This is a genomic window from Mesorhizobium sp. NZP2298 (assembly GCF_013170825.1).
GTDB lineage: Bacteria > Pseudomonadota > Alphaproteobacteria > Rhizobiales > Rhizobiaceae > Mesorhizobium.
Genome location: NZ_CP033365.1, coordinates 6583838 through 6640233, shown reverse-complemented (window position 1 = coordinate 6640233; position 56396 = coordinate 6583838). Strand labels below are relative to the sequence as shown.

Sequence of the window (56396 nt, the reverse complement as noted above, 5' to 3'; positions counted from 1 at the left end):
AGCGCTGCCCGCGCCGAACAGGATGCGGCCATTGCCGTGACGCTGATTGCCGCCGGCTACCGAGAGATCGGGCTCGACCATTTCGCCTTGCCGGACGACGATCTCGCGCTGGCACAGAAAACCGGTCGCCTGCGGCGCAACTCGCTGGGCTACTCGGCCGACACCTGCAAAACCCTGATCGGTTTCGGCGCGTCGGCTATCGGGCGTGTTGGCGTGGGCTACGTCCAGAACGAGGTTACACGGGATTCCTACTGCCGGCACATCGCAGCTGGCCGTCTGGCGACGTCAAAGGGCTACCGTCTCACCGACGAAGACCGCGCGCGAGCCGCAATCATCGAGCGACTAATGTGCGATCTCGAGGCCGATGTGCCGGCAATCTGTGCCGCCCACGGATCTGATCCAATCCATTTTCTCGATTCAGCTGAACGCTTGGCGATGCTTGCCAAGGACGGGATTGTGGACATCGAAAAGGGTTTTGTCCGCGTACGGCGGCAGCATCGTTTTGCGATGCGCGTTGTCGCTGCCGCATTCGACGCTTTTCTCGACCGGGTTGCCCGCTGAGTCAGCCAAACGGTGTGAGGAGGCCTAGGCGACGCCGAAGCGAAATTTGACGCCCATGCGGTTTCCTTTCTTCGAGGTCAGGATTTCACAGCCGTCGCCGGCGTAGCAGGCCTCAAGCGGCCTCGAAGAAAGCCACGGTGTCGCCATCGATCGTGATCCGCTCGAATTGGTGCGATAGCCGATCTCGTAGTAGGCGCGTACTCATCTGCGCTCTGGTCGCCGCTCTCCGCCTTATAAGCCATGACTGGATCGAGCGTTCCATGGTCAGGAAGGGATAGACCAACTGCCAATCCCGGACCCAAATTCGACAGGGCGCGCTGCTTGATCTGGTCGTCCTCAAATGTAGATCGGCTGGACCGCGGGATCGTGGCTATATGCGTGATCTTTCTCAGCTGCTTGATCGTGGATCTTGCCGCTCCCGCCGACGGCCACGATGTGGAAGGGCTTGCCCTCCACGGCGATCTCGCCGTTCCTGCTGAACGATCCCGCCGACACGATATAGGGCTTGAGGGTCGGTCACGACGATGTTGTCCCCTGCCGCGGCGATGCACGGCCGTGCCCGTCCATCGAATAGAGGTCGTGAGCTTGAGCGAGTTGGCGATCTTGCCAGCCACGAAGCTTGGCGTTCTGGTGACGCTCAACAAGGCGACCGCAGCAATGGAACGTGCTGCCAGAGAAGCCGAATCCGTTGAGGCGGGCGGCAAGCTGCGGCCGCGCGTGCAAATCTGTATGGTCAGGGAACTATTGAAGGGCAGAAAGCCCACGCTTCCACCTGTCTATGACATTGTCTCTGCCGCTGCCGCCCGGCAGGTGGCCGCCGCGGTTGCCAACGCGACAGGAAATACGGGACCCGCCGTCCTTCAAATATTCCATCGCCGGCAGCGGACAGAAAGCCACGAACAATCAGTCGCCGACACCTGTGAACAAGCCGTGTGCGACATTGCAATCATCCATTTATTGGCTCAACTGCCCACATGGCCGTGAATGAACTGGATTTGTTGGTTTTCCAGATGGCAGTGGAAAGCGTCCGCTCACTCTGCTTGAGCTTCAATGACAAAGCGGCGGAGATAGCCGCGAGGAGCCGCGGAAACCTGCTTTTCGATGTGCGGATCGATGATGACGCCGAGGTCCAACGGCTCGCAGCCATCCGATATCGAGGCGGGCAGATTGGTGTGCTGGCGTTGGACAGACAAGGCCTTATTAGCCGCTACTGCGTCATCGACGATACCTTCTCCCGCTTCATTGCACCGTTGGAGAATTGGACCAGCATGCCGGTGTCAATGCAGGCCAAATTCGATGTCACTCACCATGCCGGCCTCTTCCTAGACGCGTTGCGAAATGCCGGTCATATGCTTGGCAACTAGGGCTGGCGGAACGCATCTGTGGATCTTTGCATCCGCCTGGGCGTTTGAGCCGGCGGCTCATCGAGGTTCTGCAGCGCGCGGATGTGCCACGGCCGGGGTGATAGCCGCCTCTGCCCAACAGATCGCCGGCGAGGGCTTGTCGGACAATGAATGTCGTCAATCCACCGTCCGAGAAATGGTGTCTGGCTCACAAGAAGCACAGCGAATTGAGACTGAAACGCAGTCCAGCTGGGAAACCCAGCGCGAAGGCCGGAAGGTAACTTATCTGCGATAGAGGCAACGGGAAGGCGCCTTCCACTTATAAGGCAGCGCCCAATATGTCGGTACTCGCCTGAGGAATTCCCATGGCGGGCAGGGCTACCTCGCGATCCGATCTCGATAGGCTTGTTGTACCTCAGACCGGACTCGATGTTCAGAATTTCCTCAGCGGCTTGCCCGCACGCCACCGCCAGCTCGCCGACCACGTGCTCACGATAGGCACGACCGATATGAGTCCCCTCCGACTTAGCAGTGCGCGAATATTGATACACCTCGAAGGAGAGCAACGGCGCGCCAAACAGCCTCTCATCGCACCAAGTCGTACATAGGGCGCATTCCTGTTCCGGCCGTCCCGGGCGATGCTCGATCCATCTCTCCAGAACAGCGGAGCAAGCCAGTGACGCCCACGAAGCTTCTGATTGGGCAGATCGCCATTGTGTTCGCCATCGTTCTCCTCGGCGTGTGGGCTGCCACGCAATGGTGCGCTCATATGCTAGCCTTTCAGGAACAACTCGGCGCGCCATGGTTTGTCGCGGCTGGCTGGCCGATCTACGAGCCGTGGAAACTGTTGGAATGGTGGTTCCAATTCGATGCCTATGCGCCCGAGGTATTCGACAAGGCGGGCATGCTTGCGGGCACCAGTGGATTCATGGGCTGTGCCGCTGCGATCGCTGGTTCCCTCTGGCGCGCGCGCCAGCGCGGCTTGGTCACCACCTATGGCTCCTCTCGATGGGCGGCGACGCGGGAGATCGAGAAAGCAGGGCTGTTTCAGCCGGCAGGCGTCTTCCTCGGCAAACTGAAGGACCGGTATCTGCGTCATGACGGGCCTGAGCACGTCATGGCCTTTGCGCCGACACGTTCCGGCAAGGGCGTCGGACTGGTTGTCCCAACCCTTCTCTCCTGGTCCGGCTCGGCCGTCATTCACGACATCAAAGGCGAGAACTGGCAGCTGAGCTCCGGCTGGCGGTCGAGGTTCTCGCATTGCCTTTTGTTCAATCCGACGGATCCGCGATCGGCCCGCTACAACCCGCTGCTGGAGGTACGCAAAGGTTCGGACGAGATTCGCGATGTCCAAAACATCGCCGACATTCTAGTCGATCCGGAAGGCGCGCTGGAGCGGCGGAATCATTGGGAGAAGACCAGTCATTCACTCCTCGTCGGCGCTATCTTGCACGTGCTCTACGCCGAAGAGGAAAAGACTCTTGCCCGCGTCGCCACCTTTCTGTCGGACCCGCAACGCTCGTTTGCCGCGACTTTGCGGCGAATGATGACGACCAACCATCTCGGCTCGGCCAATAAGCCTCAGGTCCATCCCGTCGTGGCCTCGGCGGCACGAGAGGTGTTGAACAAATCGGAGAACGAACGTTCAGGCGTCCTCTCGACCGCCATGTCTTTTCTCGGCCTCTACCGTGATCCGACCGTGGCGGCGGTAACATCGGACTGCGACTGGCGCATTGCCGATCTGATGGATGCGGAGTGGCCGATGTCGCTCTATCTGGTCGTGCCGCCATCGGACATCTCGCGCACCAAGCCCTTGGTGCGACTGATCCTGAACCAGATCGGCAGGCGGCTGACGGAGCGCCTCGAGGGTGACCCAAAGAAGAGCCGCAAGCATCAACTGCTAATGATGCTGGATGAGTTTCCGGCGCTCGGTCGCCTCGACTTCTTTGAGACCGCGCTCGCGTTTATGGCCGGTTACGGAATTCGTGCCTACTTGATCGCGCAATCGTTGAACCAGATCTCCAAAGCGTATGGCGACAACAACGCCATTCTGGACAACTGCCATTTGCGAATTGCCTTTTCCTCCAATGATGAGCGCACGGCCAAGCGAATCTCGGACGCGCTTGGCACGGCCACGGAACTCAGATCCATGCGCAACTATGCGGGCCACCGGCTGGCACCTTGGCTCTCGCATGTCATGGTGAGCCGCCAGGAAACCGCCCGCCCGCTGCTGACACCGGGCGAGGTGATGCAATTGCCGCCCGCGGACGAACTGGTGCTGGTTTCGGGATTGCCCCCCATCCGGGCCAAAAAGCTGCGATACTATGAGGATCACAATTTCACCGAGCGGGTGCTGCCTTCGCCGGTGTTGCGCGACGGACCCTACGCGGACTGCCCGATGTCGCGGCCGGACGATTGGACTGGGCAAGTACGCGGCGTCGACCGTCGTCTTGCGTCCGACGATGAAAGCGCTGGCGCCGCGCTTGCGGACGAGGGAGGTGTTCAGCAGCAGCGCCATCCTGGCCTACCCGAAGAACATACCGCCGTCACCCAGGAACCGGACCAGGACGATCTGTCCAGACCCGCAGACGATGATAGCGAGGCGATGGCGGACAAGCGCGTCATGGACCGGATCTCCACCGTCGCAGGTGCCTATGGCATCAACGAGGGAAGGGGCGATGATAAGGATATCGTCCCCGGCTTCTGAACGCTTTCCGCAGCTCGGGCGTATCTCAGCGTAGATAACGGCCGTAAGCAATTTTGGGCATCTCGATAATGCTTGTTCCGCCGCCGGCCCGCCAGCGCCGGCCAGTTGGAACAAGCGCATGAAGCCCCACCGCATTCGTCACCAGTTTCTGCTCGAACCGGAATTGAGCGAGAAGCTGGACAACCTCAGCCGCGATCCCTCGACCACAAAATCCGCGGTCGTCGCGAAGGCCGTAGAAGCTTTCATCGAGCGGCGTGGCGAGTATGAACTCGATCGGCGCTATGGCATGAGGCTGGACCGTCTTTCCCGCGAGCTCAGTCACGTCAGGCGCGATGTCGACATGACATTGGAAAGCTTGGCGCTCTTCATCCGCTTTTCGATCACGCTTCATGCCCACACGCCTGTTCCGGACAAGGCGACGCAGGCGATTGCCCAGGAGCGTTTCGACAAATTCGTCGAGCAGGTCGGTCGCCAGATCGCATCGGGGAAACGCTCGCTTGGCAAAGACAAAGGCGGAGGAGGGGAAGGATGAGCGCTCATCCAGAGGCCGACCACCGACGCCGCGCGATGCTGCGCACCGCCATGGGTCCGACGATCACTGAGGCGCTGGCCGATCCATTGGTCATCGAGGTGATGGTCAATCCCGATGGTGCGCTGCGGCTCGACCGGCTGGGAGAAGGCCGAATCGATACGGCCGTGCATATGCATCCTTCCGAGGCGGAACGCATCATCCGCCTGGTCGCTTCCCACGTGCGTGCCGAGGCGCATGCGGACAATCCGATTGTCAGCGCCGAATTGCCATCGGGCGAACGCTTCGAGGGACTGCTGCCGCCTGTCGTGCTGGCGCCTTGCTTTGCCATCCGCAAACCAGCCGCAAAGCTCTACACGCTAGCCAACTATGTTGCCGATCGCATCATGTTGCCGCTGCAGGCCGATGCGTTGATAAAGGCAGTCCGAGAACGGCGCAACATCCTTGTCGCCGGAGGCACGTCGTCGGGTAAGACGACGCTTGCCAATGCGCTGCTGGCCGAAGTCGCCGAATGCGACGAGCGAGTGATCCTCATCGAGGACACCCGCGAACTGCAATGCGCAGCAAAGGACTGCGTTGCCCTGAGAACCAGGCGGGGCTCGGTCACACTCGCCGATCTCGTGCGCTCGACGCTCCGGCTCCGCCCCGACCGCATCATCGTCGGTGAAGTCAGGGGCGCGGAAGCGCTGGACATGCTCAAGGCATGGAACACCGGGCACCCCGGCGGCATCGCCACGGTTCATGCCAATTCGGCGCGCTCTGCCCTCTATCGCATCGAGCAGCTTGCACAGGAAGCTGTCGTCACCGTGCCGCGCCGCCTCATCGCCGATGCCATCGATCTCATCGTCTTCATCGCGGGGCGCGGCTCGTCGCGCCGCATCGATGCAATCGCTGAGGTCACAGGTCTCGACGGCAGCGGCGACTACGCCGTCACCCCACTCACGCCTCCGCAACTCCAGCAACTCTGAAAGGCCCCCTTATGCGCAAGAAGCTCCGCTTTCTTTCGTTTGCCGCGCTCGCGTTTCTTCTCACAGTTCCGGCGCACGCTGCCGGCTCCGGCATGCCTTGGGAACAGCCGCTGCAGCAGATCCTGGAATCGGTGCAGGGACCGGTCGCCAAAATCGTCGCGGTGATCATCATCATCACCACCGGCCTGACCCTTGCCTTCGGCGATACTGCAGGCGGTTTCCGCCGGCTGATTCAGATCGTCTTCGGCCTGTCGATCGCCTTCGCCGCATCGAGCTTCTTCCTCTCGTTCTTCTCCTTCGGCGGCGGGGCGCTCGTCTGATGGCCGCCGGAGTGCAACATATCGAGGGCTTCGAGGTTCCCGTTCACCGGGCCTTGACTGAACCGATCCTGCTGGGCGGCGCGCCGCGGGCGGTGGCGATCCTCAACGGCACGGTGGCTGCGGCCATCGGACTAGGCTTGCAGCAATGGATTGCCGGGCTAGTGCTCTGGCTTGGCGGCCACACGCTCGCGGTCTTTGCCGCAAGGCGCGATCCCGACTTTGCCAGCGTGCTTGTCCGTCACCTTCGCCTGAGGGGATGGCTCGCATGCTGAACCTTTCGGAATATCGCGGCAAGGCCGACCGGCTTGCCGACCATCTGCCCTGGGCAGCACTGGTGGCGCCCGGCATCGTGCTCAACAAGGACGGCAGCGTTCAGCGGACTATTCGGTTTCGCGGGCCCGATCTGGAAAGCTCGACCGAAGCCGAACTCATCGGCATCTGCGCCCGGGCCAACAATGCGCTTAGACGCCTTGGCTCCGGCTGGACATTGTTTTTCGAGGCCGAGCGCATCGAAGCGCTGGGCTATCCGTCCTCGCGTTTCCCGGACGCGGCGTCATGGCTGGTTGATGAAGAACGGCGTGCTGCCTTCGAAGGCAAGGTCGCGCATTTCGAGAGCCGCTATCACCTGACCTTGCTGTCCATGCCGCCACCGGACGCCCAGGCGCGGGCGGAAAGCGCGCTCGTCGACTCGCATCATTCAGAAGGCGAAAGAGACTGGCGCCAGGAGATGGCGCGGTTCCGTGACGAGACCGACCGTGTGCTGGATCTTCTGTCGGGCTTCATGCCCGAAGTGCGTCTGCTCGATGACGCCGAGACGCTGACATACCTGCACGACACGATCTCGACCCGCCGCCATCCGGTCGCCGTGCCGGAAACGCCGATGTATCTGGACGGCATCCTGGTCGATGTGCCGCTTACCGGCGGCTTGGAGCCGATGCTGGGTGAGCAACATCTTCGCACACTTACCATCCTCGGCTTTCCGAACCTCACCCGGCCCGGAATCCTCGATGCCCTCAATCATCAGGATTTCGCCTATCGCTGGATGACGCGCTTCATTCCGCTCGGCAAGACCGAGGCCACCAAGACGCTGACCCGCTTGCGTCGGCAGTGGTTTGCCAAGCGCAAATCGATCGTCGCAATCCTGCGCGAGGTTGTAAGCAACGAACCCGTTCCGCTCGTCGACAGCGACGCCGACAATAAGGCGCTCGACGCCGATGAAGCACTTCAGGCGTTGGGCGGCGATCATGTCGGCTTCGGGTATCTCACTGCAACGGTGACGGTATGGGACGAGGATCGCCAAGCCGCCGCTGAGAAACTTCGCGCGGTCGAGCGCATCATCAATGGGCTCGGGTTCACCACCATCCGCGAAAGCGTCAATGCGGTCGAAGCCTGGCTCGGCTCGCTGCCGGGTCATGTCTATGCCAACGTTCGTCAGCCGCTCGTTCACACGCTGAACCTTGCCCATCTCATGCCGCTTTCCTCGGTGTGGGCCGGTCCTGCGGCGAACGAGCATCTGGCTGAAGTCACTGGACGAGAGGCCCCGCCGCTCCTCATCGCCGAAACCAGCGGGTCGACTCCGTTCCGGCTTTCTTCTCATGTCGAAGATGTCGGCCACATGCTGATCGTTGGACCGACCGGCGCCGGAAAATCGGTGCTGCTTGCCCTGATCGCCCTGCAGTTTCGTCGCTATGCCGGCGCGCAGGTCTATGTCTTCGACAAAGGCAATTCGGCGCGCGCGGCAACGCTCGCCATGGGTGGAGAGCATCATGTCTTGGGTTCGGACGGTGCGCTTGCCTTCCAGCCACTGCGCAATATCGGTGATCAGGGTAGGCGCAGCTGGGCAGCTGAATGGATCGCCGGCCTGATTGCCCATGAGAACGTCACCCTCACGCCGGAGGTGAAGGAGGCGATCTGGTCGGCGCTCAACAGCCTCGCCACCGCGCCGGCGCAGGAGCGCACGCTGACCGGTCTGTCGGTCCTGCTTCAGTCCAATGCACTGAAGTCCGCCTTAATGCCCTACACGCTCGACGGTCCCTTCGGCCGATTGCTCGATGCCGATGACGATCGGCTGGCCTTGTCGGATGTGCAGTGCTTCGAGACCGAGGAGCTGATGCATCGCCAAAGCGCTGTGCTGCCTGTGCTCACCTATCTCTTCCATCGCCTTGAGGAGCGGTTCGACGGGCGACCGACGCTGCTCATGCTCGATGAGGCCTGGGTCTATCTCGACAATCCGCTTTTTGCTGCCCGCATCCGCGAATGGCTGAAGGTGCTGCGAAAGAAGAACGTATCGGTGATCTTCGCCACGCAGTCGCTTGCCGACATCGCCGGCTCTGCAATAGCGCCGGCGATCATCGAGAGCTGCCCACAGCGCATTTTTCTCCCCAATGATCGTGCCGTGGAACCGCAGGCACGGACTGCCTATGAGCGCTTCGGTCTCAACAACCGGCAGATTGAACTGATCGCCCGGGCCACGCCGAAGCGGCACTACTATTTGCAGTCGCGCTGCGGCAACCGTCTCTTCGAGCTCGGGCTCGGCCCCATCGCGCTTGCACTTTGCGGCGCCTCGGGTCCAGCCGCGCAAAGCCTGATCGACAGGGTCCTGTCCGAGCACGGGCAGGACAGCTTTGTCTTTCGCTTCCTCGGCGCCCGCGGCCTCGATTGGGCGGCCGAGCTTCTCCAGCAATTCCCTCAACCAACCAAGGAGCAATCGTCATGATGCGGCGCCGCTTTCTCTCGGGCCTGATCACCCTTTCGTTGATCGCCAAGCCGATGGCCGACTACGTGCAGCCGGCCTACGCGCTCATCGTGTTCGATCCGTCGAACTACGCACAGAACGTGCTCACGGCGGCGCGCTCGCTGGAGCAGATCAACAACCAGATCCAGTCGCTCCAGAACCAGGCGACCGTGCTGCAGAACATGGCACGCAATCTTCAGAGTCTGGATTTTTCTTCCGTGGGTCAGCTTACCGGCTCGCTCCAACGGATCGACGGTCTGATGGACCAGGCAAGTGGCCTGAGCTTTGATCTCAACAAGCTTCAGGACCAGTGGCGTAATCAATATCCGGAAAGCTACGACGCCACGATCAAGGTCAGCGATGTAGCGAGCGCCGCACGTGACCGCTGGCAAAGCGCAATGCAGGCATTCCGTCAGACCATGGGTGTTCAGTCGCAGATCGTCGAGAATGTTCGCGGTGATGGCGACCTGCTTGCCGATCTCGTCAACCGCAGCCAAGGCGCGGCCGGTGCGCTTCAGGCAAGTCAGGCCACTAACCAGCTCCTTGCGCTTTCGACCAAGCAGCAGATGCAGATCCAGACGCTGCTCGCAACGCAGTTCCGCGCTGAGGCCGAGGATGCGGCGCGCAAGGCGCAGTTCGAGGAGGCCGCGCGCGAGACGACAAAGCGCTTCCTCGGCACAGGCACGGCCTATCCCGGCAACTGATCACCAATCTCTTGACGACGAGGAAGGCGGCATGAACGACCTTGGGGTCATTGATCGCTTCATGGAGACCTTCATCCGCTACATCGATAGCGGGTTCGGTCTGCTCTCGGGCGATGTCGCCTTCCTTACCACGACCCTGATCGGCATCGACGTCACACTTGCCGGCCTCGCCTGGGCATTCGGCGGCGAACCCAACATATTCGGCCGGCTCATCCGCAAAGTGCTCTATGTCGGCGTCTTTGCCTTCATCTTGAATAACTTCAAGAACCTCGCCGACATCATCTATCGGTCCTTCGCTGGCCTCGGCATCAATGCGTCCTCAGGCAATCTCTCCGCCGACAATCTCCTGCATCCGGGCCGCATTGCCGCAACCGGTTTCGAGGGCGCCTGGCCGCTTCTCGATCAGGCAAGCCAGCTTCTCGGCTTCCCAGAAATCTTCGGCAACGCGCTCACCATCTTCGTGCTGCTCGTGGCCTGGTTCCTGGTCATCATCGCCTTCTTCATCCTCTCCATCCAACTCTTCATCACCATCCTCGAATTCAAACTCACCACTCTGGCCGGATTCATTCTTGTGCCCTTCGCGCTTTGGAACCGGTCAGCGTTTCTCGCCGAGCGCGTGCTCGGCAATGTCATCTCGTCGGGCATCAAGGTGATGGTGTTGGCCGTCATCATCGGCATCGGCTCCACGCTCTTTGGCGAGTTCGCTTCCGCGCTGCAAGGCAAGGAGCCGGATCTGGCCGCCGCCATGTCACAGGTCCTGGGCGCCTTGGCGCTCCTTGGTCTCGGCATTTTCGGACCTGGGATAGCCTCCGGTCTTGTCTCGGGCGCGCCGCAGCTTGGCGCGGGCGCCGCACTTGGAACCACGGCAGCCGCAGCCGGTGCATCGCTCGTTGCCGCAGGCGCAGCATTTGCCGGCGCGCGCACGGCAACCGGCAGCGGTCTCACCGCACTCCGTGCCGGCACGACCCTGGGGTCAGCGGCTTCTACGGCCTGGCAGATCGGGCGCGCAACATCGCCCGAGTCCGGCCTGTCCGGTGTAGCTGCTGGAATGCATGGTGTGACCAGCGCCGCCGGCGGCGCCGCAATGCGGGCGGCACGATCTGCCGCAGGAGGCTTCGGGCGCAGCGTTGATGCCGGGCGCGAAGCTGCCTGGACCGCGACCGGTGGTGCGCCGACCGCATCCATGACCGGAAGCCCTACTGGTCCGGTCGCTGATGCCGCGCCCGGCTGGGCCAGGCGCCTGCGTTCCGAACAGACAGCCCGTGCCCACCGTCACACCGCCATGCAGGCCGTCCGTGAAGGCGACAGGCCGGGAGGCAGCGCCAATCCCTCTCTCAACGACAAGGACGACTAAATGCTATTCAAGCGACCCATTCAACGTTACGGCAAGACGCCCGAGCCGGTCACGCCGTATCAGAAGGCCGCGCAGCTCTGGGACGAGCGCATAGGCTCATCTCGAGTGCAGGCCCGCAACTGGCGGTTCATGGCTCTTGGCTGTCTGACCTTGGCGGCCGGACTTTCCGGCGGACTCGTGTGGCAGTCGATGCAGAGCCGCGTCGTGCCTTACGTCGTCGAGGTCGACGGCTTCGGCGAGGCACGCGCCGTTGCGCCGGCAATCCGGGACTACGAGCCCTCCGATGCCCAGATCGCGTGGCATCTCGGCCGCTTCATTCAGAATGTCCGTTCCGTTTCCACCGATCCGGTGCTGGTGCGGCAGAACTGGCTTTCGGCCTATGACTTCGCCACCGACCGCGCGGCGCTCTTTCTCAACGAGTACGCCAAGGCGAACGATCCTTTCGGCCAGATCGGCACACGCAGCGTGTCGGTGCAAGTGACCAGCGTGGTCAGGGCTTCCGACAGCTCGTTCCAGGTCAAATGGGCCGAGCAGGTTTTTGAGCGCGGCAGCCTTGCCAGCACGACGCGCTGGACCGCGATCCTCACCATCGTGATCCGCCCGCCAAGTAATACTGACCAACTGCGCAACAACCCGCTCGGCGTCTTCATCAATGCGATCGACTGGTCGCGCGAGCTCGACAGTGCTGCGCCGACGTCCGTTTCCCCAAAAGGAGTCCACCAATGAAGAATAGAATGTCGTCGGTCCGTGCCGTGCTGATCCTGTCGGCCTCTACAGCAGTCCTCTCCGCCTGCGCGTCGAAGCCGGTACCGCCGCCTGAGATTTACTATGATGCTGCCGATTTCAAACCAGCCGCAATCGAGAAGCCGCCGGAGAAGCCGGTCAAGATAGTCGAAGTGCCAAAGCCGCTGCCGTTGCCAGGTCAGCTACAGCCCGATCCGGACAGGGTGGCCGATGACAAGCGCTCTCCTGAAGAACGGGTCTCCGATGCCAATAAAGCAGCGACGCAGCAACCCACCAGGTATGGGTACGTGAATGCGGTTCAGGTCTATCCATTCGCCGATGGCGCACTCTATCAGCTCTATGCCGCGCCGGAGCGCGTTACCGATATCGCACTCCAGCCGGGCGAGAAGCTAACAGCCGTGTCGGCCGGCGACACGGTGCGTTGGGTGATCGGCGATACCGTCAGCGGCACCGGTGACAATCAGCGCACCCATGTGCTGGTAAAACCCTTCGCGCCGGGACTTAACACAAATCTGGTGATCACCACGGAACGACGCACCTACCATTTGCAGCTTCAAAGCACCGAGAAGACCTCAATGGCGGCGATCTCCTGGACCTATAGCGAGGACCAGATCATCGCGCTACGCCAGCGCAACGCCCAAGCCGAGGCTGCCACGCCGGTGGCGTCGAATGTGGCGCTCGAGAATATCCGCTTTCGGTATTCAATCACCGGCGACACACCACCCTGGAGGCCGACGCGCGCTTTCGACGATGGCAGCAAGGTCTATATCGAATTCCCCCGTCGCATTGATCAGGGTGAAGCGCCTCCTCTCTTCATCGTCGGTGCCGATGGGGACAGCCAGCTCGTCAATTATCGCATGCGCGGCAACTACTACATCGTCGATCGCCTCTTTGGCGCTGCAGAACTGCGTCTAGGCAGCAAGCAGCAGCAGGTGGTGCGCATCACCAGGACTGACGGCCGGCAACCGCCGCGGCGGATTCCGCTCTTTGCGCGGCCCAGCAGGTGAGGGGAGCGCTCATGACCGATACTTCCCGATCCGATGCGCCGCCGAAACTCGATCCCGAGCAGCTGCAATTGCGAGCCTCGCCCCGCCGCGCTGTCCGATTCAGGCGCGGTGTGATCGTCGCCATCGCTGCAGTCGGATCCGGTGCCATTCTGGGCGTCACGATGATGGCGCTTCAAGGACCGGCATGGCGTATCAAGCACCAGGCAGAGGACCGCTATAACACCGAGCGCAAGCCACCCGCCGAGGGACTAGAAGCGCTTCCCAAGGACTATTCCGGGATCATGCCGAAGGCCCCTGTGCTCGGACCGCCACTGCCCGGCGACCTCGGTCGCCCCATCCTTGAACGCCAACGTCAGCTCGGCATCGCGCCAGGGCAGGATATCTCCGCCGAGGAGCAGCGCCTTGCCCAGCAAGCAATTGAGGCGCGCGAGTCGCAAGTCTTGTTCCGGATCGACAATCGACCCAGACAGACAGATGTCGCCGGCGGCGGGCCGAGTGCGCAGCAGCCGTCTGAGGCGCTTCCGCAATCCGGAGCGACGCGCGTGTCAGCTTCCGTTGCCCCAGCCGAGGGTGACCAGAACAACCAACAGCGCAAGCTCGATTTTATCAGTCAGCGAAACACAAGCGGGATCTACAATCAGCACGCGCTGCAGACGCCGGCCTCGCCCTACCAACTGATGGCCGGCAGCGTGATCGCGGCCAGTCTCGTCACCGGCATAAATTCCGACTTGCCTGGCCTTGTCGTCGCGCAGGTCACCGAGAATGTGCACGACACAGTCACCGGCAGCATTGTGCTCATTCCGCAAGGCTCACGCCTCATCGGCACTTATGACAGCGTCGTGGCTTTTGGGCAGAGGCGCGCATTGCTGGTCTGGCAGCGAATAATCCTGCCCGACGGTTCCTCGATCGGAATCGACAATCTGCCAGCGACGGATACTGCCGGCTATGCTGGGCTTGAAGACAAGGTCGATTTTCACACCTGGCAGCTGATCAAGGGAGTTGCTCTAGCGACGCTACTGGGCGTTGGTACCGAGTTGAGCTTTGGGGAAAACGAAAGCGACCTAGTTAAGGCGATCCGGGAATCCACTCAGCAAAACATCAGTCAAGCCGGCCAGCGCATCACCGAAAAGAACCTGAATATTCAACCCACCATTATCGTCCGCCCCGGTTGGCCCCTACGCGTGATTGTACACAAGGATCTTGTGCTGCGCCCATACCCGACTTGAACAGGAGTAATCATGGCAGATCTGAAACTTGGAAAGCTTCCAGACCGGACACCTTCGAAGATGACCATCACCGTTAGCGCGGACCTGAACCAAGCACTCAAGGACTATGCGGCGCTTTACCGCCAGACCTATGGCGAGTCTGAAACGGTAGCGGAACTCATACCTTTCATGCTGGCAGGGTTTCTGGAAGGTGACAGAGCGTTTGCCAAGGCCAGAAAGGAAAGCTTGCCCGCCGGCATGTCAGAGAAATCGCGACGCGTGTCAGGTTCAGATTCCGAGTAATCGAAGCATAAAGTTGGTCAATTGGCGCAGCCGCCCGGGTGCCTAATTTCCCGGCGGTCGCGGCCTACCGATCCGTCATGTAAGGCCTATGCGCGAACTTCGAGCAGCTGGAGGTCAAGTAAGTGCCTGGGCGGCCCGGAAACCGCGAACAGGCGCAGGGCGTGCTAGCCGCACTGATGCATGGTTTCAGACACGTGGGAACGCCGTGCGGTTGTTACTCAGAATGAGCTCATCTCAAAGGGGCATTCAAGAGCCGCAGCGCTGAGTAGCGGAAGCCGCAATGGGGTGCGTCGCTGACATTCAGTGAAGACTGGGCCGAACAATCCAACCTGCTTGGGCGGATACGAAGTGGAGCCCTGCCTGCAGGGTTCCGGCGGGTCCCAGCCCTCTGCCATGCGACCCCCTTTGGGAAATACCCGCGTCGTCACAGCATCGTAAAGTGGCGTCATATGCACTATCGAATTGTTAGCTGCTGGTTTCGGCGATTTAGAGGAGGTTCGCGATCGACTGAAGACGGTGACGTTCGTCTGTGGCACTCAGACTGCCACTGAGTGCCTGGCCGTTCCACTTTCGAAATATTTGTCGAACTTCGCTGCAATGCTCCTTACAAAGGGACGACTTTCCGCCGATACGACGTAACTGTCACCTTGGAGTTCAAGCGGTCGAGCAGGGTCGCCAATGGCGATGGAGCTTGCTTGGAAAAGAAGCTTTTGTCCGGCTTCCCCGAAGCGTTCCACCAGATCGGCTGCTGAAAAGCCGAAATCGCACATCAAGCGCTCGATGATCCAGCCGCGAACACGGTCATCTTCGGAAAACGCGATGCCGCGGACCGTGGCCAGATGTCCCCCCTCGACCATGCGTCCATATTCGGCTGTCGACGGCATGTTCTGCGAATAGCCCTGTCGAAACCGGCTGATCGATGACGGCCCGAGCCCGATCAGTGTTTCGCAGCGATCCTCGGTGTAGCCCTGGAAATTGCGGCGGATTGTTCCCGCGCGAGCCGAGACTGCAAGCGCATCATCCGGCTTGGCGAAATGGTCTATTCCAATCGCCTCGTATCCGGCGCCCATGATCAGACGGGCGGCAATTTGCCACTGAGCGAACCGTTCGGCCGGACCCGGCAACCATGCCTCGTCGATCATAGTCTGATGCTTCTTGAACCAGGGCACATGCGCGTAGCCGAACAGCGCCATCCGGTCCGGCTCCAGAGTCAGCGCCTGCGCCACGGTGGAACAGACGCTCTCCCTGGTCTGATGCGGCAGGCCGTAAAGCAAATCGAGGTTCACGGACCCTACGCCGCGAGAGCGAATGCCGTCGACAACCGCCTTGGTCTGCAAAAAGCTCTGCTCGCGGTTGATCGCCTTCTGCACCTTCGGATCGAAATCCTGAACGCCGAGGCTCGCCCGCGCCATGCCGATCTCGGCAAGTGTATCAAGGCGGGCTTCGTCCATGTCGTTGGGTTCGATTTCGACGCTGATCTTCGCATCGGCAAGAAAATCGAAGCTATCCCGCAGGACAGTTCCCAAGGCTATCATATCCTCGGGCTTCAGCATGGTCGGCGAGCCGCCGCCGAAATGCACGGCGCGGACATGGGCCTTGCCGCCGACAAGACCGGCGACAGTCGCGATCTCCGCGTGAAGCGAGCGGAGATACGAAGCCACCGGCTCGTAGCGGCGGGTCTGCTTTGTATGGCACGCACAGAACCAGCACAGCCGGTCGCAATAAGGGATGTGCAGGTAGAGCGAGACCTCGTCACCGCTTTCGAGCGCCTTCAACCAGCTTCGATAGACATCAGCGTCGACGCCAGGATGGAAATGCGGCGCGGTCGGGTAACTGGTATAACGCGGGACGTTCTCGCCAAGCCTGGCAGCTAATTCCGGTCTCATTTGGTGGTCCGCCGTTTTTGCCTCGCCGGAAGTCTGGACGCGTCGAAGAGCCAATGCCCTGATTTCGGTCAGCCTCCAGCACGGACAAACTGCCGCAAGGATTTCTCTGCCATCGCTTGCTATCCTGTCGAAACTTGGGATCGGTAGCGCGAGCGTAATGACAGTACGGCAAGACATTCACAGTTCCGGCATTCCCGTTCTTTGCCTGTCTTGCGCAGCACGACATCGCGGCGTCTGCGCTGCGCTCGATCCAAACCATTTGGTTGGGCTCGCCAAAACTTCGTCGCGGCACAAGCTCGAGCCGGGGGTCGAACTGATCGCCGACGCCGAGGCCGTCGACAGTTATTCAAACTTGCTTTCAGGCGTTGTGAAGCTGACGAAGTGCCTTTCGGACGGCCGCCAGCAGATTGTCGGTCTTCGGTTCGCACCGGATTTTCTGGGACGGCCCTTCAAGGTGAAAAGCACGATCAATGTGGAAGCGGCAACCTCCGTCTCGCTGTGCTCGTTTCCGAAGGCGGCCGTTGAACGGATAATGAAGGAATCACCGGGACTCGAGCATCGCCTGCTCAAGCAGACGCTGGACGAACTCGACGAGGCACTTGAATGGATGGTGACTCTCGGGCGCAAGACCGCACCGGAGAAGGTGGCGAGCTTTCTCCTCATGATCGCCCGGAATATGGATTCCAGTATCGACCCGGCGGCTGGGTCGGCATGCTTCGATCTGCCGCTGACACGTGCCGACATCTCTGATTTCCTTGGACTGACGAACGAGACCGTGAGCCGCCAGCTTACGCGATTGCGGGCTGACGGCGCGATCCGGATCGAGAACAAACGCCATGTAACGGTCGACAGCATGAGCCGGCTGGAGCAGCGCTGCGGCGGCCGAGGCGCGCGGCAACCGGCCTTTGTGAATGAGACCTAAGCGTCGGGGCCTTCGTCGCTTATTACGATCCGCGGCAGGACATGCTCGCGTTCGAAAGCGATGTGTCGCCGCAAGCCTTCGAAGAAGCCGCGTAGCATGAATCCGACAGCTTCCGCGCTCTCTATCGGATCACCATGACCGATCGCTAGGAGCGTTTCGGCCACCTCGCCAGCGAAGCATTGATCCTCAAGGTGCTCGATGCGCAACCGGCTGGTAGAGGCAAGTTTGGCCTCGGCCGGAGTCAAGTGCGCCTCATACGCAGGGAAAATTACCCTCTCCTCAAACCCATGAATGTCACGGAGCAGCGGAACGATCTTCTTGGCCGTTCCAAGACATTTGAGGCGGTCGACGTTCGGCAGTGCATCGGCAATGCTTTCCAGCGAGAAGCAGAGCTCCAGCTTTTCCCGATGGGCAAGCCTCATGACCTCGCCCGGAATCGCCTCTGTGCCGGCCTGGCGCGAGAAAGCCGCACTTGTCCATGAGCGGGTTGGCCCGTGCTGCGTTTCCTTGTTCAAATCGCCACCTTCTGATTGCACCGAACTCGATGCTGCCCGAAGCAAAATCGTGCGGCTCTGACATGGATCAGGGCGAGCAGGCGGCAACTACGGAATTAATGCACCGCGGATTTGGCGTCCGCGCATTGGAATCCTGGTCGGGGAGATGTCATGAAATTCGGCACGGAGATCGTCGTTCTAAGCCTGTTTGCTTTTGCGGCCCTGGTGGCTGCCGGCTTCGGCGTAGAAGGACCTTTTCGCCAGCATATGGGGGTTTTGTTCTTCGCCGTGGCTGGCTTTACCGCGATCCTGCTGCGCAACACAGATTTCAAGCCGGCGGCTCCGATCGACACCTCCGCCTACATGGATGGCCCGATCCGCTACGGAGCCATTGCAACGGTATTCTGGGGCGTCGTCGGCATGCTCGTCGGTGTGATCATTGCCCTGCAGCTGGCATACCCTCACCTCAACATCCAACCCTGGTTCAATTTCGGCCGGCTGCGGCCGCTGCACACATCCGGCGTCGTCTTCGCCTTCGGCGGCAACGCTTTGCTTTGCACGTCTCTCTATGTCGTGCAGCGCACGTGCCGCGCCCGGCTGTTTGGCGGTGATCTCGCTTGGTTCGTGTTCTGGGGTTACCAGCTGTTCATCGTCATGGCCGCGACCGGCTACCTGCTCGGCATCACCGAAGCCCGCGAATACGCCGAACCCGAATGGTATGTGGATCTCTGGCTGACCATCGTCTGGGTCGCCTATCTCATCCTGTTCCTCGGCACGATCCTGAAGCGCAAGGAACCGCATATCTACGTCGCCAACTGGTTCTACCTGTCCTTCATCGTGACAATCGCGATGCTGCATGTGGTCAACAATCTGTCGATGCCGGCCTCCTTCCTCGGCTCCAAGAGCTATTCCGCCTTCTCCGGCGTCCAGGACGCCTTGACGCAATGGTGGTATGGCCACAACGCCGTCGGCTTCTTCCTCACCGCCGGGTTCCTCGGCATGATGTATTATTTCGTGCCCAAGCAGGCGAACCGGCCGGTCTATTCCTACCGCCTGTCAATCGTCCACTTCTGGGCGATCATCTTTCTCTACATCTGGGCTGGCCCGCACCACCTGCATTACACCGCCTTACCCGACTGGGCGCAGACGCTCGGCATGGCGTTCTCGATCATGCTGTGGATGCCCTCATGGGGCGGTATGATCAATGGCCTGATGACGCTGTCTGGCGCCTGGGACAAGCTGCGCACCGATCCGATCATCCGCATGATGGTGATGGCAGTCGCCTTCTACGGCATGTCGACCTTCGAAGGTCCGATTATGTCGATCAAGACGGTCAATTCGCTGTCGCACTACACGGACTGGACCATCGGCCATGTCCATTCCGGCGCGCTCGGCTGGGTTGGCATGATCTCGTTCGGCGCAATCTACTACATGGTGCCGAAACTGTGGAACCGCGACCGGCTCTATTCGATGCGCCTCGTCACCTGGCATTTCTGGCTGGCGACGCTGGGAATCGTCGTCTACGCCGCGGTGATGTGGGTGTCCGGCATCATGCAGGGCCTGATGTGGCGCGAATACGATGAGCAGGGTTTCCTCGTCTACTCCTTCGCCGAAACCGTCGCCGCCATGCATCCCTTCTACGTCATGCGCGCCATCGGCGGTGCGATGTACCTCACCGGCGCCCTGCTCATGGCCTGGAACGTGACCATGACCATTCTTGGCCACCAGCGCGAAGAGCAACCAATGCCAGGTTCCGAGCCCGCCCTCCGGCCTGCCGAATAGGGAGCCAGACAATGGGCTTGATGGACAAACACGCGATCATCGAGAAGAACGCCACGCTTCTTCTCGTTGGGTCTCTTCTTGTCGTGACCGTCGGCGGTATCGTCGAGATTGCGCCGCTTTTCTATCTCGACAACACGATCGAGAAAGTCGAAGGCATGCGGCCCTACTCGCCACTGGAACTCGCCGGACGCAACATCTATGTGCGCGAGGGCTGCTACCTCTGCCACAGCCAGATGATCAGGCCTTTCCGGGACGAGGTCGAGCGCTACGGCCACTACAGCCTGGCCGCCGAGTCCATGTACGACCACCCCTTCCAGTGGGGCTCGAAGCGCACCGGCCCTGACCTTGCACGAGTCGGCAACCGCTATTCCAACGAATGGCACGTTCAGCACCTTATGGATCCACGTTCGGTGGTGCCGGAATCTATCATGCCTCGCTATGCCTTCCTGAAGGACGCTCCGATCGAGGTGAAGGACTTCTCGACGCATCTGGTTGCGAACGCGCGTGTTGGCGTCCCGTACTCCGATGACATGATCGCGCACGCCAATGCCGATCTGATGGCCCAGGCCGACCCGAATGCCGATACCTCGGGCCTCGAGAAACGCTATCCGAAAGCCAAAGTCGGTGATCTGGACGGCAATCCGCAGCAGGTGACCGAGATGGATGCCCTCGTCGCCTATCTGCAAATGCTGGGAACACTGGTCGATTTCAAGACCTATGACGATGCAGCCGGCTACCGCTGAGGGGGACGCAATGAGCTATAATTTGATGCGGGAATTCGCGGACAGCTGGGGTCTGCTTGCCATGGCGCTCTTCTTCGTCGGCTGCATTGCCTTTGCCTTGCGTCCCGGCGGCAAAATACAGGCCGATCAAGCCGCCCAGATTCCACTCAAGGACGACTGATCATGAGCAGCGAGCATATCGATGAAGTCTCGGGCATCTCAACGACTGGTCATGAATGGGACGGGATAAGGGAGCTCAACAACCCATTGCCCCGATGGTGGGTGATAACCTTCTACATCACCGTCGCTTGGGCGGTGGCTTATACAATTGCGTATCCGGCTTGGCCGATGCTGTCTTCCGCGACCAAGGGTGTGCTTGGCTATTCCAGCCGCAACGCTGTCAAGATTGAGCTGGCGGCTGCCGAAGCCGCCAAGGGCAAATATGTCGCGGCCATCCAGCAGAAGACCGTATCCGAGATTGCAGCCGACGACGCGCTGCGTGAATTCGCGGTAGCGGCCGGTGGAGCTACCTTCAAGGTCAATTGCGTGCAATGCCACGGCTCGGGCGCCCAAGGGTCGAAGGGCTTTCCAAACCTGAACGACGATGACTGGCTATGGGGCGGCACGACCGAGCAGATCCAGCAAACGATCGCGCACGGCATCCGTTTCGCATCCGACCCGGATACTCGGCAGTCGGAAATGCCCCCCTTCGGTGACATCATCACGCCCGAACAGATCGCACAGGTCGGCGCCTATGTCGCCAGCCTCTCGGGCAAGGTCCAGGATGCAAGTCTTATCGAGCCCGGCGCCAAGGTATTCGCGGAAAACTGCGTCGCCTGTCATGGCGATAATGCGAAAGGCAACAAAGAGCTCGGCGCGCCCAATCTGACCGATGCGATCTGGCTCTACGCACCCGGCGAGACAGCCATCGCCGTCCAAGTCCGCGCGCCGAAGCACGGTGTCATGCCGGCCTGGATCGGGCGTCTCGGCGAGACCAAGGTTAAGGAACTTGCGGTTTATGTCCATTCGCTTGGCGGCGGAGAATAGGAACGGAAGCCTATTCTCGGCCCTCCCCGCCAAGCGACGGGGCCCGGCACGAGTCGGGCCCCGACACCATTCCGGCATGCGGCGATTGACCTGCAGCAAGGCGGCGCGGCCCACACGGCGAAGCGGGCTCACTGCAGACCGGACGTCTGTCGAAGCAGACAAGTCCGTCGCACAACGATGTCATAGGCCGCGCGCGAGTGGAGATGCACGTGCTGGATAAAACGCAGATGGAGCGGCTCGAGGCAAAAGCGGTCAACTCCGCCAAGACACGACAGCCGCTCTATGCTCCGCGCAAGAAAATCTTCCCTAAACGCGCCTCGGGCAGCTTTCGCCGCTTCAAATGGCTGGTGATGGCGATCACGCTGGGCATCTATTATCTGATGCCCTGGTTGCGCTGGGATCGAGGTCCGTTTGCTCCTGATCAGGCCGTGCTGATCGATCTTGCCAACCGCCGTTTCTACGTCTTCTTCATCGAGATATGGCCGCAGGAATTCTACTATGTCGCCGGCCTTCTGATGATGGCCGGCATCGGCCTCTTCCTGATCACGTCCACCGTCGGCCGCGCCTGGTGCGGCTATACCTGCCCGCAGACGGTATGGGTCGATCTTTTCCTAGTTGTCGAGCGGGCGATCGAAGGCGATCGCAACGCTCGCATGAAGCTCGACGCCGGCCGCTGGACCGCGCGCAAACTGGTGCTGCGTGTGTCGAAACACGCCATCTGGCTGGTCATAGCGGCAGCTACCGGCGGCGCCTGGATCCTCTATTTCGCCGATGCGCCGACGCTGATCGGCGACGTATTCAACGGCACCGCCGCTTCGGTCGCCTACGTCACCATCGCGGTGCTGACGGCGACCACCTACACGTTCGGCGGGCTGATGCGCGAGCAAGTCTGCACCTACATGTGCCCGTGGCCGCGCATCCAGGCTGCCATGCTCGACGAGAATTCGCTCACTGTGACCTACAATGACTGGCGTGGCGAACCTCGTTCGCGGCACGCCAAGAAGGTCCAGGCTGCGGGGCAGCCGGTCGGTGACTGCGTCGACTGCAATGCCTGTGTCGCAGTCTGCCCGATGGGGATCGACATTCGCGACGGCCAGCAACTCGAATGCATCACTTGCGCGCTGTGCCTTGATGCCTGCGACGGCGTCATGAACAAGCTCGGCAAGGAGCGCGGGCTGATCTCCTATGCGACGCTGTCCGACTACAACGCCAACATGGCGGTGGCGACCGCAGGCGGCTCCGGTCCCGTGAACCCTTCACTCGTCAGAACGGCCGACAGCACATTCTCCGCCAGGTTGGCGCATTTCCATATTCGCAAGATCTTCCGGCCGAGGACCTTCTTCTACATGGGCGCGTGGACGGCGGTCGGGCTTGCCTTGATCTATTCGCTGCTGACGCGCGACCGACTCGAGATCAACGTCCTGCACGACCGCAATCCGCAATTCGTGACCCTGTCCGACGGCTCGATCCGCAACGGTTACACCGTCAAGCTGCTTAACATGATCCCCGAGCCAAGGACGATCGTCGTCACGATGCAGGGCTTGCAGGGAGCCGAAATGAGCGTCGTCGGCAGTGATCTGCCGGCAGCTCGCTTCTTCGCCATCGCGGTCGAAGCCGACCGGCTGAACATGCTGAAGGTCTTCGTGCGCCAGCCAGCGGGTGAGGTTCGGCACGCTGCACAAACCTTCAAGTTCCGCGTCGAGGACAGAGCGAGCTTCGAATCGGACGAATACACCGCCACCTTCAACGCCCCGGAGATCGCCAGATGAGCACCAATACGCAAAAGACGCGTGAGTTCACCGGCAGGCACATGCTGCTCACCATTCTCGGCTTTTTCGGCGTGATCATCGCGGTCAATCTCACGATGGCGACACTCGCCAGCACGAGCTGGACCGGCCTTGTCGTCGAGAACACCTATGTGGCCAGCCAGCAATTCAACAAAAAGGCCGAGGAAGGGCGCGCGCAGGCGGCACTCGGCTGGACCGGCAAACTGACGATCGCTCGGGGTGAGGTCCGCTACAGCTTGAGCGATACCACCGGCAAGCCGGTCCCCTTGCATGGCGTCAAGGTGCTGTTTCGCCATCCCGCATACGAGAAAGAGGACAAGTCCGTTACGCTCGCCCTCGCCTCCGGCGAGGAATTCGCGGCGCGGCACATGCCGAAGGACGGCGTCTGGATCGTCGAAGTCGACGCCGATGCCGGCCTGGCGCTACCCTATCGCGACGTCCGCAGGATCATGATTTCGCAAGGAGCGCTGCAATGAGCTGCTGTGCACCCGGCGCGGAACAGGCAATGGATCTGACCGGTACCACATCGGTCCTGCCATCTGGCCAGGAGATCAGGTTGGCGAGCCGCTTGGTTGGCGATGGTCTTCGCCAGACCGACCTTTCAGTACCGACGGTTCATTGCGCAGCCTGCATCCAGGCGATCGAGACGGCGCTGGCAAAGCTCGACAATGTCGAAGACGCGCGTGTCAACTTGTCGACCAAGCGCGTCGCGATCCGGTGGCGAGGCGACGAGGTGCCGCCCTTCGTCGCTGCGCTGAGACGACTGGGCTACGAGGCGCATCTGTTCGCCGCCGAGATCGATGAAAAAGACAAGACGCTTGCCGAGCTGATCCGCGCGGTCGCGGTCGCCGGGTTCGCCGCCGGCAACATCATGCTGCTTTCGGTCTCGGTCTGGTCCGGCGCCGAAGGTGCTACCCGCGACCTGTTTCACTGGGTCTCTGCATTGATCGCCATCCCGGCGCTCACCTTTGCCGGCGGCATCTTCTTCCGCTCGGCCTGGAATGCACTGCGCCACGGCCGCATGAACATGGACGTGCCGATCGCGGTTGGGGTGTCGCTCGCTTATGCCATGAGCCTCTATGAGACGATCAATCATGGCGATCACGCCTATTTCGACGCGTCCGTATCCCTGCTGTTTTTCCTGTTGATCGGCCGCACCCTGGATCACGTCATGCGCGAACGGGCACGGACCGCCGTGAAAGGCCTGTCCCAGTTGGCCGCACGTGGCGCCATGGTGCTGCGCGGCGATGGCGCGCGCGACTACCTGCCGGTTGGCGAGATCGAACCGGGCATGCACCTTCTGGTCGCCGCAGGCGAAAGGGTCCCTGTCGACGGCCGGATCATTCGGGGCGCGTCGGATCTCGACTGCTCGCTGGTTTCTGGCGAGAGCACACCAAAAACCGTGACGTCCGGGCAACAGGTTCAGGCCGGCACGCTCAACCTTACCGGCCCGCTGACCATCGAAGCGACCGCTGCGGCAAAGGACTCCTTCCTGGCGGAAATGGTCCGGCTGATGGAAGCCGCCGAAGGTGGTCGTGCGCACTATCGGCGGATCGCCGACCGTGTCTCGGCGCTCTACGCGCCGGTGGTCCATCTCACCGCCTTCGTGACGTTCCTTGGCTGGATGGCGGTAACCGGCGACTGGCACCGGGCAGTGACAATCGCGATCGCCGTTCTCATCATCACATGCCCATGCGCGCTCGGTCTGGCCGTGCCTATCGTGCAAGTGGTCGCGGCGCGCCGCTTGTTCGAAGCCGGCGTGATGGTCAAGGACGGATCGGCCATTGAGCGCTTGGCCGCGATAGACGTGGCGGTATTCGACAAGACCGGCACGCTGACGCTCGGTCAGCCCAGGCTGGTCAACGCGTCGACCATCGATCCGGCGATGCTGGCGATCGCAGCCGACATGGCGGCGCACTCCCGTCACCCGTTCTCGAAGGCCATCGCCGCATTCGCGGGTTTTGCCGGCCAGTCGAAGCTGGAAGCCGTCAGCGAGCACCCGGGTCTCGGCATCGAAGCCACGACCGCGGACAGCACCTGGCGTCTTGGCCGGCGCGGCTGGGCCGGATGGAAAGCCCGGACCGGTGGCAAAGGCAAGTATGGCGGCTATGGCGGGACGGTGCTTTCGAAGAATGGGAGGATCGTCGCCTCCTTCACGTTCGAGGACGCTACGCGCGCCGACGCCAAGGCGGCGGTCGGGCAATTGAAGGATGCCGGCGTGTCGGTCGAAATGCTGTCGGGCGATACCCCGGACGCTTGTGGCGATGTCGCAAGAATATTGGGCATCGACCGTTTTGTTTCGGCGCTGCTGCCGTCCGAGAAGGCTGAGCGGATCGAAGTGCTGACCAAGGCCGGCCACAAGGTCCTGATGGTGGGCGACGGGCTCAACGACACGCCAGCGCTGGGCGCGGCGCACGTCTCGATCGCTCCCGCGACCGCCGCCGATATTGGCCGCAACGCCGCCGATTTCGTGTTCCTGCGTGAAAGCCTTTCGGCCGTACCCCTTGCGCTGGACGTCTCGCGGAAGGCAGGGCGGCTGATCCGCCAGAACATAGCCATCGCGATCATCTACAACGCTGTTGCCGTGCCGATCGCCATCTTCGGCAACGTCACGCCGTTGATCGCCGCGGTCGCGATGTCCGCCTCATCGCTGCTGGTGATCGGAAACGGGCTGCGGCTGCAGGGCTTTAGGCTCGCCGAGCTGACGAGGGCTTCTTCGGCAACGCATTCCGGCATTCACCCATTAGCGCGGTCATCATGACGATACTCGTCTACCTCATGCCAGTCGCCCTATTTCTTGGCGCACTGGGGCTGACTGGCTTTCTGTGGGCGTTGAAGAGTGGCCAATACGAGGATCTTGACGGAGCCGCTGAGCGCATCCTCCGGGACGACAAGCCGGAACGCTGAGCCAGACCGCTGTTCCTGACGCTGTGCTGACGCCGGCCGTCAGCCGACTCGGAATAACGATTGAAGCTCCACAACCAGTTAAGCCGCTTGACGTAGATTTGTGAAAAGCCCCTGTCCCTCGAAGGACTGCGTCGCCGGTTCCGCCCCAACATAGACGCGGCCAATGTCATAACGTACGCAAAGCTGATGTTCATGTTCACGATAGGTGCGGACACGGGGTTGCAGTTACACTTGTTTGGGTTCAACTGCAGGTTTCGTGCACCCAATTTCGTCCAGATAATCGGCCCACCACTGCATCATACTGACGCGCTTTTCCCAGTGCTCTGCCCTGGCGGAAGCGCGCCGAACGTCGTTCTTTTCAATATGGGTCAGCTGTCTCTCTTGCGTCTGGATGCCACTTGCCGCATTCATTCAACAGAGTTGATGCCGTTGCTCGGAAACCGTGAGCCGTTGCTTCTTTCTTGCTGTAACCCATGCGACGCAGGGCGGCGTTAAGTGTATAGTCGGAAATCGGACGAGAACCCGATCGCGCACTTGGAAACAGCAGCGCCTCGCTGCCGGAAATGTCTCTGAGATCGGTCAGGATTTTGATGGCCTGCCTCGAAAGTGCAACGCGGTGCGGCCGCCGCATTTTCATGCCTGCTTCCGGGATGGTCCACACCGAGCCTTTGAAGTCGAACTCTTCCCATCCGGCGGCTCGCAACTCGCCGGGGCGGGGAAACAGTAGGCGCAGTTATGCGACGCTAAGTTTCCGGAAATAGCTTAGGAAACAGTTCGTCCAACGTGTCGACCGGGAAGCGTAGCGATACCGGTCCTTTCGGGGTATCGGACGCAAGCAGGCCAAGCTCGAGCACCTCGGTAAACACGCGGCGGGCCGTACGTTCCGGCAAGCCAGCGATACGTGAGGCCTCACCGCGATCGAACTCGCCGCGCAGAAGCGCCTCCTCGAGCAGCCGGAAAGCTTCCGGCTTCAGGTCGTAGCGTTGAACGAACCGCTGCAGGCGCCGGGCAAGTTGGTTCAAATCGAACAGGCTGGACATGAAACTGACCTGGTCGATGCATACGCGTAGAAACCATAAGGTAAAATCCGCCAGCGCCCGCATAGAAAGATTACCGCGGCCGTCGCGATCGCCTTGGCGTGGCATGTCGGCGTGATCCATCATGCGTTTATAGTCGCCGCGGCTTTCCAGACCCCGCGCCAGGCCTCGGGAAATCGACCACAGCCCGTGCGCGGCGATTCCTGCCTCATGGGCCATGGCGTGACTCATCAAGCGACTGACGCGTCCATTGCCGTCTGGGAAGGGATGAATATAATTGAACCGATGATGCGCGGCCGGAATCGCCAATATCCTAGCCGCTTTGCCCGTACGTTGGAAGCGGTACCGGCTAGCGAAATGCTCCATGAACGCTTCGACGCGATCGCTTGACGGCGGCTGGTGGCGGCCGACAGTGACATCATGTTCAGGCTGTGATCGCCACCGACCCGGAACCATCAAGAATTCTCTGTCTGCGCCGCGAATGCGCAACATCGCCTCATCGGCGTCACGGTAGAATTCCGCATGCAGCCAGCGCAAAAAATCAAGCGAAGCCGGTTCTGGGAGCTGACCCTCCGCTGCCAGGCGATCGATTTCCCCCTGCAGTCGAACATGGGCCGCGGCTTCCACCTGCAGGTTGCGTCGTTCCTGGTCTTTGTCGAATTCGCCGGCGAGGGCGCGTTCGATGTCGCGGGGGCGCGTGTTGTGGCCCTCGATCAGGTTGCTGTAATAGGTGTTCATGATGCGCACGAGATCCGCCAGGTTCGCGGCCGTGCGCGGATGCAGCTTGGCGCCGAGAACCGCCGAGCTTGCTGACAGCTCAGCCAGCGCGTCGGAGATAGGCTCCGCAACGTCTTCCAGGCGCGCCGGCTCGATGCGCTGTACGGTCTCTTCCATAATTGGCCGATGTTAGATCGCGCTAAGTACGTATATGTCAACAGAAATTTTAGCTGAGCGCCCATAACTGGCCGATCATTTGGCCGATGTTAGCCGCTACCTCAGCTTCACCGAGACGGTTGATCGACGACGCCAATGCCGATGCCGATGATGGCCGATATTCGCTATGCTTAGCGCATTGATAGTATGTCGAAATTTGCGATCGGTAGGTCGATTTGGCCGATCGCTTGGCCGAACTTCGCCGGTCGCGCTGACTAGGGATATACGACCACGAAAATACAGGCGACTCCAAATGATTCTCCAGAGACTGCGGAAGCACGCGACGCTGCGACCAGGCTGCGCGAGGACTCGAACGAGGCAGCCCAATATCTGCTGAGCTCTGCGAGAGCGTGTGGAAGCCCGATGCGGGGGGCCAGGTTCTCACGTTTGCGTTCGAGTGCGATCCATTCGCTCTCAAATCGCGACTGGCGTCTTTGACGCTGGATTTGAATCCACAATAGATACGTGCCGACAATACACCTGTAAGCAACGTCTGCCAGTCATAGAGCGCGCCTTAGTAATGCCAAGAAGATTCTGTGGTCGCGTTCATAAGAATCAGATCAGATATTGTCTGGTGCGGCAATGCCTAAACTTGAGAGAGAGCTGGAAGCCAGCGGGATTCCTAAGGTGGGAACAGCGAACGAGCGCGGTTCGCCACCCGCTAAGACTGCGGCATTTACTTGCTAGGGAGACCTCGACGAAATTTGGATACCGCCGACGGCGAGGAAGCGTTCGCCAGGAAATCCGATCGACCGCATGTATTCTCCGCCCGCAATACCCAGCATGTTTGCAGAGAGGTCGAGCCATTCGGCCACGAGACCTATTGTGGCCGCCAGGGCTCCGGAATCGCGCCACACCAAGCTCTCCGGATTGTTGTACGCCGCTGAGACCTTGTCCATGTCGGCCACAAACCGAAGCGTGCAGCCTGCGGCCCCCGGAAGCAGTTGGACCACCTCCGCGCGATTTAATGCCGCCGAGCCAGCGCGGTGGTTGAGCTCAGCGAACCCATGCCTGGGCAGGTACAGCCTCGGCTGCCCATCGTTTGCGCACATCTGGCAGACTATATGGATGCAGTGAAGCCCGCCCGCCGCTGGCGCTGGCCGCCGCTCAATCTCGATCCCGGCGCGTCCGACACCGTCGTTCGTGACCGTTCTGGCCGAATGCCAGAGCACCGCCTCGATGTCCGACCAAGCAATATCGCCCCCGACGCTTGATCGGCGGGCCTGCAGCATTTCCTTGAAGGCGTGCTCATGCGTTGGCTGCGGCGGGTCCAGCACCGATAGGGTGCAGTCGGGAGGCAGCCACGCAACCCATTTCCCTGCTGGCGTTCGAGGGTGGGGTTCGTCAGTGAGGAGTCCAGCCAAGGGCCTGCCATGTGTTGAAGTGCTTGGTGCAGCCGCGGCACCTGCCGCAAGCGTAGTTGCCGGTATGACAGGAATGCGCCCAGGCAAGCGTGCCCTGATCGATTCCCGATCGACGCACCAGCTCGACCGCATCGAGTTCGATGGCGGGCGCCTCGACGACTATCCCGCCCTCCTGCATGGCCATGAGCTGCGATGCCCGCTCCACGAACTCGGGCCGACCGTCGGCGTGGGCGCCATCGGTGGCCAGAGCGCCTATCAGCAGCCGCGACACGCCATGGCGCACCGCCGCCATTCCGGCCAGCGTGACGAGCAGTTGGTTCCGGAAGGGCCACCATTCCGACACCGGCGCCGCGGCGTCGGGCGCGGTACCGGCCATATCGCCAGAACCCAGGGACGAGCAGTCGACCCGGATCACCTCGTGCGAGATGCCGAGTAGTTGGGCCACGTGGCCGGCGGCGTCGATCTCGGCTTCGGCCGGCTTCTGGCCGTAGTCGATCGTCAACGCGACGTCGGGCCGAAGCCACCATGCGATGCTGACAGAGTCCATGCCGCCCGACAGGAGCAAGGCGGTAGTCATCGCGGCAGTCTCCAGACAGCCTGGTAGATGGCCGTCGCGAAGTCGCTGGTCACCGTCGCCCCGGAGCCTACGAACATCTTGAGATCCTCCTCCCGCGAATTCTCGGCCAGCGCGACGACCGGTATGCCCTTGCGGATGGCGTAGCCCGCCTCAAAGACGGTCCCGGGGTCCATCCCGTTGACGATCGCCAGCAGTACGTCGCAGTCCTCGATGCCGGCGAGATCCGCCGGAGCGACGACCTCGGCGGCGCCGGGTCCGACCTCGTGGATGGGCGAGAACACCTGGGCACCTGCTTGCAGCAGGGCGCGCCTGCTTTCCTCCACCAGCCAGCGCTGCCCGAGGTCGAAGAACGGCGCCGCCAAGTATATGCGGCCCGTACCCGGGCGCACCTGCTCGAACGGCATCGTGGCAAGCGTGGCGGCGTCCGGGGTGGGAAGGGCGCGATGGCCGCAGTACCACGCGGTCGCCCGCGACGCGATGTCCGCCGCGTCATCGGGCGCCATGTCCTCCAGGGCCCACATTGCAGCGAACGTTGCGGAGAAGACGTCGCCGGATCCCAATTTCCAAACGCGCTCCGATCGATAGAGGGGGATTTCCCACGCCCCGTCCGGCGTGATTACCCGTGCGCCCAAGGCCCCCATCTTCAGCACGACCACCTCGGCACCGTCGTTCCGGAACAGCCAGTCGGCACCGGCGCGAGGATCTTCCTCGCCGGTGATCGAGCGCAACTCGAGCCTGTTGAGCACCACTGCAAGCCTCTTGGCCGACGAGCCGTTGGCAGTGAACGCGGCAGCGCCGAAAGCGGATTGTGGATCGTAAACCGCGATGTTGGCGGCGACGACGGCATCGCCCTCGAGCATGCCGTAGCGGAGCACGACGTCGTCTTTGACGGCGAGCGGCGGTCGCTGGCCCATCAAGCCGATCGGCGGCGATATGACAGGGTCGCCAAGCGTATGTGCGTAGTCAAACAACACCAGGAAAGGCAGGTCCGTGGGTACCAACTCGAAGTCGGCGAGTTCGGCGAGGAGTTCGACTTCGCTCCGCGCCCGATCGCTCATGTAAGCGTGCAACCGCTTCCGCGAAGCCTTGACGGTGCCGAGTGCCTGGGCGGCACGACCGGCGGATCCGAGGACGGCATCCCAGGTCGGTTGCAGGCAGCGCTCGCGGTAGATCCCGCCTACCACCGAAAGGCTGCGCATCAGACGGGTACCACCTCGACGGTGTAGACGCCGCCCGCTATGGCCAGCACCGTCGCCGTGTAGGCCACGCCACGTTGGACGATGCAGTTGATGACCTGCGTATAGCCCAGGAAAGTCAGGGAGCCGCCGATTCGTCCCATCGCGTCACGGACGACAAGGGTGCTGGTAGTGCCGGTGGGAACGACGTCGACGGTGAGAACGGTCCCGATGGACACGGGCCCCAGCACGGAAGGCTTAGGGCTGTTGATGGGGGCGTTGTAGGTCTGGCCGCAGGTGTCCGGCCCCCCTCCGATTCCCGGACTCAGATCGTCCCTGCTCGAGCCACCACCTCCGGACATGCTGTCTTCCCCTTGCCGCGTCCTCCAGTTGAACTCGGATTCGACGCTGGCCGCAAGCCCGCGAATGACGGGCCGATCGATCGCATGGTTCGCCACATCAGTGCATCGAGCAAGGAAGCGCGTAGGCCGGCAGCGCGGCAGAACCCGATGAAACGGGATTCGAGGCCCACGTAGTCACTCGCAGGCGTCGCACCGCCGCCGAATATTCCCATATGGACGCACGCCCGCACGATGTGGATATCGAGTATCGCGACCTCGTCGCTCGCCCTGCGGTTCCGGACAACCCAAGATGCCGTTTTGGGGCCGATCCCCGGCAGCCGCGTCAGTGCGTCCCTGAGCGAGATGTCGTCCAGCGCGGCCTCGTCGATATCGGCGATCCTCGCGAGGCACTCGCCCAGTTGTCGCGACCTTTGCCTAGCGAAGCGATACCGGACCAACCTATCGCCAACATTCAGAGGCATCGTCAGCATGGCCTCGATCGCACCGACGTCAACGACGGCAGTGCTGCGCATCGCTTGCCGCACCCTCCCATATGCCGCGAGACCGACTTCAGCGGGCGCACCGTACCCACCGAGCAGGCAGGCGGCCACTTCCTCCGCCAGGGTGTCGCCAAGGCCGAACGCCTCACCGCCCGCCAATTCCTGCATCCAGGCCTGTGCGGCCCAGAATGCAGGGGTCAACGCTTCTTCAAACCGGCCCCAAGCCACTCCCGGGACCACGGACTCCGCAGGATCGGGCAGGAAGAGGCTCACGGGTGTGCCGTTGTGGAGGGAGATGACGTGTTGCATAAATTGTTCCGAGGAAGTATGCATTATATTCATTTCGTGAAACACAGGTCAATGCAATCGACGGATATCATCGATACCGTGAACGCCGTCCTAAGGAGCACTCGCACTCGCCAGCGCGAGTTGGCTGAGTTCTGCCGCGTCACCCAAGGGCATGTGAGCAAGGTTCTTTCGCGCAAGGTGCCGCCTTCCGCCGGGCTCGAGGCCGACCTCGCCGACTGGCTCGTGAAGGCGGACAGCACCGCAACTGCGTCCGGCTCGGAGTTGGAGGAGGCCATGAGCCGCCTGCGCAACGCGCCGGAGGAGCATCGAATGCATATTCTGCATATTCTTAATAACCTTTCGGCTCTCATATGATAGAGAGGTCGCGAAAGGGATTCGGCAGCGAGAATCGTCGGGCACCCCATCCGTGGCCCGGTGCCTCAAGTCGCCAGGCTGTCGCAGTACCATCTTTTGCAGGTGCAAAAAGCTGCGGTCGATTTGTCTCTTGCCAACGGAGTGTTTACCGTCCCAAGTGTAAAACCAATGAGCAGCGAGACCTGATGACCATGTTGGATCCCAAGCGCCGATGATCCATTCCGGAAACCTGTCTCACCTCGCCCCGCCTGACTTCCGCAAGGACGCCACGCTGGACCGACTGGCCGAGAGGTTCAACGTCGCCCAGTTCGTGAGCTTCTCGCCGTCGCCCTCGGGACCCCGGCAGGAATACTGCCGGCTGGCCGGATTGCCGGCCAACCACCAATTCGCCACCGCCTCGGAAGCCGTGCAGGCGCTGTTCGAACGGAGCGGGGAAGGAACGGTCAACATTCGCACCTTCAGCGAAGCGTCTTCGCAGAGCCGCGAGTTCCTCTATGCGCTGCAGGACTCTGAGGCCGTTCTGACCGCCCTGGCCCGTTTCGCGGCGGAGGGAAGCTTCGCCATAGTTAATGAGACCATTGACGTGTCCGATGGCGGCGTCTCCGGCGTGATCCTCGATGATGTCGTGGAGTTCCGTCCCGACGCGACGCCCCGTGGCGTCGAGAGGGAAGGTTTTGCCTCCCTCCCCGCCCCGTGGGCCAACGCCGCCTTCCAAACCGTCTTTGGATTCGGGCCCGAGCTCGCCCATGGCGAGGCGGCCCGCCTCGAGTTCAGCCTCCACCCCGCACCGCGGGGTTACCGGCAGTCGCACGTTCTCTATTGGGAGTTTGGTCCCCACGAAACCCTGCCCGGCAATCGGGTGGACGTTCGGTGGCCCAACGATTTCTCCCGGATGATGGGCGACAAAGCGTTCGGCCTGCTCGTCGCGCACCTGGCTGGTTTTCCGGTTCCACGGAGCACGGTAATTGGCCGGCGCTTGGCCCCATTTGCTTTCGGCACGCCGACCGGGTCCAAGGAGATTTGGACCAGGACGTGTCCGGTGGAACAGGTACCGGGCAAGTTCACCACCTCGCGAGGATGGTTGGACCCCTTCTCCCTACTGTTGAGGGAAGATCCCGACGGCACCGCGATCGTATCCGTGCTGGCCCAGGAGGCCGTGCCGGCCGTATGGTCGGGCGCAGCGGTGCAGGGTGCGGACCGCATCCTCTATGTTGAAGGCGCCTGCGGCACCGGCGAGGACTTCATGCAAGGCACTACGCCGCCGATGGCCCTTCCGGATGTAGTGGTGGCGACCGTCCACGCCACGCACGCCCGCCTCGTCGCCGCGCTGGGCGACGTACGCTTCGAGTGGGCGTTCGACGGCGAGCAGGTCTGGGTGATGCAACTTCACCGCGGCGCTAGCCGTTCGGCCGGCTCGATCATCGTTCCGGGCGAGGCGGACGGATGGGTAGTATTCGACGTATCGGAGGGTCTCGAATCGTTGCGGCTGCGGGTACAGTCGCTTCCGACGGGGCACGGGCTCCTGCTGCGGGGGGAGGTCGGCCTGACGAGCCACATAGCCGACGTCGCACGAAAGGCCGAGGTACCTACGCGCATGATTCGGGCGGACGATGCATAGCCAAGGTCGCCGAAATAGAACATAATGAGAACATCCAGGGTCCAACCTTGGGTCGACAAACAAGCAGGAGAAATAGAATGGCAAACTTCCAGGCTGTCGTGCACGCAAGGCAGGAGGCGAAGCGGGAACTGAGCACTCTGCGGGAGACGGTACGGATCCTGGCCGAGCAGCGTGCGCAGGAGAAGAAGGCGCAGGATGATGCCAAAGATGGACAGCAACACGGCCACGTTAATCAGCCGGCCTAGACCATGTACACCGATGCGGACCGCAGCCGAGAAGTAGTCCCCGAGAAGGACGGCCACGACAAAAAGTGGCGCGACGAGTTCGGCCGAGATTACGGGCGGATAATCCATTCCGCAAGCTTCCGCCGGCAACAGGGCAAGACCCAGGTCTTCCCAAGCAGGGAGTCGGACTTCTTCCGCAACCGGCTCACCCACTCTCTGGAAGTGGCGCAGATCGCTCAGGGCATCGCCGAGCGCATCAACTACGACTACGACAAGGATCTCGGCGGCAAGATCGACCCAAGGCTTTGCGCGACCGCCGGGCTCGTGCACGACATCGGTCACCCGCCGTTCGGCCACAACGGCGAGAGCGCGCTCGATAAGGCAATGCAACGCTACGGCGGCTTCGAGGGGAACGCGCAGACCCTGCGAATCCTGACGCGCCTTGAGAAGAAGTTGCGGTACGCCGAACCTTTGGCGGGGGACGATAGGGCAGGGCTCAATCTCTGCCATCGGACCATCGCGGCCACTCTGAAGTACGACAACGAGATACCCGCCATCCGGAAGGCGGCGGACGGCTTTGTCAAAGGCTACTACGGCTCGGAGAAAATTATCGTCGACCGGGTCAAGGCATCGGTGCTCAACGGCTACGTCCTCGGTGCTGAGGAGAAGTTCTGCACGATCGAATGCAGCATCATGGATCTGGCGGACGACATCGCCTACTCGGTCTACGACCTCGAGGACTGCTTCAAAGTCGGGTTCCTGTCCCCTGCGGAGATGCTGGCGTCGGACGACGCCTTGCTCAGCGCGGTAGCGAAGCGGGCCTCGAAGCCGATGAAGCGGACGGTGACCATCAATGAGATACAGGCTGTCTTCATGGAGATATTCTCCGAGATAATAGAGCAGCCGGCGGAGGATGCGGATTCGCCGCTCGACGGCATGGTGATAGAAGACGACATCGCCCAACAAGCGAAACGCGACGAGAGCCTGCTGACATTCGCCGAGGCGTACCGCACCTCCAAGGTCATGAGCGAGGACGGCTACAAGAGGACAGAGTTCTCATCGGAGCTCGTACACCAGTTCATCTCGGGGGTCGAACTCAAAGCCCACAAAGAGTGCCCATCGCTCAGCCAGATATACCTTCCGGAGAAGCTCATGCTCCGCAAGGAGGTGTTGAAGCAGTACACATTTGTGGCTGCGATCTATGCGCCGCGCGTGAAGCTTGGTGAATACCGGGGCTACGACCTCGTCACCGACATCTTCAAGGCTCTGATGGGAGACCGGGGTGACTTGTTGATGCCCGCCGACGTCCGGGGCCGCATTCGGAAAGCGCCTAATGTAAGCGTCAAAGCACGTGAGGTCTGCGACTTCGTCGCCGGCATGACGGACAGGTACGCGATGGAGTTCTGGGCGCGCCTTAACTCCGATGCAGCTGAGAGCATGTTTAAACCGATATAACTTGTGCTCCCTCGGTCTGCGCTGAGCCTGGTTCCCGCCTCAGAGTCAGCGCCGGTCCGAAGCGGTAAAAGAGGTCCGCACCTCCGACAGCTATTCGATCCTCGACACCCAGAAGCAGTCGGTCGGGTATCGGCCCCAAACCAGCCACGTTCGTCACGGGTTAATCGACCCTTCTTGTGGACGACGAGACACCGCGGAGGGAATACTAGTCCTCCTCCTGGTCCTTAGGTTCGCCAGACCATACGAGAGAATACGAAGGAAATGTGTGGCCAACATAACGTATTGATTTCCTGTGGAAAACGATGACCCTCCGGGCCTGCAACATTGGTCGCCCAGTTTCGGTGTTTTCGACGGGGTTCAGTGTGATTTTCGGAGGTTGGAGGTTCGACTCGTCGTTTGGCGAACCGTCGCTGTTGGCTTCCAAACTAGACCCTCGCGAGGATGTATGGACAGCAGGCTTGCCTCGCGTCCCCCGATTGAGACCACCCGCGAGTTTTTGCTCTCGAGTTCATCCAGATAATCGGCCCACCATTGCATCATCCTGACGCGCTCTTCCCAGTGCTCTGCCCGGGCATAGGCGCGCCGAACGTCGTTGTTCTCAATGTGGGCCAGCTGCCGCTCTACGGCGTCCGGGTGCCACTTGCCGCATTCGTTTAGCAGAGTTGATGCCGTTGCTCGAAAGCCGTGCGCGGTAGCTTCTTCTTTGCCATAGCCCATACGGCGAAGGGCTGCGTTAAGCGTGTTGTCGGAAATCGGACGCGAACCCGATCGAACACTAGGAAACAACAGCGATCCACCACCAGAGATTTCTCTAAGTGAGGTCAGGACGCTGACGGCCTGCGTGGAAAGAGGTACGCGGTGCGGCCGTCGCATCTTCATGCGTCCTTCAGGGATGCTCCACACCGAGCTTTCGAAATCGAACTCGTCCCATCCGGCCGCGCGCAGCTCGCCGGGGCGGGGAAATAGCAGGGCCATCAGCTTCAGAGCGGCTCGGGTTGTAGGCTGTCCGTCAAATGCATTAATCGCCCTCAGCAAGCCTCCCAAGGCCTTAGGATCGGTAACCGCGGCACGGGGCGTGACCGTCGGACCGACGAGTGCGCCCCTCAGGGCGATCGTCGGATCTACATCGGCGCGTGCGGTTGCGATTGCATATCGAAACACGCTGCCGATGGTGGAGCGCATTCGCCTGGCCGACTCGTATCGACCACGAACCTCCACGCTGCGGAGAGCGGCAAGAATTGTAGCCGGATCGATCTCCCGAACGCTTTTGTCCCCAAACGTTGGATAGGCAAAGTCGAGCAGCCATTTGACCTTGGTGATGGTCCGGTCGGCACGTCCCTCCTTCTTCAGCTTGTCGACATAGTCCTCCGCGATTGAGCGAAAGGTGTCCTCCGCCGAAGCCTTTTGCGACTTACGCTCCTGTGCGGGGTCGATGCCACGTAGGAGGAGACGTTTGGCGGTATCGCGCGCCTCGCGTGCCTCAGCGAGGGAGATGAGGGGATAGCTGCCCAACGCCAGAAGCTTCTGCTTGCCGCCAAAACGATAGGCGAGGCGCCATAGGCGAGATCCGGTAGGCTGCACCCAAAGCTGGAGCCCGCCACCGTCAGACAATTTCACGAGCTTGGAAGCGGGTCGGGCATTACGGCATTTTACGTCGGAAAGAGCCATTTTCGGGACCTCCATTTGGCTGCATCGATACCATCAGGATCTCCAATACCAGCGAAAATACCAGCCCCCCGCCTCGTTGGACCAACTGCGCCGAAATTCCACGAAACCCGACCATCCGCGCTTTGGGAACCGAAATCAGTAAGTATTTCAGCTAGTTGCCGAGACAGAAGCGTAGAGCCTTCGGCGAAAGAGACTGTCGGGAGAAGAGGGGATGGTGCCCAGAGGCGGATTCGAACCACCGACACGCGGATTTTCAGTCCGCTGCTCTACCAACTGAGCTATCTGGGCCTGTTCCGGCAAACGAATTCTCGTGAACCGGATTTCATGAGGCGCCATGGGCGCCCCTTGAAAGCGCGTGGGTTATAGCACGGGAATTCGGCCTGTCCAGCGCCCAGCTGTCGATTTCTGGCAGGAAAAGAGATGCCATCGAAAGGCGGCTTCCTCGGGTGCTTGCACCGCCGGAATGGCCTGAGGCCCGGCCTCTTGTGGCCAGTTAGCCTCCGTCCCGGCGCCGCCATCTTCACCGACCGCGCCCGGGCGCGACCATGCGATCGAGCTCGCACTCGAGTTCAGCAGGCGAAAGGGCGATGTCCAGCGCCGCAGGCTGTCGTCCAGTTCGCCCAGGCTGGACGGCGGAGGCTTGAGCGCGGCATAGTCGAAGCCGCATCAAGCCTGAACTTATGCCGGAGATTGGCGTGGCAAGAAATCCCAGGATCACATTCATAGGCGCCGGCTCGACGGTGTTCATGAAGAACATTGTCGGCGACGTGCTGCAGCGGCAGGCCTTGTCGGGAGCGACAATCGCGCTGATGGACATCAATCCGCAGCGGCTGGAAGAAAGCGCTGTCGTCGTCGACAAGCTGATCGCGACGCTCGGCGTCAAAGCAAAGGCCGAGACTTATTCCGACCAGCGCAAGGCGCTGGTCGGTGCTGACTTCGTCGTCGTTGCCTTTCAGATCGGCGGCTACGAGCCCTGCACCGTGACCGACTTCGAAGTGCCGAAGAAATACGGCCTGCGCCAGACCATCGCCGACACGCTCGGCGTCGGCGGCATCATGCGCGGCTTGAGAACCGTGCCGCATCTGTGGACGATCTGCGAGGACATGCTCACCGTCTGCCCGCAGGCGATCATGCTGCAATATGTCAACCCGATGGCAATCAACACCTGGGCGATATCGGAGAAATACCCTGGCATCCGGCAGGTCGGCCTCTGCCATTCGGTGCAGGGCACGGCGATGGAACTGGCGCACGATCTCGATCTTCCCTACGAGGAGATCCGCTATCGCTCGGCCGGCATCAACCACATGTCGTTCTATCTGAAGTTCGAGCATCGCCAGCCGGGCGGTTCCTATCGCGATCTCTATCCGGATCTCGTTCGCGCCTATCGCGAAGGCCGCGCGCCAAAAGCCGGCTGGAATCCGCGCTGCCCCAACAAGGTGCGCTACGACATGCTGACCAGGCTCGGCTATTTCGTCACCGAAAGTTCGGAGCATTTCGCCGAATACACGCCCTATTTCATCAAGGAAAGCCGCCCCGACCTGATCGAGAAATACGGCATCCCGCTCGACGAATATCCCAAGCGCTGCATCGAACAGATCGAGCGCTGGAAGGGCCAGGCACAAGCCTATCGTTCGGCCGACCGCATCGAGGTCGAGCAGTCCCCGGAATATGCCTCCTCGATCATGAATTCGGTCTGGACCGGCGAACCGTCGGTGATCTATGGCAATGTCCGCAACAATGGCTGCATCACTTCGCTGCCCCGCGATTGTGCCGTCGAGGTGCCATGCGTCGTCGATGCCTCGGGCATCCAGCCCACCTATATAGGCGACCTGCCGCCGCAGCTGACGGCGCTGATCCGTACCAACATCAATGTCCAGGAACTGACGGTGCGGGCGCTGGTGAGTGAGAACCGCGAGCACATCTACCACGCGGCGATGATGGATCCGCACACGGCGGCGGAGCTCGATCTCGACCAGATCTGGTCACTGGTCGATGATCTCCTGGCTGCCCACGGCGACTGGCTGCCGGCCTGGGTGCGGACAAGCCGCAAAACCCACGCGGCCTGATCGGACGAGCTCCGGGAAAGACCTCACCGACGGCGCTTGTACAGACGTTCCCTGCGCATGTGATCAACCGCCACTGCGCAGATAAGGATCGCGCCGATGATGATGCTATTGTATTGGGGCGGCACGCTGGCAACGATGAGGGCGTTATCGATCGCCGATAGCAATAGGGCCCCAACCGCAACGCCGGTGATTGTCCCCAAGCCTCCGAGCAAGCTGATACCGCCTATGAGTACGGCCGTGACGACCGAGAGTGTGACCGAGGGGCCACCGGCGGCAACCTGGCCACTTCCAACGCGCGCCGCGTAGATGACACCGGCAAGGCCGGCGGTGGCGCCGGCGGTGACGTAGAGGATCGTATCGAGCCTGTTGACCTTGAGGCCGTTGGCGATCGCGGCTTTCCGATTGCCACCCAGCGCGCGTGTCTCGACACCGAACGGCGTCTGTTCGAGCAGGAACCAGAAGAGCAGCCCCAGCGCGATGGCATAGAGAACGATGTAGGGGATCCCGAGCACGGCTCCCTGACCCAGGGCCTGAAACGTTTCGGGCAGCGGGACAATGTCTTCTCCGCCAGTGAATTGGACACATAGCCCGCCGACGATGAAGAAGGTGCCCAAGGTCGCTATGATCGGAGGCACGTGCAGCCGCTCGATGATCACGCTGTTGACGTATCCGACGGCGGCGCCAGCCGCCACGCCCGCCAGGACCGCAAGCGGCCAGGGCGCTCCCCACACCAGCAACCACGCGCAGGTGATGCCGCCAAGCGTGAAGACGGCGCCCACGGAGAAATCGAGCCCGCCTCCGATCATGAGCAGTGAAGCGCCGCAACCCATGACGAAATAGATCACCGCCGCGCGGGCGATGTCGGTGAGATTTGCCGGGTTGAGGAATGCGGGGTTGCGAAGCGTGGCAACGATTCCAACCGCCACGATGACCGCCAGCAATGTCGTTTCCTGGCGCAACATCAGTGTTGAAAGGACACCTTGCGAGGCTGTCGAAGATTGGTGTTCTGCCCGTTCGCTGGCCACGGTCTGGTTCCCTCGTTCAGGCAAAGGTTGGATCGGAACTGGCAGTGTCGCCCTGGATCGCACCTGTAATCAGTCCGATGATTTCATCGCGGCTGGTATCCCTGGTGCGTCGCGTCGCGACCGAGCGCCCCAGCCGCATGACAGTGATGCTGTCGCTATTGCGAAACACGAAATCCATGTCGTGGCTGATGCAGATGACGGCCTTCCCCTGCTGCCGGAGCTCGCCGAGGATTTCTCCCACATGGGCCGTCTCCCGGACCCCCAGTGCCGCGGTAGGCTCGTCGAGAAGCATGATCGGAAGATCCATCCGAACCGCGCGGGCTATGGCGACGATTTGACGTTCGCCTCCAGAAAGCAGTCCGATCTGGGTGCGGACCGAGCCGACCCTTATCTTCAGCTCGTCCAGCACCTTGGCGGCTTCCGTCTCCATGCGGCGGCGGTCTAGCCGGAAGCGTCCTCTGCGCGGAATGGCTCCCAAAGCCATGTTCGTGGCGATGTCCAGGCATTCGACAAGGGCGAGGTCCTGATGAACAACCGAGATGCCGAGGTGATGGGCCTCCGACGCGTCGCGCATCTCGACCGACTTTCCGCCCAGTCGCAGTTGCCCCTGATCCGGACGGAAAATCCCGCACATGATCTTGAGCGTGGTCGACTTGCCCGCACCATTGTCGCCGACAATGGCATGGATTTCGGCCGCCCCGGCGGTGATGTCGACATTCGACAACGCCTTGACGTTGCCGAACGACTTGCCCACCCCGAGCATCTCCAGCGCGGGTGCCGGAATGTCCGGCTGGGCGAATGCCATCACTGCCATCCCTTGGCGAGATATTCCTTGTAGTCGCTCGCGTCGAACATGCGCACGCCAACATCGATCTGCGGTTGAACCGTCTCGCCGTGAGCGATGGCCGCGACGGAATCGACCATTTTGGACCCCGCCGTACAAAGATCCTGCAGCATCAGCTTGTAGACGGTGCCGTCGGCAAGTCCTTGCTCGCCGCCACCTGCCGTCCCATTGGCGACGAATACGACCTTGCCGGTCAGGCCCTTGGACTTGATGGCGGCGGTCCCGCCCTGCGTGGCGGTTCCCATATGCGAGGCGATGACGTTGACCTCGGGATGCGCCGTCAAAAGGGCATTGGCCTGGTCAAGCGCCTTGCTGGCATCGTCATTGGTGTAGACCACAGCGGACACGGTGACGTTCTGGGTCTTCGCGGCCGCCGCGGTGAACCCGTCGACGAAGGCTTTGGCCGCGCCGCTTGGTCCCTGCGCCATCAGCCCGACATGCTGCGGGCCCTCGCGCTTTGCTATCGCTTCGACAAAGATTTCGCCGACCCGGGTGAAGTTTGCCCCGATGTTTACGTTCGAGCCGGATTCCGTTCCGGAAGCACCATAGAACGTGCCGACCGTGATACCGGCCTTCCCCGCCTGCTGGAGCAGGGGAACAAATCCCGCCGTCGCCGGAAAGGTCAGTATCGCTCCCGCCTTGTTGGCGATGCCCTGCTGTATCTGCTGAATCATGACGGTGGCATCGAGATTGCCGGTGGTCGGGCCGGATTCCGTCGTGGGAATGTTCAGTTCCTTCGCCCGATTGGCGACGCAATCGCCGATCAGTCGCCACGCCGGATATTTGGGCAGCGGATTGACGAAAAGAATCGAGGAAAGGTCCGCCGCTCCAGCAGCCGCTGGTCCGAAGGCGGTGAAGGCACTGAACGCGCATGCCAGCGCTATGCGCGGCAACCGCAGACTATTGGTTCGCATGAAATCCTCCCATTGACGCTTGCAGCCACGGCTCGCCAGCGTTCGAGGACGTTATGCAACAAACATTGGCATGTGTCAATAATAAGTCAGAATGACTTACTAAATATGCCATTACTCGAACAGGGCCATGTCGATGGCTTGTGCCATGGCCCTGTAGCCCGCGTCGCTCGGGTGGATGTGATCGCCGCAATCATAGGCTGGGAGGAGCCTGGTTGGCCGGCCAGGATCGCGAACGGCGGCATCAAAGTCGACAAAGCCGTGAACGCCTTCGGCCTTTCGGATCCATGCATTGACGGCGGCGCGACCCTTCTCCTTCTCGGGGGTGTAGAAATCGCCGACCGGCGATTCCGATGTTGTTCCTTCGAATGGGGTCAGGGTCCCCAGGATGACGCGAATGCCGGCAGTCTCGGCGCGCGCGGCAAGCTGCCTGATCGCCGATATGATTTGTTTTGCCGTTACGGCCTCATCGGCGCCCGCGAGCGCGGTGTTGGGCCAGCCTATGTCGTTGACGCCCTCCAGAATGACGAGATGCGATACCCTGGGCAGGCTGAGCACATCGCGGTCGAACCGCTCCAAAGCCTTCGTGCCGCGGCGATTGCTCAGAAGCCGGTTGCCGCCGATGCCAAGGTTGAGCACGGCCAGGTCCTGCGTTGCGGTGCCGGCGCTGAGCCGCTCGCTCAGAATGTCCGGCCACCGCCTGTCGCCGTCTATCTGCGAACCGTAGCCGTCGGTAATGGAGTCGCCGAAGCAGGCAATCGCGCGCGATCCTTCCTTTGCGTCGACGTAGATGGCTGAAGCGAAGTAGCGGCTGGTGGTGGTTTGCTGAAGCGGCAGGAGTTCGGAGGCCGCGAAATTCCCCGGTATGGATATGAAAGCCGTCTGCTGCGCCTCGTAATGGTGGGTTTCCACCGGAAGGTGGCCGCTCACATAGAAACTCAGGGCAAGCCGGGACAGCGCGGGCGTTGCCAATTCCACGGGATCGCTGAACAGCGGAGCGCCCGGCGCGATCGAGGCGGTCGCGTCGCCGCCAAAGGTGAGGGGGCGGCTCGTCAGGGGCTGGATGGCTCCGTCCTCGCCCGCCAGTGCGACATGCGCCGCGTTGATGACGACCGGTGCGCTGCCGAACTCGTTCGACACCCGTATCCTTAACCGCTGGCCACCGACGCTGATGCGGGCAATCTCGCGAACCGTCTGGTTGTAGAACCCCGGGATCACCATGTCGGCGCCCCAGACATTCATAGGGCTGGCAGTCCATGTTGCGATCCAGTCGCCGCGTACCATCTTCGCTTCCCTCGTCTTTGGTCCATGCCAGCTACTTTCAGGTCGCGGATCAAGTCAATAGGTAATTTTGATTGACTTATTTACCTCGCTCCTGCAAATCCTTGCCAAGGGTCGTATCTGCGTCTGCCAACATCCAGGTCGGCGGGCGCGTCCTATTGGGGTATTCACGGTGACCGGACGTATAGGGGGCGGAAGCTCTGCCCGAACGAGCCCAAACGGTATCTATCCAGCTTACAGGGGCGCGAACCAGGTCGGCCTCCGCGCGTCGAATGAACGTCTTGCCCTGTCGCTGATCAGGATTCACGGTCAACTGTCCAAAGCCCAGATCGCCGAGATCACCGGGTTAACCAAGCAGACCGCGTCCGTCATCGTCCGCTCCCTCGAGGCGGAAGGACTGCTGTCGGCGGGAAGGCCCGTCAAGGGCAAGGTCGGACAGCCGTCGGTCCCGATGTCGATCAATCCCGAGGGAGCGCTGTTTCTTGGCCTGCGGCTGGGGCTGCGCCATGCGGACATCGCACTAGTCGATTTTGTCGGCGGGGTTCTGGAGCAGCGAAGGCTGTCCTACGGCGCGGGCGAAATGGGTGAAATAGCACGCATCGCATATACGGCGATTGCCGAGATGCGCTCGCGCCTGACCGCAGCCCAGCACGCGCGGCTGGAGGACATCGGCATAGCGGTAGCTTCGGATATTCTCGCGGCGGTCGCAAACGGCAAGGGCACGGACGGTCCGGAGAGCGCGTGGGCCGAGTTTGAGGACCTGGCCCTGCAAATGGGCAAGGAAACACATCTATCGATCTATCTCGATCGGGACGCGGTGGCGGCATGCAGCGCGGAACTGGCCTATGGGCTGGCCGGGGGCGCGCCCGACTTCCTCTATATCTTCATCGGGCATTTGCTTGACGGAGGCATTGTCCAACATGGTCGCCTCGGCTTCTCGCGGCGCGATGCAAGGCCTGGAATCGGACGCATCCTGGTACCATCTGCGAGCGGCGGTGTGGCACCGCTCGGCACATCGGTTTCGGTTGACGATGTCGGTCTGGCGCCAGGGTCTCGCGCCCCCGACCCGGAGCTCAGGAAATGGATCGAGGCAACCTCGTCCAGCATATCGATGGCGGTCCATTCGGCGTCGGCGCTTGCCACATTCAGGGGCATCGTTCTGGACGGCCTCATGCCGCAATGGGTGAGAGCCGAGCTGGTGCGCGAGATCAGGGAAAAGCTCTCGGCCATCGGCGCCAGTGATCTGGCGGCTCTCTTCGTCAGGGAGGGCACTTCGGACCGGCAGGCAGCCGGCCTTGGGGCGGCCTGCATTCCCCTCCTCGACAGATTCTTCTTGCAATCGGACGCCAATGGCCCCGCGGGCTCGGCAGAAGCCTGATCGAAGTCTGGTCCCGCGCTGATGGCCAGGCCTTATTGCGGCTCGTCGGTGTCCGGCTCTTCCTCGTCGTCGCGAGCCTTGATGACATAGGCGCCCTTCAGCCAGCGGTTGAGGTCGATGTCCTTGCAGCGCGTCGAGCAGAACGGAAAGGTGTCGCGCGCCGATGGCTTGCCGCATTCGGGGCAGGGGCGCTTTGGGCGTAGCGGCGTGATCTTGGAGTCGGAATTCATGGCCGCGTGGACAGCCAGTTCTGATGGATCTTGAAGCCTTCGCCCGACAGCAGCGCCACCGTTTCATAGAGCGGCAGCCCAACGATGTTGGTGTAGGAGCCGACGAGCTTGACGACAAAGGCCCCCGCGAGGCCCTGGACGGCATAGCCGCCGGCCTTGCCGCGCCATTCGCCCGAGGCGACATAGGCGTCGATCTCCTCGCGCGGCAGTCGCTTGAAACGCACCCGCGTCTCGACCAGCCGCTGGCGCAGCTTGCCGCCTGGCGTGATCAGGCAGATGCCGGAATAGACGCGGTGCGAACGACCGGACAACAACCCGAGGCAGTTGGCGGCATCATCGAGTGTTTCGGCCTTGGGCAGGATGCGCCGCCCAACCGCGACAACCGTGTCGGCGGCCAACACGAAGCCTGGCGCGTAGTCCGTCTCGGTCTTGAGCGACGCGAACGCCTTCTCGGCCTTTTCCTTCGACAGCCGCTTGGCGAGCGAACGCGGATGCTCGGCACGCAGCGGCGTTTCGTCGATATCGGCTGGCAGGATCCGGTCCGGCTCGATGCCGGCCTGCTGCAAGAGTTCGATGCGGCGCGGCGAACCCGAGGCAAGCACCAGCTTCTGCAAAATGCTCATCGCGTTCCGGCCGGGCCTTGATCTTACTTGAAGCGGTAGGTGATGCGGCCCTTGGTCAGGTCGTATGGCGTCATCTCGACCAGAACCTTGTCGCCGGTCAGCACGCGGATGCGGTTCTTACGCATGCGGCCGGCCGTATGGGCGATAATCTCATGTTCGTTTTCGAGCTTCACCCGGAACATCGCGTTGGGCAACAATTCCGTCACGACACCCGGAAACTCGAGGACTTCTTCCTTCGGCATTCGATACCTTTGCTTGGATGGCAGTTCCGGCGCCCAGGCGCGCCCAGGCCGGAATTTCGGCGGAACCTATATGATAATCGAGCGCTTGTGAACACGCTTAATCCGTCGCGTTTTTTGCTTCTGGAGGCAAAAAACGTCGGCTTATGCGCAACTTCAGTCGCTCGCGCACGTCGCGGTAGGCCGCCATGATCTGCTCGCGCGTGCCGCTGGCACCGGTTGGGTCCTGCGTCGGCCAGTATTCGACCTCGACGGCGAGCGAGCGGGTGAGCTCCAGCGCGGCATGGTGCGCCTCCGGCGCCAGCGTGACGATCAGGTCGAAATAGTCGTCCTCGAGATCGCCCAGCGTCCTTGGATGACGCTCGCCCAGCGTGAGACCCTCCTCGGCAAGCACGGCGTCGACGAACGGGTCGCGCTCGCCGGCGCGCACGCCGGCCGAGGCGACGAAGATGGTGGCGGGCAGCATCCGGCGCGCCAGTTGCTCGGCCATCGGCGAGCGCACGGCGTTCATGCCGCACAGGAACAGGATCGAGCGGGGCAGGGCGCCGGGTACCAGGGCTAGCCCCGCCAGTGCAGCACGCAGACCAGCGTGAACAGCCGTCGCGCCGTGTCGAAGTCGATGTCGATCTTGCCGGAGAGCCGGTCCATCAGCGTCTGCGAACCTTCATTGTGCAAACCGCGCCGGCCCATGTCGATCGCCTCGATATGGCTCGGCGTCGAGGAGCGGATGGCGTCGTAATAGCTTTCGCAGATCATGTAGTAGTCCTTGACGATGCGCCGGAGCGGCGTCAGCGACAGGATGTGGGTGACCACCGCGGTGCCGTCCTCGCGCGCCACGGCGAAGACCAGGCGCTGCTCGGCCAACGACAGTTTCAGCCGGTAGGGACCGGCGCCGCTGTCGTTGACGGGCTGAAAACTGTTCTCCTCGATCAGGTCGAAGATCGCCACCGCCCGTTCGTGCTCGACATCGGGCGTCGAACGGCCGATCGATTCATCGAGTTCGACATCGATCAGCTTTGCGCGGGTTTGATCGGGGCCCGTCATCTCAGCCTACATGTTCAGCCGTATGGCGACGGAGCGGCCATGCGCCTCGAGCCCTTCCGCCTTGGCGAGCGCGATCGCCGCCGGCGCCAGCACACGCAACTGCTCCGGCCCGAGTTTCAGGACCGAGGTGCGCTTGACGAAGTCGAGCACCGACAGGCCCGACGAGAAGCGCGCCGAGCGGGCCGTCGGCAGCACGTGATTGGAGCCGCCGACATAGTCGCCGATGGCTTCCGGCGTGTGGCGGCCGAGAAAGACGGCACCGGCATTGCGCATCCGCGACAGGAAACCTTCGGCATCGTCGATGGCCAGCTCTACATGTTCGGCCGCGATACGGTCGACCAGCGGCAGCGCGGCCTCGATGGTCTTGACCTCGATCACCGCGCCGAAATCGCGCCAGCTCGCCGCGGCGGTCTCGCCGCGCGGCAAGCTCTGCAACTGGCGTTGGACCGCTTGTTCGACTGCCTTGCCGAAGGCCGGATCGTCGGTGATCAGGATCGATTGCGCCGATACATCGTGTTCGGCCTGGGCGAGCAGGTCGGCGGCGATCCAGTCAGGATTGTTGTTGCCGTCGGCCACCACGAGCACTTCCGAGGGGCCGGCGATCATGTCGATGCCGACCGTGCCGAACACCTGCCGCTTGGCCGCCGCGACATAGGCATTGCCGGGGCCGACGACCTTGGCCACCGGCTTTATCGTTTCGGTGCCATAGGCAAGGGCGGCGATCGCCTGGGCGCCGCCGACGCGATAGATTTCGGAAACGCCAGCGATATCGGCCGCCACGAGCACCAGCGGCGGTATGGCGCCGCCGGAGGCGGGCACGCAGATCGCGACGCGTTCGACGCCGGCAACCCTGGCCGGTATGGCATTCATCAGCACCGAGCTTGGATAGCTTGCGGTGCCGCCCGGCACGTAGAGCCCGACGGCTTCGATCGCCGTCCAGCGCCAGCCCAGTTCGACTCCGGCGGCATCCGTATAGCGATTGTCCTTCGGAAGCTGCTGCTCATGATAGGCACGGATGCGGTCGCGCGCGAATTCGAGCGCCTTGATCGTCTGTGCATCGGCCCTATCATAGGCGCTGGCGATTTCGTCTTTCGATACGGCGATGCCGACGCTTTTCAGGTCGGCACGGTCGAACCGACTGGAATAGTCGATCAGCGCCGCATCGCCCTCGGCGCGCACCCGAGCGATGATCGCGCGCACCGCGGCCTCGACATCGGCGGATACTTCCCGCTTGGTCGTCAGGAAGGCGGCGAAACGCTGCTCGAAATCAGCATCGGACTGGGCAAGCGTGATGGCCATGGGGCACTCAAGCCTTGTGGACGGGACGCGACGTGGCTTCCCACGCGCCGCCAATATCGGCAAGGCGGGCCTCGATGCATTCGACATCGAGCATGATGGTGCCACCGCCCGAAAAGATCAGCTCGACGATGCCTGCCGGCTTGCTGATCTCGATGAAGCTGATCGCCAGCAGGGACAGCACCTCGGCCGGCTTGTCGCGGGCAATGCCATTGGTCTTGGCGCCCAGCACCCGATCGAAATGCAGAACGGCCTGCCGCCGCTCATTGTGCTGGCGAAACAGGCTCGACTTCGCCTCCCAGACGAAACGGTTCATGGTCAGCACGAAGCGCTTGGCCGAGGGCAGGTATTCGAGGTCACTGACTTTCAGGACGGCGTCCTGGACATGAGCCGAAACAATGCTCAGATCCTGGTCGTCGAGCGCGATAAGCTTGAGGGCTGCCATGCGGATTTCGCACCTGAAGTTGACGGTTCAGCCCTTCTGTTAGGCGGTCTTGGCGATCGGCGCAACCGCGCCAATATCTTCGGTTTGCGCTGCCCCTCATCGCTCTGCCGGCCACTTCTCCCCGTATCGTGACGGGGAGAAGGATGCCTTCACCGAGGATTTCGCCAATATTCGGCTTTGCAGGACGCTTGGAATCGCGCCGATTGGCCTAAGCTGAAATCCGCTCGATCACCGCGCCGCAATTGGAGAGTTTCTCCTCCAGCCGCTCGAAGCCGCGGTCGAGATGATAGACGCGGTTGACGGTGGTCTCGCCTTCGGCGGCAAGGCCGGCGATGACCAGCGAGACGGACGCGCGAAGATCGGTGGCCATGACCGGCGCGCCTTTCAGCTTCGCCACGCCGTCGACGATCGCCGTCTGGCCCGAAAGCGTGATGTGGGCGCCGAGCCGGGCCAGTTCCTGCACATGCATGAAACGGTTTTCGAAGATCGTCTCCGTGATGCGCGACTTGCCCTTGGCCATGGTCATCAGGCCCATGAACTGCGCCTGCAGGTCGGTCGGGAAGGCCGGGAAGGGCGCGGTCGTCACGTCGACCGGCGAAATGCCGGCGCCGTTGCGCTTCACGCGGATGCCGGAATTGGTCTGTGTGATCTCGGCTCCCGTCTGCGAAATCACGTCCAGCGCGGTCTGCAGCAGCTCGGGACGCGCGCCTTCGAGCACGACATCGCCACCGGTCATGGCGACAGCCATGGCATAGGTGCCGGTCTCGATGCGGTCCGGAATGACGCGCACGCGCGCGCCCGACAGCGCGTCGACGCCGTCGATCGTGATGGTCGGCGTGCCGGCGCCGGAAATCTTCGCGCCCATGGCGTTGAGGCATTCGGCGAGGTTGACGATTTCGGGCTCGCAGGCGGCGTTTTCCAGCACGGTTTCGCCCTTGGCCAGTGATGCCGCCATCATCAGCACATGGGTAGCGCCGACCGAGACTTTCGGGAAGACATAGCGGTTGCCGACCAGGCGCCCATTCTTGGTCTTGGCGATGACATAGCCGGTGTCGACGTCGAGATCGGCGCCGAGCGCCTGCAGACCTTCGAGGAACAGGTCGACCGGGCGCGTGCCGATGGCGCAGCCGCCGGGCAGCGACACCTTGGCTTCGCCCATGCGGGCCAGCAGCGGGCCGATCACCCAGAAAGACGCACGCATCTTCGACACCAGCTCGTAAGGTGCCGTCGTGTCGACAATGTTGCGGGCGGAGAAATTGATGGTGCGCGAATAGCCCTCGTTCTGTTTCTCGCGGCGGCCATTGACCGAATAGTCGACGCCGTGATTGCCGAGAATGCGGATCAGCTGCTCGACATCGGCCAGATGCGGCACGTTTTCCAGCGTCAGCGTGTCGTCGGTCAGAAGCGAGGCGATCATCAGCGGCAAAGCGGCATTTTTCGCACCCGAGATCGGAATGCTTCCGACGAGCTTGTTGCCGCCGACAATTCTGATGCGATCCATGGAAGAACGTCCCTCTCGGCTCAAAAAGGCCGGTTCAATCGTTTGAGTATCGGCCCGTCTAGACCATTGGCCAATCTGGTTCAAGAAATAGGATTTCGCCCGCTCCGGTCCAAGAGTGGCCGATTTGAGTTAATCTTTTTGTATTTCCCTGGCCGTGCCGAGCCCGTCCGGCCTCTGGTCGGCTTCACCTGTACGGCGCGAGCGCGATTGCGCCTTGCGTTTCTGCAGATTGGCGCGCAACTGCTCGGCGAGCCGGCCCTTGCGGTCCGTGCTGCCCTTTTTCGGTGATATCGTCTTGTCGCTCATCGTCCCGTCCCGGCCGGCGGCCGGCCAACCCTGTTGTTCAGGGATAGCCAACATTGTGGCGCCGCCATGTCATTAAAAGCTATCCGGCAAAGGCTTTCACAGAAGCGTTGTTCTTGGCCTTGCGCTTGCCGGTTCGATATGGCAGAAGCCCCGCCATCGGCGGCTGCGGTAGCTCAGTGGTAGAGCACTCCCTTGGTAAGGGAGAGGTCGAGAGTTCAATCCTCTCTCGCAGCACCAGTTCTTTCAGACAGTTTCAATGCGATGTCGTTGCCGGTCACTTTTTCCCTGACCGGCGGGCGAACGAAACGCAACACGGCACTCTGCCCGTGGAATTTCCGTGGACCTTGTTCCCTTGCGTTCTCGCAGCCCCGCGGTGTGATTACCCTTACCTGCCTTGAGATCGTGGCCGCTCGGTTGACCTGAAAACGATCCTAGCTACGCATTTCGACAATTTCTCTTTCGACGCGAAATATAGCCTCCTGGAGGCTGCGTTCGTCCGACATGTCGATGCTTAATGTTGATCTCTCCTTGCCGAGAAGGAGGCCTTTTACCCGGCGGATGATTGGTATCGATTGCAAGTTGGTTTTGGAATCCGCCTCGAACAGCCGCTCCATATAGCTCTGATGAAAGAGTCGGTCCTTCAGCCGTTTCGACAACAAAGGTTCGGCGGCGTCCACACTTATCGCAAGATCCGAAGTGGGTATCAGATCCAGGACCGTTGCCAGTGACGCCGTGTCCGCAACTCCACTAAACAGGCTAAGAGAGCAGACAGCCTGAATGAAACCCTGATCGAAAATCACAATTTCCGATCGCCGACCGAATACTGCCAAGCCACTGATAGGGCAAGGATGTAGCGGCTGAACCTTATCAGCCAAAATCGGATTTCTAGGCGTTAAAATTCGGACTAGCTTGACTGTCAGCCTGAGTTCATCCGCGTTGTTCAAAGGACGGAAAGCAAAGGCGGCTGTTCGCAGTATCGCCCTGACAACACGCTGGAAAGCGTACCAAAGTCCGCCAGGGTCAAATGGTGTGGAATGGACACCGGGTTGATAGGAAAGCACGACTTTCGCAACGTGGCCTTGAGCTTGCAGACGGCGCTGAAGTGCATGTGCAAACGTTGTTTTGCCCGACCCGGCAGGGCCAAATAACTCGACAATCACGCGATCCGGCTCCGGTGATATGTTCCAACCAACTCACCCTCGACCGGCTACGGGAACAACGACCAAGGGGCGAAATTCGAACACGGTCTCGAAGCAACCAGCAAGCTGCTACATGCGTGAACTCGCACCATTTTTGTTAGCCAGCTTCCTCCGTTTGCATGAACCGCTCCTTACGAATTTGTAAGGGATCGTTCGGTGAGCCTGTCAGGATGGCTTGGGTTCAAACGCCGAAGATGCGCTTGTGCTCGACGCGCAGCCGCGATCCGCGATCAATGGCCGCTTTGCGCCTCATTAAGACCCCGGCAGGCGAAGCTGATCAGTCTTCACGCCCATGGCGAGCGCGGCGACGATGGCATTTAGCCGCTCGGGTGTTGGATGGTTCTTCAATCGCAGCAGATTGAAATCGAGGTGCTCCTTCTTGAACATGGAGACCAGGGTGACGCCTGCTGAATTGGTTGCGAATGCGTAGTCGGCGAGAAATGAGACAGCAACGTCAGTCGGACTGCCGCGGTATCCGAGGTCGCCAAGAGCGGCCAGTATTTCCTTTTGCGCATTTAACGTCTCGACGATTCGATCGAGGCCTGAGAAGGTCCCATGCGTCACAAACGTTCTGTGCCCGTGAGCGCGCTCCTTCAACTTCCCCAGGTTGGGCTCCAGCGGGGTATTGGCAATCTGAACGAAGCGATAAGGCAGCGATTCATCGAGAGCCGTCATTCCAGCCTCAAGGTCTCCTGCGACCGAAATGGCCCGGGCCTTCCCGTCCTGAACCACGCGCTCCACGGCCCGGATGATATCCTCGCGAACAAGTTCCTCGGCGGTCGGACGGTGCAGCGCAAGGACATCGACGTAATCCGTGCGAAGACGCCGCAGGCTCTCCTCGGCGCTTGATCTTATAAACTCCGCAGACAGCGGCACCTTGAATGGCGTGGGGCGCACTCTTGAGGCATACCGCTTGAGCGCCGGAACCGTCGCAATGGCAATCCGTGACAACGGCTTCAGCGCTCGCATGGTGGCGGAGGTCTTCGGCGGACGCATGCCAACCTTGGTACAGACGCAGACACTATCGCGCTTCCTGGATGCAAATTCGCCCCAGATCGATTCCGCCATCCCGTCGCCATAGGAAGGCGCTACGTCGTACCACGTTATCCCAGCCTCGTACGCGCGTTCGAGCGTCTCGAGCCCCTTGCGAACTCCGATGCGAGAGCCAAGCGAAGCGCAGCCAAAACCGACACTTGATACCTTGCTGCCGATCGCTTCGACAAAGACCAGCTTCATGGCGAAGACTCGTTTTCAAGCCCGCATCAAGCCCGCCCTCCACCTTAGTCGAATGACATTTTGTCTTTCTGTCAAGGCATGGCGTCCTTGGGGCACCCCCCCGCTTCCTCCGCCCATTTCGCGCAAAAAAACGCGAACGGCCTGCTCGGCCCGTCCTTTTCGGTCAGCGCTGTGGTGGCGTTTGCTACCTGATGCCGGGAATTCGTGGGTCGCCGTCCATGCTCACTTCCGTCACCAGCTTCCGGCGCAGCGCGGTGGCATAGTCGCTTGGGCCCTTCGATGTCATGACGAAGGCTTGCGAGCCGCCAATGACCGATTGGGCGAAATAGGATGCCAATGGTTGGTCGGGATTCTCATCTTCTGCTGGAATGGCGATCGCGTTGATCGTGTATCCCTTGGCGATGGCGTTGAGCCTGCTGGGCTGGACGGGAAGTCCATCGTTGTTCTCACCGTTGGAAGAGATGTCGATCACTTTCTTGGCCGCCTTTCCAGGAAACTGATCGAGCAGAAGCGTTCCGACGTCGATGGCCGAGGAAACGGATGTGCCGCTTCGCCCCCTGCGAATATGGCCGGTATCGCCTCTCTTGCTGATCACCGAGGCCGCCGCCTTGGCGTCTTCCAGCCCACAGATGCTTATCCACGGCAGCACGATGCGTGTGTGTCCGGGGCTTGACCATTCAAAGTAGGCTACGCTGATGCAGCCAACATAATTTCGGGTGATGGCCGCGATAATCTCGGGCGAGGTGAGCGCCGCGGCATGCCCCTCGCGCTGCATGTCGGCAATCTCCGGATCAATCGAGGACGAGAAATCGACCGCGAACACGACAGCAACATCAACATTGGCGGCATGGGCTTGCGATGCCCAAAACACCGAAGCGGCAAGGGTTCCCGCCAGTCTCAAATATGAGCTGGCCCGTTTTGCCGGCCCATTGGCCGGTCGTTCAGTCGGCTTCGGAATGCCCGTGCCTATCGCTCGCGCCTGCTCGCGAAAGGAGGCCGCCGCGGACGAGGCGCTTGCGTCCTGATGCTTGCTTTCGAACATGCTATTCTCCATCCCGACAACCGCTTGCTTTCAGGGCGGTCATTTTCAACATGTGGAAATTTGGCGGGGGGCCTTGGCCCCCACGCCGAACAGCAGCAGGTCGGCTTGGTCCACAAGAGGTGCCTTGGATTGCCCCGAGCGGCAGGGCGAAGGCGGCGGCGCCTAGAAACTGTGTCGCCGCGCTGGTGAACGGCCGCGCATGGGCTTGCATGCGCCGGCCGAGCTCGACCATCCACAGCGCATAGCAGGCGGCCGACAGAATGGCGGTGAGATCGCCGCCGCCGAGACTGCCGATCCCGCCGGACAAAAGCAGGGCGCCGACCACGGTCAGCCCGGCGGCGACCGCGAGGCTCGCGGTCGGACGTTCACCGATGAGCAGCCAGGCGGCAAGTGGCGTCATCACGGTTGCCGTGCTCACCAGGAAGCTTGCATTTGTGACCGTGGCGCCGAGATGGCAAAGTTGCTGAAGCGTGATGGAGACGGCAAACAGCACGCCCACCCTGGCCAGGCTGGAAAAATGGCCCGGCCCCGCGGGCAGTCGCCTTTCGGTCAAGACAAAGGGCAGCACAAGCAACCCCCCGATCAGGCAGCGCAAGCCGACGGCACTCAGCGCGTCAAGATGAACAGGCATCGTCTTTTGTGCGACGTTGCCCAAGCCCCATAGGGCAGCGGCAAACAGCAGCAGCAAATTGGCCTTAGGCTCGGACATCCACCGCACCCCTGGGAATAAAGCCTGTCGCGGGGTTGCGATGGCTCCAACTATTTCAGGGCGCCCGGTTCCGTCCCTACAACCGGCGGTTCGTTCAGTTGCCCCTACTTGAGCGATGCCTTAATTGATCTGTCGTCACGGTAGCGCTTGAACGCGTGGTTCTACCGGTTGCGAAGCGTTAGTTTTGAGTTAGAATTTCGTTAGGCTGGGAAGCTGTTAAGAAATGCAAAGTGGGGACAGCGTCGCCGCAAGTAAAATCTCACTCTTCGGCGGCTTCCGAATTGAGAAGGAAACTGTCGGCCCGATCTGGTTGACCGGGAAGCGGGGTCCCGCGATCATTGCCTATCTGACCCGGTGTCCAGGCATGACGGCGACAAGGGAGAAGCTGGCTGATCTGCTCTGGGGCGATAGCGACAGCGAACACTCGCGCAACAGCTTGCGTCAGACCCTCAGCGTTCTGCGCCGGGATCTGTCGCGGGCGGGCGTGGATATCATCCATTCCCGGAGGGAGTTGATAGGCCTCAGACCGGACACGGTGCGAGTTGATGTCGAGGAGTTTGAATCCGGGCTTTCCGCCCGCTCCGCACCGGACCTCGAGACGGCTCTGGCGCACTATATCGGACCGTTTCTTGATGGCGTCTATCTGGGGAGCAACGCTTTCGATGACTGGGCGGCGTCGGAACGCGACAGGCTGCTGGGCCGTGCGCTTGAGTCCTTTGAAAAACTTGCCCGCCTCGTGGACACAGAGGCCGGGCTAGCCTTGGCCGATCGAATTCTGGGCATGGACCCGGCGCGGGAGGAGTCCTATCGGCTCAAGATGGACTTGCTTGCCGCATGCGGCCAGCGCGACAGGGCGATAAGGACATACGAGGCTTGCAGGAGCATGCTGAAGAAGGAGTTCGGCGTCGAGGCGAGCCCGGAGACGCGGGCGCTGTGGCAATCCCTGCTGTCTGCCGCCGACACGACAACTCTGCAGTCGGCAAACGCTCCTCCAGCCAGCCAGCGCTCCGGGCGGCCATCCATCAGCGTTGCCGACTTCGTCAATCTCACCGGAAAGCGAGGCGACGACTTTTTCGCCAAGGGGCTCGTCCAGGACATTACCACGGCCCTCTCCGAGGTTGCCGACTATGTCGTGCTCTCCGGGCTCCCGTCCTTGGAGAAGAACGGCGATGAACTCAAAACGCCGGCCTTGGTTCGAGCGCGTTACATGCTCAACGGCAGCGTTCAGCGATCCGGCGACGAACTGAGGGTGAACGTCCAGCTTGCCGACGCTGGCAGCGGCCACAATGTCTGGGCTCAGAAATTCGACGGCCACTCCGAGAACGCGCTCGAATTCCAGGACAGGATCGCACAGTCGGTTGTGCTGGCCGTGATCCTCGAACTGCAACTGACGAACTGGAAGGTTCGCGACAAAAGCCCGCCGGGCCCTCCCGAAGTGCG

57 protein-coding genes, 2 tRNA genes and 1 pseudogene (2 of these 60 running past the window's edge) are annotated in these 56396 nt (G+C 61.6%); 32 read left to right on the top strand and 28 right to left on the bottom strand.

Translation table 11 applies throughout. The annotated features are described in order from the left end of the window. The 15 genes from hemN (EB231_RS31635) to EB231_RS31560 form a co-directional block, all read left to right on the top strand. Window positions 1–561, top strand: partial view of an oxygen-independent coproporphyrinogen III oxidase gene (gene hemN, locus EB231_RS31635; protein ID WP_172352293.1) — the 3' end only. It extends 765 nt beyond the left edge of the window; only the last 561 of its 1326 coding nucleotides appear in the window; its start codon lies off the left edge, out of view; its stop codon occupies window positions 559–561. 585 nt (window positions 562–1146) lie between these two features. Beyond that, complete coding sequence (locus EB231_RS31625; protein WP_172347046.1) at window positions 1147–1545, top strand: hypothetical protein; 399 nt, start codon at window positions 1147–1149, stop codon at window positions 1543–1545. Beyond that, complete coding sequence (locus EB231_RS31620) at window positions 1536–1925, top strand: hypothetical protein (RefSeq protein ID WP_172352291.1); 390 nt, start codon at window positions 1536–1538, stop codon at window positions 1923–1925. The genes EB231_RS31625 and EB231_RS31620 overlap by 10 nt, the downstream gene beginning before the upstream one ends. Before the next feature lie 655 nt (window positions 1926–2580). Beyond that, complete coding sequence (locus EB231_RS31615) at window positions 2581–4611, top strand: conjugal transfer protein TraG (protein WP_172352290.1); 2031 nt, start codon at window positions 2581–2583, stop codon at window positions 4609–4611. A 118-nt stretch (window positions 4612–4729) separates the two neighbouring features. Then, window positions 4730–5143 (top strand): CopG family transcriptional regulator, encoded by a 414-nt coding sequence (locus EB231_RS31610; RefSeq protein ID WP_172352289.1) that lies wholly within the window; start codon window positions 4730–4732, stop codon window positions 5141–5143. Then, window positions 5140–6108 carry a P-type conjugative transfer ATPase TrbB gene (trbB, locus tag EB231_RS31605; protein WP_069091251.1) on the top strand — a complete coding sequence of 323 codons (969 nt, stop codon included), beginning with the start codon at window positions 5140–5142 and terminating at the stop codon, window positions 6106–6108. The genes EB231_RS31610 and trbB overlap by 4 nt, the downstream gene beginning before the upstream one ends. 11 nt (window positions 6109–6119) lie before the next feature. Next, complete coding sequence (locus EB231_RS31600; protein ID WP_010914020.1) at window positions 6120–6428, top strand: TrbC/VirB2 family protein; 309 nt, start codon at window positions 6120–6122, stop codon at window positions 6426–6428. Continuing rightward, window positions 6428–6700, top strand: coding sequence for a VirB3 family type IV secretion system protein (locus EB231_RS31595; RefSeq protein ID WP_006329217.1), 273 nt, complete (start codon window positions 6428–6430; stop codon window positions 6698–6700). The genes EB231_RS31600 and EB231_RS31595 overlap by 1 nt, the downstream gene beginning before the upstream one ends. Beyond that, on the top strand, window positions 6694–9144 hold the full coding sequence (gene trbE, locus EB231_RS31590; protein ID WP_172352288.1) for a conjugal transfer protein TrbE: 2451 nt from the start codon (window positions 6694–6696) through the stop codon (window positions 9142–9144). Before EB231_RS31595 ends, trbE begins: the two co-directional genes overlap by 7 nt. Beyond that, entirely contained in the window at window positions 9141–9866 is a 726-nt protein-coding gene (trbJ, locus tag EB231_RS31585; protein ID WP_172352287.1) for a P-type conjugative transfer protein TrbJ, read from the top strand. The genes trbE and trbJ overlap by 4 nt, the downstream gene beginning before the upstream one ends. Before the next feature lie 31 nt (window positions 9867–9897). Beyond that, the gene (trbL, locus tag EB231_RS31580; RefSeq protein ID WP_172352286.1) at window positions 9898–11220 is read left to right on the top strand and encodes a P-type conjugative transfer protein TrbL; all 1323 of its coding nucleotides are present in this window, start codon (window positions 9898–9900) and stop codon (window positions 11218–11220) included. Then, window positions 11221–11946 carry a conjugal transfer protein TrbF gene (trbF, locus tag EB231_RS31575; protein ID WP_010914023.1) on the top strand — a complete coding sequence of 242 codons (726 nt, stop codon included), beginning with the start codon at window positions 11221–11223 and terminating at the stop codon, window positions 11944–11946. After that, on the top strand, window positions 11943–12971 hold the full coding sequence (gene trbG, locus EB231_RS31570) for a P-type conjugative transfer protein TrbG (RefSeq protein WP_172352285.1): 1029 nt from the start codon (window positions 11943–11945) through the stop codon (window positions 12969–12971). The genes trbF and trbG overlap by 4 nt, the downstream gene beginning before the upstream one ends. Window positions 12972–12982: 11 nt before the next feature. After that, window positions 12983–14197 carry a TrbI/VirB10 family protein gene (locus EB231_RS31565; RefSeq protein WP_172352284.1) on the top strand — a complete coding sequence of 405 codons (1215 nt, stop codon included), beginning with the start codon at window positions 12983–12985 and terminating at the stop codon, window positions 14195–14197. 12 nt (window positions 14198–14209) lie between these two features. Next, entirely contained in the window at window positions 14210–14479 is a 270-nt protein-coding gene (locus tag EB231_RS31560) for a DUF2274 domain-containing protein (protein ID WP_010914026.1), read from the top strand. A 536-nt stretch (window positions 14480–15015) separates the two neighbouring features. Here the strand turns inward: EB231_RS31560 and hemN (EB231_RS31555) are convergent. Next, window positions 15016–16365, bottom strand: a complete 1350-nt coding sequence (hemN, locus tag EB231_RS31555; RefSeq protein WP_097572451.1) for an oxygen-independent coproporphyrinogen III oxidase — start codon at window positions 16363–16365, stop codon at window positions 15016–15018. Window positions 16366–16522: 157 nt separating this feature from the next. On the opposite strand from hemN (EB231_RS31555), the gene EB231_RS31550 reads away from it, so the two are divergent. Then, window positions 16523–17287, top strand: a complete 765-nt coding sequence (locus tag EB231_RS31550; RefSeq protein ID WP_097572452.1) for a Crp/Fnr family transcriptional regulator — start codon at window positions 16523–16525, stop codon at window positions 17285–17287. Here EB231_RS31550 and EB231_RS31545 read toward each other — a convergent pair. Further along, window positions 17284–17823 carry a hemerythrin domain-containing protein gene (locus tag EB231_RS31545; protein ID WP_172352283.1) on the bottom strand — a complete coding sequence of 180 codons (540 nt, stop codon included), beginning with the start codon at window positions 17821–17823 and terminating at the stop codon, window positions 17284–17286. The genes EB231_RS31550 and EB231_RS31545 overlap by 4 nt on opposite strands. A gap of 129 nt (window positions 17824–17952) precedes the next feature. Here EB231_RS31545 and ccoN point away from each other — a divergent pair, with 129 nt between their 5' ends. The 8 genes from ccoN to ccoS all read left to right on the top strand — a co-directional run bounded on the left by ccoN (window position 17953) and on the right by ccoS (window position 26026). Next, entirely contained in the window at window positions 17953–19563 is a 1611-nt protein-coding gene (gene ccoN / locus EB231_RS31540; protein WP_172352282.1) for a cytochrome-c oxidase, cbb3-type subunit I, read from the top strand. Between the two features lie 11 nt (window positions 19564–19574). Then, window positions 19575–20306 carry a cytochrome-c oxidase, cbb3-type subunit II gene (ccoO, locus tag EB231_RS31535; RefSeq protein WP_172352281.1) on the top strand — a complete coding sequence of 244 codons (732 nt, stop codon included), beginning with the start codon at window positions 19575–19577 and terminating at the stop codon, window positions 20304–20306. 10 nt (window positions 20307–20316) lie between these two features. Further along, entirely contained in the window at window positions 20317–20466 is a 150-nt protein-coding gene (locus EB231_RS31530; protein WP_069091261.1) for a CcoQ/FixQ family Cbb3-type cytochrome c oxidase assembly chaperone, read from the top strand. A 2-nt stretch (window positions 20467–20468) separates the two neighbouring features. Then, on the top strand, window positions 20469–21332 hold the full coding sequence (gene ccoP / locus EB231_RS31525) for a cytochrome-c oxidase, cbb3-type subunit III (RefSeq protein ID WP_019856557.1): 864 nt from the start codon (window positions 20469–20471) through the stop codon (window positions 21330–21332). 203 nt (window positions 21333–21535) lie between these two features. Beyond that, a complete protein-coding gene (gene ccoG / locus EB231_RS31520; protein WP_445299290.1) occupies window positions 21536–23101 on the top strand; it encodes a cytochrome c oxidase accessory protein CcoG in 1566 nt (521 codons plus the stop codon). Beyond that, window positions 23098–23595, top strand: a complete 498-nt coding sequence (locus tag EB231_RS31515) for a FixH family protein (RefSeq protein WP_172352279.1) — start codon at window positions 23098–23100, stop codon at window positions 23593–23595. The genes ccoG and EB231_RS31515 overlap by 4 nt, the downstream gene beginning before the upstream one ends. After that, window positions 23592–25880: a cation-translocating P-type ATPase gene (locus EB231_RS31510; protein ID WP_172352278.1), complete on the top strand. Its 2289-nt coding sequence runs from the start codon at window positions 23592–23594 to the stop codon at window positions 25878–25880. The genes EB231_RS31515 and EB231_RS31510 overlap by 4 nt, the downstream gene beginning before the upstream one ends. After that, window positions 25877–26026, top strand: coding sequence for a cbb3-type cytochrome oxidase assembly protein CcoS (ccoS, locus tag EB231_RS31505; protein ID WP_006329249.1), 150 nt, complete (start codon window positions 25877–25879; stop codon window positions 26024–26026). Before EB231_RS31510 ends, ccoS begins: the two co-directional genes overlap by 4 nt. A gap of 225 nt (window positions 26027–26251) precedes the next feature. On the opposite strand, the pseudogene EB231_RS31500 reads toward ccoS, so the two are convergent. From EB231_RS31500 to EB231_RS31470, 7 genes and pseudogenes are all read right to left on the bottom strand, one after another. After that, window positions 26252–26759: pseudogene (locus EB231_RS31500) on the bottom strand (tyrosine-type recombinase/integrase); the annotation flags it as partial. A gap of 10 nt (window positions 26760–26769) precedes the next feature. Further along, window positions 26770–27957, bottom strand: a complete 1188-nt coding sequence (locus EB231_RS31495; protein ID WP_006329252.1) for a Fic family protein — start codon at window positions 27955–27957, stop codon at window positions 26770–26772. Window positions 27958–28679: 722 nt separating this feature from the next. Continuing rightward, entirely contained in the window at window positions 28680–29273 is a 594-nt protein-coding gene (locus EB231_RS31490) for a hypothetical protein (protein ID WP_172352277.1), read from the bottom strand. A 67-nt stretch (window positions 29274–29340) separates the two neighbouring features. Continuing rightward, complete coding sequence (locus tag EB231_RS31485) at window positions 29341–29937, bottom strand: 7-cyano-7-deazaguanine synthase (protein ID WP_010914039.1); 597 nt, start codon at window positions 29935–29937, stop codon at window positions 29341–29343. Continuing rightward, the gene (locus EB231_RS31480; RefSeq protein ID WP_172352276.1) at window positions 29934–31136 is read right to left on the bottom strand and encodes a PfkB family carbohydrate kinase; all 1203 of its coding nucleotides are present in this window, start codon (window positions 31134–31136) and stop codon (window positions 29934–29936) included. The genes EB231_RS31485 and EB231_RS31480 overlap by 4 nt, the downstream gene beginning before the upstream one ends. Then, window positions 31136–31276: a hypothetical protein gene (locus EB231_RS31475; protein ID WP_155914953.1), complete on the bottom strand. Its 141-nt coding sequence runs from the start codon at window positions 31274–31276 to the stop codon at window positions 31136–31138. Before EB231_RS31475 ends, EB231_RS31480 begins: the two co-directional genes overlap by 1 nt. A gap of 161 nt (window positions 31277–31437) precedes the next feature. Continuing rightward, window positions 31438–32262, bottom strand: a complete 825-nt coding sequence (locus EB231_RS31470) for an 8-oxoguanine DNA glycosylase (protein ID WP_246740797.1) — start codon at window positions 32260–32262, stop codon at window positions 31438–31440. An 18-nt stretch (window positions 32263–32280) separates the two neighbouring features. On the opposite strand from EB231_RS31470, the gene EB231_RS31465 reads away from it, so the two are divergent. The 4 genes from EB231_RS31465 (at window position 32281) to EB231_RS31450 (ending at window position 35913) form a co-directional block, all read left to right on the top strand. Continuing rightward, complete coding sequence (locus EB231_RS31465) at window positions 32281–32616, top strand: hypothetical protein (protein ID WP_044549245.1); 336 nt, start codon at window positions 32281–32283, stop codon at window positions 32614–32616. Window positions 32617–32827: 211 nt separating this feature from the next. Further along, the gene (locus EB231_RS31460; protein WP_172352274.1) at window positions 32828–34234 is read left to right on the top strand and encodes a hypothetical protein; all 1407 of its coding nucleotides are present in this window, start codon (window positions 32828–32830) and stop codon (window positions 34232–34234) included. A gap of 77 nt (window positions 34235–34311) precedes the next feature. Further along, window positions 34312–34479, top strand: a complete 168-nt coding sequence (locus EB231_RS31455; protein WP_155914955.1) for a hypothetical protein — start codon at window positions 34312–34314, stop codon at window positions 34477–34479. A gap of 3 nt (window positions 34480–34482) precedes the next feature. Then, window positions 34483–35913 (top strand): deoxyguanosinetriphosphate triphosphohydrolase family protein, encoded by a 1431-nt coding sequence (locus tag EB231_RS31450; RefSeq protein WP_172352273.1) that lies wholly within the window; start codon window positions 34483–34485, stop codon window positions 35911–35913. Window positions 35914–36270: 357 nt separating this feature from the next. Here the strand turns inward: EB231_RS31450 and EB231_RS31445 are convergent, their stop codons facing one another. Together EB231_RS31445 and EB231_RS31440 are read right to left on the bottom strand one after the other, a co-directional pair. Next, the gene (locus EB231_RS31445; RefSeq protein ID WP_044551361.1) at window positions 36271–37581 is read right to left on the bottom strand and encodes a tyrosine-type recombinase/integrase; all 1311 of its coding nucleotides are present in this window, start codon (window positions 37579–37581) and stop codon (window positions 36271–36273) included. 212 nt (window positions 37582–37793) lie between these two features. After that, a tRNA-Phe gene (locus EB231_RS31440) sits at window positions 37794–37869 on the bottom strand. Window positions 37870–38276: 407 nt separating this feature from the next. On the opposite strand from EB231_RS31440, the gene EB231_RS31435 reads away from it, so the two are divergent. Next, window positions 38277–39647, top strand: a complete 1371-nt coding sequence (locus EB231_RS31435; protein WP_172352272.1) for an alpha-glucosidase/alpha-galactosidase — start codon at window positions 38277–38279, stop codon at window positions 39645–39647. 23 nt (window positions 39648–39670) lie between these two features. Here the strand turns inward: EB231_RS31435 and EB231_RS31430 are convergent, their stop codons facing one another. From EB231_RS31430 to EB231_RS31415, 4 genes are all read right to left on the bottom strand, one after another. Next, window positions 39671–40672 (bottom strand): ABC transporter permease, encoded by a 1002-nt coding sequence (locus tag EB231_RS31430; RefSeq protein WP_172352271.1) that lies wholly within the window; start codon window positions 40670–40672, stop codon window positions 39671–39673. 16 nt (window positions 40673–40688) lie between these two features. Next, window positions 40689–41477 carry an ATP-binding cassette domain-containing protein gene (locus EB231_RS31425; protein ID WP_206681875.1) on the bottom strand — a complete coding sequence of 263 codons (789 nt, stop codon included), beginning with the start codon at window positions 41475–41477 and terminating at the stop codon, window positions 40689–40691. Continuing rightward, window positions 41477–42430, bottom strand: coding sequence for a sugar ABC transporter substrate-binding protein (locus EB231_RS31420; protein ID WP_172352270.1), 954 nt, complete (start codon window positions 42428–42430; stop codon window positions 41477–41479). Before EB231_RS31420 ends, EB231_RS31425 begins: the two co-directional genes overlap by 1 nt. A gap of 111 nt (window positions 42431–42541) precedes the next feature. Further along, entirely contained in the window at window positions 42542–43711 is a 1170-nt protein-coding gene (locus EB231_RS31415) for an SGNH/GDSL hydrolase family protein (protein WP_172352269.1), read from the bottom strand. A 169-nt stretch (window positions 43712–43880) separates the two neighbouring features. Here EB231_RS31415 and EB231_RS31410 point away from each other — a divergent pair, with 169 nt between their 5' ends. Next, the gene (locus tag EB231_RS31410; RefSeq protein ID WP_172352268.1) at window positions 43881–45086 is read left to right on the top strand and encodes an ROK family transcriptional regulator; all 1206 of its coding nucleotides are present in this window, start codon (window positions 43881–43883) and stop codon (window positions 45084–45086) included. 32 nt (window positions 45087–45118) lie between these two features. On the opposite strand, the gene yacG is transcribed toward EB231_RS31410, so the two are convergent. From yacG to EB231_RS31365, 9 genes are all read right to left on the bottom strand, one after another. After that, window positions 45119–45316, bottom strand: a complete 198-nt coding sequence (gene yacG / locus EB231_RS31405; protein ID WP_172352267.1) for a DNA gyrase inhibitor YacG — start codon at window positions 45314–45316, stop codon at window positions 45119–45121. Then, window positions 45313–45939 carry a Maf-like protein gene (locus EB231_RS31400; protein WP_172352266.1) on the bottom strand — a complete coding sequence of 209 codons (627 nt, stop codon included), beginning with the start codon at window positions 45937–45939 and terminating at the stop codon, window positions 45313–45315. Before EB231_RS31400 ends, yacG begins: the two co-directional genes overlap by 4 nt. A gap of 23 nt (window positions 45940–45962) precedes the next feature. After that, entirely contained in the window at window positions 45963–46181 is a 219-nt protein-coding gene (gene infA, locus EB231_RS31395; RefSeq protein ID WP_006200926.1) for a translation initiation factor IF-1, read from the bottom strand. Window positions 46182–46278: 97 nt separating this feature from the next. Beyond that, complete coding sequence (locus EB231_RS31390) at window positions 46279–46689, bottom strand: arsenate-mycothiol transferase ArsC (protein WP_246740796.1); 411 nt, start codon at window positions 46687–46689, stop codon at window positions 46279–46281. A 47-nt stretch (window positions 46690–46736) separates the two neighbouring features. Then, window positions 46737–47222 (bottom strand): UPF0262 family protein, encoded by a 486-nt coding sequence (locus EB231_RS31385; protein WP_056565905.1) that lies wholly within the window; start codon window positions 47220–47222, stop codon window positions 46737–46739. 6 nt (window positions 47223–47228) lie between these two features. Beyond that, window positions 47229–48521 (bottom strand): histidinol dehydrogenase, encoded by a 1293-nt coding sequence (gene hisD / locus EB231_RS31380; protein ID WP_172352265.1) that lies wholly within the window; start codon window positions 48519–48521, stop codon window positions 47229–47231. 7 nt (window positions 48522–48528) lie between these two features. Beyond that, a complete protein-coding gene (locus tag EB231_RS31375) occupies window positions 48529–48963 on the bottom strand; it encodes a DUF2948 family protein (protein WP_172352264.1) in 435 nt (144 codons plus the stop codon). 208 nt (window positions 48964–49171) lie between these two features. After that, window positions 49172–50464, bottom strand: coding sequence for a UDP-N-acetylglucosamine 1-carboxyvinyltransferase (murA, locus tag EB231_RS31370; protein WP_172352263.1), 1293 nt, complete (start codon window positions 50462–50464; stop codon window positions 49172–49174). A gap of 129 nt (window positions 50465–50593) precedes the next feature. After that, window positions 50594–50770: a hypothetical protein gene (locus EB231_RS31365; RefSeq protein WP_172352262.1), complete on the bottom strand. Its 177-nt coding sequence runs from the start codon at window positions 50768–50770 to the stop codon at window positions 50594–50596. Between the two features lie 162 nt (window positions 50771–50932). Here EB231_RS31365 and EB231_RS31360 point away from each other — a divergent pair. Continuing rightward, window positions 50933–51007, top strand: a tRNA-Thr gene (locus tag EB231_RS31360). A gap of 194 nt (window positions 51008–51201) precedes the next feature. On the opposite strand, the gene EB231_RS31355 is transcribed toward EB231_RS31360, so the two are convergent. The 4 genes from EB231_RS31355 to EB231_RS31340 form a co-directional block, all read right to left on the bottom strand. Then, on the bottom strand, window positions 51202–51930 hold the full coding sequence (locus tag EB231_RS31355; protein ID WP_172352261.1) for a hypothetical protein: 729 nt from the start codon (window positions 51928–51930) through the stop codon (window positions 51202–51204). A 291-nt stretch (window positions 51931–52221) separates the two neighbouring features. After that, complete coding sequence (locus EB231_RS31350; protein WP_172352260.1) at window positions 52222–53205, bottom strand: aldo/keto reductase; 984 nt, start codon at window positions 53203–53205, stop codon at window positions 52222–52224. A 184-nt stretch (window positions 53206–53389) separates the two neighbouring features. Next, window positions 53390–54247, bottom strand: coding sequence for a DUF1194 domain-containing protein (locus EB231_RS31345; RefSeq protein ID WP_172352259.1), 858 nt, complete (start codon window positions 54245–54247; stop codon window positions 53390–53392). 1 nt (window position 54248) lies between these two features. Continuing rightward, window positions 54249–54935, bottom strand: coding sequence for a DMT family transporter (locus EB231_RS31340; protein ID WP_246740794.1), 687 nt, complete (start codon window positions 54933–54935; stop codon window positions 54249–54251). 244 nt (window positions 54936–55179) lie between these two features. On the opposite strand from EB231_RS31340, the gene EB231_RS31335 reads away from it, so the two are divergent. Next, a protein-coding gene (locus EB231_RS31335) for a BTAD domain-containing putative transcriptional regulator (protein ID WP_172352258.1) crosses the window boundary here: on the top strand, window positions 55180–56396 show its 5' portion. The gene runs 760 nt beyond the window's last position; the window shows 1217 of its 1977 coding nt (coding positions 1–1217); the start codon lies at window positions 55180–55182; its stop codon lies off the right edge, out of view.

Bases quoted from the DNA above. Each gene is read 5' to 3' on its own strand.
- EB231_RS31550 (WP_097572452.1), top strand. From the start codon at position 16,523: ATGACAGTACGGCAAGACATTCACAGTTCCGGCATTCCCGTTCTTTGC.
- EB231_RS31460 (WP_172352274.1), top strand. From the start codon at position 32,828: ATGATCCATTCCGGAAACCTGTCTCACCTCGCCCCGCCTGACTTCCGC.
- murA (WP_172352263.1), bottom strand. From the start codon at position 50,464: ATGGATCGCATCAGAATTGTCGGCGGCAACAAGCTCGTCGGAAGCATT.
- EB231_RS31450 (WP_172352273.1), top strand. From the start codon at position 34,483: ATGTACACCGATGCGGACCGCAGCCGAGAAGTAGTCCCCGAGAAGGAC.
- EB231_RS31465 (WP_044549245.1), top strand. From the start codon at position 32,281: ATGCATTATATTCATTTCGTGAAACACAGGTCAATGCAATCGACGGAT.
- trbF (WP_010914023.1), top strand. From the start codon at position 11,221: ATGCTATTCAAGCGACCCATTCAACGTTACGGCAAGACGCCCGAGCCG.
- trbJ (WP_172352287.1), top strand. From the start codon at position 9,141: ATGATGCGGCGCCGCTTTCTCTCGGGCCTGATCACCCTTTCGTTGATC.
- EB231_RS31425 (WP_206681875.1), bottom strand. From the start codon at position 41,477: ATGGCATTCGCCCAGCCGGACATTCCGGCACCCGCGCTGGAGATGCTC.
- trbB (WP_069091251.1), top strand. From the start codon at position 5,140: ATGAGCGCTCATCCAGAGGCCGACCACCGACGCCGCGCGATGCTGCGC.
- EB231_RS31345 (WP_172352259.1), bottom strand. From the start codon at position 54,247: ATGTTCGAAAGCAAGCATCAGGACGCAAGCGCCTCGTCCGCGGCGGCC.
- EB231_RS31475 (WP_155914953.1), bottom strand. From the start codon at position 31,276: ATGGGACGAATCGGCGGCTCCCTGACTTTCCTGGGCTATACGCAGGTC.
- EB231_RS31365 (WP_172352262.1), bottom strand. From the start codon at position 50,770: ATGAGCGACAAGACGATATCACCGAAAAAGGGCAGCACGGACCGCAAG.
- ccoO (WP_172352281.1), top strand. From the start codon at position 19,575: ATGGGCTTGATGGACAAACACGCGATCATCGAGAAGAACGCCACGCTT.
- ccoS (WP_006329249.1), top strand. From the start codon at position 25,877: ATGACGATACTCGTCTACCTCATGCCAGTCGCCCTATTTCTTGGCGCA.
- EB231_RS31595 (WP_006329217.1), top strand. From the start codon at position 6,428: ATGGCCGCCGGAGTGCAACATATCGAGGGCTTCGAGGTTCCCGTTCAC.
- hisD (WP_172352265.1), bottom strand. From the start codon at position 48,521: ATGGCCATCACGCTTGCCCAGTCCGATGCTGATTTCGAGCAGCGTTTC.
- EB231_RS31390 (WP_246740796.1), bottom strand. From the start codon at position 46,689: ATGAACGCCGTGCGCTCGCCGATGGCCGAGCAACTGGCGCGCCGGATG.
- infA (WP_006200926.1), bottom strand. From the start codon at position 46,181: ATGCCGAAGGAAGAAGTCCTCGAGTTTCCGGGTGTCGTGACGGAATTG.
- EB231_RS31560 (WP_010914026.1), top strand. From the start codon at position 14,210: ATGGCAGATCTGAAACTTGGAAAGCTTCCAGACCGGACACCTTCGAAG.
- EB231_RS31420 (WP_172352270.1), bottom strand. From the start codon at position 42,430: ATGCGAACCAATAGTCTGCGGTTGCCGCGCATAGCGCTGGCATGCGCG.
- EB231_RS31415 (WP_172352269.1), bottom strand. From the start codon at position 43,711: ATGGTACGCGGCGACTGGATCGCAACATGGACTGCCAGCCCTATGAAT.
- EB231_RS31485 (WP_010914039.1), bottom strand. From the start codon at position 29,937: ATGACTACCGCCTTGCTCCTGTCGGGCGGCATGGACTCTGTCAGCATC.
- EB231_RS31610 (WP_172352289.1), top strand. From the start codon at position 4,730: ATGAAGCCCCACCGCATTCGTCACCAGTTTCTGCTCGAACCGGAATTG.
- EB231_RS31600 (WP_010914020.1), top strand. From the start codon at position 6,120: ATGCGCAAGAAGCTCCGCTTTCTTTCGTTTGCCGCGCTCGCGTTTCTT.
- ccoN (WP_172352282.1), top strand. From the start codon at position 17,953: ATGAAATTCGGCACGGAGATCGTCGTTCTAAGCCTGTTTGCTTTTGCG.
- EB231_RS31385 (WP_056565905.1), bottom strand. From the start codon at position 47,222: ATGACGGGCCCCGATCAAACCCGCGCAAAGCTGATCGATGTCGAACTC.
- trbG (WP_172352285.1), top strand. From the start codon at position 11,943: ATGAAGAATAGAATGTCGTCGGTCCGTGCCGTGCTGATCCTGTCGGCC.
- EB231_RS31515 (WP_172352279.1), top strand. From the start codon at position 23,098: ATGAGCACCAATACGCAAAAGACGCGTGAGTTCACCGGCAGGCACATG.
- yacG (WP_172352267.1), bottom strand. From the start codon at position 45,316: ATGAATTCCGACTCCAAGATCACGCCGCTACGCCCAAAGCGCCCCTGC.
- EB231_RS31530 (WP_069091261.1), top strand. From the start codon at position 20,317: ATGAGCTATAATTTGATGCGGGAATTCGCGGACAGCTGGGGTCTGCTT.
- EB231_RS31565 (WP_172352284.1), top strand. From the start codon at position 12,983: ATGACCGATACTTCCCGATCCGATGCGCCGCCGAAACTCGATCCCGAG.
- EB231_RS31495 (WP_006329252.1), bottom strand. From the start codon at position 27,957: ATGGAAGAGACCGTACAGCGCATCGAGCCGGCGCGCCTGGAAGACGTT.
- EB231_RS31400 (WP_172352266.1), bottom strand. From the start codon at position 45,939: ATGAGCATTTTGCAGAAGCTGGTGCTTGCCTCGGGTTCGCCGCGCCGC.
- EB231_RS31455 (WP_155914955.1), top strand. From the start codon at position 34,312: ATGGCAAACTTCCAGGCTGTCGTGCACGCAAGGCAGGAGGCGAAGCGG.
- EB231_RS31445 (WP_044551361.1), bottom strand. From the start codon at position 37,581: ATGGCTCTTTCCGACGTAAAATGCCGTAATGCCCGACCCGCTTCCAAG.
- EB231_RS31620 (WP_172352291.1), top strand. From the start codon at position 1,536: ATGGCCGTGAATGAACTGGATTTGTTGGTTTTCCAGATGGCAGTGGAA.
- EB231_RS31375 (WP_172352264.1), bottom strand. From the start codon at position 48,963: ATGGCAGCCCTCAAGCTTATCGCGCTCGACGACCAGGATCTGAGCATT.
- ccoG (WP_445299290.1), top strand. From the start codon at position 21,536: ATGCACGTGCTGGATAAAACGCAGATGGAGCGGCTCGAGGCAAAAGCG.
- hemN (WP_097572451.1), bottom strand. From the start codon at position 16,365: ATGAGACCGGAATTAGCTGCCAGGCTTGGCGAGAACGTCCCGCGTTAT.
- EB231_RS31510 (WP_172352278.1), top strand. From the start codon at position 23,592: ATGAGCTGCTGTGCACCCGGCGCGGAACAGGCAATGGATCTGACCGGT.
- EB231_RS31470 (WP_246740797.1), bottom strand. From the start codon at position 32,262: ATGCAACACGTCATCTCCCTCCACAACGGCACACCCGTGAGCCTCTTC.
- trbE (WP_172352288.1), top strand. From the start codon at position 6,694: ATGCTGAACCTTTCGGAATATCGCGGCAAGGCCGACCGGCTTGCCGAC.
- ccoP (WP_019856557.1), top strand. From the start codon at position 20,469: ATGAGCAGCGAGCATATCGATGAAGTCTCGGGCATCTCAACGACTGGT.
- trbL (WP_172352286.1), top strand. From the start codon at position 9,898: ATGAACGACCTTGGGGTCATTGATCGCTTCATGGAGACCTTCATCCGC.
- EB231_RS31480 (WP_172352276.1), bottom strand. From the start codon at position 31,136: ATGCGCAGCCTTTCGGTGGTAGGCGGGATCTACCGCGAGCGCTGCCTG.
- EB231_RS31350 (WP_172352260.1), bottom strand. From the start codon at position 53,205: ATGAAGCTGGTCTTTGTCGAAGCGATCGGCAGCAAGGTATCAAGTGTC.